The organism is Enterococcus sp. LJL51, assembly GCF_054871795.1.
The window spans coordinates 1-57,671 of sequence record NZ_JBTXLW010000021.1; the positions used below are offsets into that span (position 1 = coordinate 1).

58 protein-coding genes, 2 pseudogenes and 1 riboswitch (1 of these 61 running past the window's edge) are annotated in these 57,671 nt (G+C 39.7%); of the genes and pseudogenes, 12 read left to right on the plus strand and 48 right to left on the minus strand.

Going from position 1 to position 57,671, the window contains the following annotated elements; genetic code table 11:
- The first annotated feature begins 6 nt into the window (after positions 1–6).
- Positions 7–87 (plus strand): IS3 family transposase, encoded by an 81-nt coding sequence (locus tag ACYSNQ_RS15660; protein ID WP_426081163.1) that lies wholly within the window; start codon positions 7–9, stop codon positions 85–87.
- A gap of 610 nt (positions 88–697) precedes the next feature.
- On the opposite strand, the gene ACYSNQ_RS15665 is transcribed toward ACYSNQ_RS15660, so the two are convergent.
- The 12 genes and pseudogenes from ACYSNQ_RS15665 to ACYSNQ_RS15720 form a co-directional block, all read right to left on the minus strand.
- Positions 698–1,618 (minus strand): helix-turn-helix domain-containing protein, encoded by a 921-nt coding sequence (locus tag ACYSNQ_RS15665; RefSeq protein ID WP_426084525.1) that lies wholly within the window; start codon positions 1,616–1,618, stop codon positions 698–700.
- Between the two features lie 10 nt (positions 1,619–1,628).
- A pseudogene (locus tag ACYSNQ_RS15670) lies at positions 1,629–2,551 on the minus strand (helix-turn-helix domain-containing protein).
- A gap of 177 nt (positions 2,552–2,728) precedes the next feature.
- Positions 2,729–3,349 (minus strand): GyrI-like domain-containing protein, encoded by a 621-nt coding sequence (locus ACYSNQ_RS15675; RefSeq protein WP_426084526.1) that lies wholly within the window; start codon positions 3,347–3,349, stop codon positions 2,729–2,731.
- Between the two features lie 207 nt (positions 3,350–3,556).
- On the minus strand, positions 3,557–4,117 hold the full coding sequence (locus ACYSNQ_RS15680; protein WP_426084527.1) for a helix-turn-helix transcriptional regulator: 561 nt from the start codon (positions 4,115–4,117) through the stop codon (positions 3,557–3,559).
- Between the two features lie 252 nt (positions 4,118–4,369).
- The gene (locus ACYSNQ_RS15685; RefSeq protein WP_426084528.1) at positions 4,370–5,215 is read right to left on the minus strand and encodes a class I SAM-dependent methyltransferase; all 846 of its coding nucleotides are present in this window, start codon (positions 5,213–5,215) and stop codon (positions 4,370–4,372) included.
- Positions 5,216–5,499: 284 nt separating this feature from the next.
- Positions 5,500–6,063, minus strand: a complete 564-nt coding sequence (locus ACYSNQ_RS15690; protein ID WP_426084529.1) for a DNA-3-methyladenine glycosylase I — start codon at positions 6,061–6,063, stop codon at positions 5,500–5,502.
- A 179-nt stretch (positions 6,064–6,242) separates the two neighbouring features.
- Positions 6,243–6,383: a hypothetical protein gene (locus tag ACYSNQ_RS15695; RefSeq protein WP_426084530.1), complete on the minus strand. Its 141-nt coding sequence runs from the start codon at positions 6,381–6,383 to the stop codon at positions 6,243–6,245.
- Between the two features lie 511 nt (positions 6,384–6,894).
- A complete protein-coding gene (locus tag ACYSNQ_RS15700; RefSeq protein ID WP_426084531.1) occupies positions 6,895–7,173 on the minus strand; it encodes a hypothetical protein in 279 nt (92 codons plus the stop codon).
- The gene (locus ACYSNQ_RS15705; RefSeq protein ID WP_426084532.1) at positions 7,170–7,538 is read right to left on the minus strand and encodes a hypothetical protein; all 369 of its coding nucleotides are present in this window, start codon (positions 7,536–7,538) and stop codon (positions 7,170–7,172) included. Before ACYSNQ_RS15705 ends, ACYSNQ_RS15700 begins: the two co-directional genes overlap by 4 nt.
- The gene (locus ACYSNQ_RS15710; protein WP_426084533.1) at positions 7,535–8,794 is read right to left on the minus strand and encodes a hypothetical protein; all 1,260 of its coding nucleotides are present in this window, start codon (positions 8,792–8,794) and stop codon (positions 7,535–7,537) included. Before ACYSNQ_RS15710 ends, ACYSNQ_RS15705 begins: the two co-directional genes overlap by 4 nt.
- Positions 8,784–9,239 carry a DUF1310 family protein gene (locus ACYSNQ_RS15715; RefSeq protein WP_426084534.1) on the minus strand — a complete coding sequence of 152 codons (456 nt, stop codon included), beginning with the start codon at positions 9,237–9,239 and terminating at the stop codon, positions 8,784–8,786. Before ACYSNQ_RS15715 ends, ACYSNQ_RS15710 begins: the two co-directional genes overlap by 11 nt.
- A gap of 345 nt (positions 9,240–9,584) precedes the next feature.
- Complete coding sequence (locus tag ACYSNQ_RS15720; RefSeq protein WP_426084535.1) at positions 9,585–9,803, minus strand: hypothetical protein; 219 nt, start codon at positions 9,801–9,803, stop codon at positions 9,585–9,587.
- 93 nt (positions 9,804–9,896) lie between these two features.
- On the opposite strand from ACYSNQ_RS15720, the pseudogene ACYSNQ_RS15725 reads away from it, so the two are divergent.
- A pseudogene (locus ACYSNQ_RS15725) lies at positions 9,897–10,034 on the plus strand (transposase); the annotation flags it as partial.
- Positions 10,035–10,452: 418 nt separating this feature from the next.
- On the opposite strand, the gene ACYSNQ_RS15730 reads toward ACYSNQ_RS15725, so the two are convergent.
- Entirely contained in the window at positions 10,453–11,187 is a 735-nt protein-coding gene (locus tag ACYSNQ_RS15730; RefSeq protein ID WP_426084536.1) for a C39 family peptidase, read from the minus strand.
- Between the two features lie 187 nt (positions 11,188–11,374).
- On the opposite strand from ACYSNQ_RS15730, the gene ACYSNQ_RS15735 reads away from it, so the two are divergent.
- Complete coding sequence (locus ACYSNQ_RS15735; RefSeq protein WP_426084537.1) at positions 11,375–11,740, plus strand: hypothetical protein; 366 nt, start codon at positions 11,375–11,377, stop codon at positions 11,738–11,740.
- A 611-nt stretch (positions 11,741–12,351) separates the two neighbouring features.
- The gene (locus ACYSNQ_RS15740) at positions 12,352–13,113 is read left to right on the plus strand and encodes a CAMP factor family pore-forming toxin (protein ID WP_426084538.1); all 762 of its coding nucleotides are present in this window, start codon (positions 12,352–12,354) and stop codon (positions 13,111–13,113) included.
- 171 nt (positions 13,114–13,284) lie between these two features.
- On the opposite strand, the gene thiT is transcribed toward ACYSNQ_RS15740, so the two are convergent.
- The gene (gene thiT / locus ACYSNQ_RS15745; protein ID WP_426084539.1) at positions 13,285–13,893 is read right to left on the minus strand and encodes an energy-coupled thiamine transporter ThiT; all 609 of its coding nucleotides are present in this window, start codon (positions 13,891–13,893) and stop codon (positions 13,285–13,287) included.
- Between the two features lie 55 nt (positions 13,894–13,948).
- A riboswitch (TPP riboswitch) is annotated at positions 13,949–14,048 on the minus strand.
- A 143-nt stretch (positions 14,049–14,191) separates the two neighbouring features.
- Here thiT and ACYSNQ_RS15750 point away from each other — a divergent pair.
- Both ACYSNQ_RS15750 and ACYSNQ_RS15755 read left to right on the plus strand, forming a co-directional pair.
- A complete protein-coding gene (locus ACYSNQ_RS15750; RefSeq protein ID WP_426084540.1) occupies positions 14,192–14,575 on the plus strand; it encodes an ACT domain-containing protein in 384 nt (127 codons plus the stop codon).
- Positions 14,576–14,718: 143 nt separating this feature from the next.
- The gene (locus ACYSNQ_RS15755; protein ID WP_426084587.1) at positions 14,719–15,102 is read left to right on the plus strand and encodes a DUF1622 domain-containing protein; all 384 of its coding nucleotides are present in this window, start codon (positions 14,719–14,721) and stop codon (positions 15,100–15,102) included.
- Positions 15,103–15,168: 66 nt separating this feature from the next.
- On the opposite strand, the gene ACYSNQ_RS15760 is transcribed toward ACYSNQ_RS15755, so the two are convergent.
- On the minus strand, positions 15,169–15,951 hold the full coding sequence (locus tag ACYSNQ_RS15760; RefSeq protein ID WP_426084541.1) for a hypothetical protein: 783 nt from the start codon (positions 15,949–15,951) through the stop codon (positions 15,169–15,171).
- Positions 15,952–16,167: 216 nt separating this feature from the next.
- Here ACYSNQ_RS15760 and ACYSNQ_RS15765 point away from each other — a divergent pair, with 216 nt between their 5' ends.
- Complete coding sequence (locus ACYSNQ_RS15765; RefSeq protein ID WP_426084542.1) at positions 16,168–16,923, plus strand: class A sortase; 756 nt, start codon at positions 16,168–16,170, stop codon at positions 16,921–16,923.
- Between the two features lie 87 nt (positions 16,924–17,010).
- Here the strand turns inward: ACYSNQ_RS15765 and ACYSNQ_RS15770 are convergent, their stop codons facing one another.
- The 4 genes from ACYSNQ_RS15770 to ACYSNQ_RS15785 all read right to left on the minus strand — a co-directional run bounded on the left by ACYSNQ_RS15770 (position 17,011) and on the right by ACYSNQ_RS15785 (position 20,900).
- Positions 17,011–17,286 (minus strand): hypothetical protein, encoded by a 276-nt coding sequence (locus ACYSNQ_RS15770; protein ID WP_426084543.1) that lies wholly within the window; start codon positions 17,284–17,286, stop codon positions 17,011–17,013.
- 87 nt (positions 17,287–17,373) lie between these two features.
- Positions 17,374–17,844, minus strand: a complete 471-nt coding sequence (locus ACYSNQ_RS15775; RefSeq protein ID WP_426084544.1) for a low molecular weight protein-tyrosine-phosphatase — start codon at positions 17,842–17,844, stop codon at positions 17,374–17,376.
- Between the two features lie 273 nt (positions 17,845–18,117).
- Positions 18,118–19,458, minus strand: a complete 1,341-nt coding sequence (locus tag ACYSNQ_RS15780; RefSeq protein ID WP_426084545.1) for a 6-phospho-beta-glucosidase — start codon at positions 19,456–19,458, stop codon at positions 18,118–18,120.
- Positions 19,459–19,490: 32 nt separating this feature from the next.
- Positions 19,491–20,900 carry a PTS sugar transporter subunit IIC gene (locus ACYSNQ_RS15785; RefSeq protein WP_426084546.1) on the minus strand — a complete coding sequence of 470 codons (1,410 nt, stop codon included), beginning with the start codon at positions 20,898–20,900 and terminating at the stop codon, positions 19,491–19,493.
- 164 nt (positions 20,901–21,064) lie between these two features.
- On the opposite strand from ACYSNQ_RS15785, the gene chbG reads away from it, so the two are divergent.
- Complete coding sequence (gene chbG / locus ACYSNQ_RS15790; RefSeq protein WP_426084547.1) at positions 21,065–21,844, plus strand: chitin disaccharide deacetylase; 780 nt, start codon at positions 21,065–21,067, stop codon at positions 21,842–21,844.
- A 101-nt stretch (positions 21,845–21,945) separates the two neighbouring features.
- Here the strand turns inward: chbG and ACYSNQ_RS15795 are convergent, their stop codons facing one another.
- The 15 genes from ACYSNQ_RS15795 to chvE all read right to left on the minus strand — a co-directional run bounded on the left by ACYSNQ_RS15795 (position 21,946) and on the right by chvE (position 36,731).
- A complete protein-coding gene (locus tag ACYSNQ_RS15795; protein WP_426084548.1) occupies positions 21,946–22,722 on the minus strand; it encodes a MurR/RpiR family transcriptional regulator in 777 nt (258 codons plus the stop codon).
- 266 nt (positions 22,723–22,988) lie between these two features.
- Positions 22,989–23,567: a TetR/AcrR family transcriptional regulator gene (locus tag ACYSNQ_RS15800; protein ID WP_426084549.1), complete on the minus strand. Its 579-nt coding sequence runs from the start codon at positions 23,565–23,567 to the stop codon at positions 22,989–22,991.
- Between the two features lie 334 nt (positions 23,568–23,901).
- Positions 23,902–24,108: a hypothetical protein gene (locus ACYSNQ_RS15805; protein ID WP_426084550.1), complete on the minus strand. Its 207-nt coding sequence runs from the start codon at positions 24,106–24,108 to the stop codon at positions 23,902–23,904.
- A gap of 200 nt (positions 24,109–24,308) precedes the next feature.
- Positions 24,309–25,211 carry a helix-turn-helix domain-containing protein gene (locus tag ACYSNQ_RS15810; RefSeq protein ID WP_426084551.1) on the minus strand — a complete coding sequence of 301 codons (903 nt, stop codon included), beginning with the start codon at positions 25,209–25,211 and terminating at the stop codon, positions 24,309–24,311.
- A gap of 218 nt (positions 25,212–25,429) precedes the next feature.
- Complete coding sequence (gene ruvB / locus ACYSNQ_RS15815) at positions 25,430–26,440, minus strand: Holliday junction branch migration DNA helicase RuvB (protein WP_426084588.1); 1,011 nt, start codon at positions 26,438–26,440, stop codon at positions 25,430–25,432.
- 12 nt (positions 26,441–26,452) lie between these two features.
- On the minus strand, positions 26,453–27,055 hold the full coding sequence (ruvA, locus tag ACYSNQ_RS15820; protein ID WP_426084552.1) for a Holliday junction branch migration protein RuvA: 603 nt from the start codon (positions 27,053–27,055) through the stop codon (positions 26,453–26,455).
- Positions 27,056–27,277: 222 nt separating this feature from the next.
- The gene (locus ACYSNQ_RS15825; protein ID WP_426084553.1) at positions 27,278–28,963 is read right to left on the minus strand and encodes a peptide ABC transporter substrate-binding protein; all 1,686 of its coding nucleotides are present in this window, start codon (positions 28,961–28,963) and stop codon (positions 27,278–27,280) included.
- Positions 28,964–29,231: 268 nt separating this feature from the next.
- Positions 29,232–29,666, minus strand: coding sequence for a ribonuclease toxin immunity protein CdiI (gene cdiI, locus ACYSNQ_RS15830; RefSeq protein WP_426084554.1), 435 nt, complete (start codon positions 29,664–29,666; stop codon positions 29,232–29,234).
- Positions 29,667–29,695: 29 nt separating this feature from the next.
- A complete protein-coding gene (locus tag ACYSNQ_RS15835) occupies positions 29,696–31,351 on the minus strand; it encodes a CdiA family toxin C-terminal domain-containing protein (RefSeq protein WP_426084555.1) in 1,656 nt (551 codons plus the stop codon).
- Entirely contained in the window at positions 31,341–31,700 is a 360-nt protein-coding gene (locus ACYSNQ_RS15840; protein WP_426084556.1) for a DUF3958 family protein, read from the minus strand. Before ACYSNQ_RS15840 ends, ACYSNQ_RS15835 begins: the two co-directional genes overlap by 11 nt.
- Positions 31,697–31,996: a TIGR04197 family type VII secretion effector gene (locus tag ACYSNQ_RS15845; protein WP_426084557.1), complete on the minus strand. Its 300-nt coding sequence runs from the start codon at positions 31,994–31,996 to the stop codon at positions 31,697–31,699. Before ACYSNQ_RS15845 ends, ACYSNQ_RS15840 begins: the two co-directional genes overlap by 4 nt.
- 436 nt (positions 31,997–32,432) lie before the next feature.
- Positions 32,433–32,768, minus strand: a complete 336-nt coding sequence (locus ACYSNQ_RS15850; RefSeq protein WP_426084558.1) for a PTS sugar transporter subunit IIB — start codon at positions 32,766–32,768, stop codon at positions 32,433–32,435.
- Between the two features lie 15 nt (positions 32,769–32,783).
- On the minus strand, positions 32,784–33,986 hold the full coding sequence (mmsB, locus tag ACYSNQ_RS15855) for a multiple monosaccharide ABC transporter permease (RefSeq protein ID WP_426084559.1): 1,203 nt from the start codon (positions 33,984–33,986) through the stop codon (positions 32,784–32,786).
- A 1-nt stretch (position 33,987) separates the two neighbouring features.
- A complete protein-coding gene (gene mmsA / locus ACYSNQ_RS15860) occupies positions 33,988–35,520 on the minus strand; it encodes a multiple monosaccharide ABC transporter ATP-binding protein (RefSeq protein WP_426084560.1) in 1,533 nt (510 codons plus the stop codon).
- Positions 35,521–35,636: 116 nt separating this feature from the next.
- Positions 35,637–36,731 (minus strand): multiple monosaccharide ABC transporter substrate-binding protein, encoded by a 1,095-nt coding sequence (gene chvE, locus ACYSNQ_RS15865; protein WP_426084561.1) that lies wholly within the window; start codon positions 36,729–36,731, stop codon positions 35,637–35,639.
- 248 nt (positions 36,732–36,979) lie between these two features.
- On the opposite strand from chvE, the gene ACYSNQ_RS15870 reads away from it, so the two are divergent.
- The 3 genes from ACYSNQ_RS15870 to ACYSNQ_RS15880 are packed head-to-tail and all read left to right on the plus strand — an operon-like array spanning position 36,980 to position 40,945.
- Positions 36,980–37,942, plus strand: a complete 963-nt coding sequence (locus ACYSNQ_RS15870; RefSeq protein ID WP_426084562.1) for an ABC transporter substrate-binding protein — start codon at positions 36,980–36,982, stop codon at positions 37,940–37,942.
- A gap of 11 nt (positions 37,943–37,953) precedes the next feature.
- Entirely contained in the window at positions 37,954–39,396 is a 1,443-nt protein-coding gene (locus ACYSNQ_RS15875) for a sensor histidine kinase (protein ID WP_426084563.1), read from the plus strand.
- Entirely contained in the window at positions 39,389–40,945 is a 1,557-nt protein-coding gene (locus ACYSNQ_RS15880; RefSeq protein ID WP_426084564.1) for a response regulator transcription factor, read from the plus strand. Before ACYSNQ_RS15875 ends, ACYSNQ_RS15880 begins: the two co-directional genes overlap by 8 nt.
- A gap of 98 nt (positions 40,946–41,043) precedes the next feature.
- Here ACYSNQ_RS15880 and msrB read toward each other — a convergent pair whose 3' ends face one another.
- The 13 genes from msrB to ACYSNQ_RS15945 form a co-directional block, all read right to left on the minus strand.
- Positions 41,044–41,478, minus strand: coding sequence for a peptide-methionine (R)-S-oxide reductase MsrB (gene msrB, locus ACYSNQ_RS15885; RefSeq protein ID WP_426084565.1), 435 nt, complete (start codon positions 41,476–41,478; stop codon positions 41,044–41,046).
- A gap of 240 nt (positions 41,479–41,718) precedes the next feature.
- Entirely contained in the window at positions 41,719–42,210 is a 492-nt protein-coding gene (locus ACYSNQ_RS15890; protein ID WP_426084566.1) for an acyl-CoA thioesterase, read from the minus strand.
- Positions 42,211–42,222: 12 nt separating this feature from the next.
- Positions 42,223–42,786, minus strand: a complete 564-nt coding sequence (locus tag ACYSNQ_RS15895; RefSeq protein WP_426084567.1) for a Maf family protein — start codon at positions 42,784–42,786, stop codon at positions 42,223–42,225.
- A 22-nt stretch (positions 42,787–42,808) separates the two neighbouring features.
- Positions 42,809–44,899 carry a DNA mismatch repair endonuclease MutL gene (gene mutL / locus ACYSNQ_RS15900; RefSeq protein ID WP_426084568.1) on the minus strand — a complete coding sequence of 697 codons (2,091 nt, stop codon included), beginning with the start codon at positions 44,897–44,899 and terminating at the stop codon, positions 42,809–42,811.
- Positions 44,900–44,929: 30 nt separating this feature from the next.
- On the minus strand, positions 44,930–47,500 hold the full coding sequence (gene mutS, locus ACYSNQ_RS15905) for a DNA mismatch repair protein MutS (protein WP_426084569.1): 2,571 nt from the start codon (positions 47,498–47,500) through the stop codon (positions 44,930–44,932).
- A 1-nt stretch (position 47,501) separates the two neighbouring features.
- Positions 47,502–47,873 carry a YlbF family regulator gene (locus ACYSNQ_RS15910; protein ID WP_426084570.1) on the minus strand — a complete coding sequence of 124 codons (372 nt, stop codon included), beginning with the start codon at positions 47,871–47,873 and terminating at the stop codon, positions 47,502–47,504.
- Between the two features lie 143 nt (positions 47,874–48,016).
- Positions 48,017–48,169, minus strand: a complete 153-nt coding sequence (locus ACYSNQ_RS15915) for a hypothetical protein (protein ID WP_426084571.1) — start codon at positions 48,167–48,169, stop codon at positions 48,017–48,019.
- Positions 48,170–48,190: 21 nt separating this feature from the next.
- A complete protein-coding gene (locus tag ACYSNQ_RS15920) occupies positions 48,191–48,988 on the minus strand; it encodes a TIGR00282 family metallophosphoesterase (protein ID WP_426084572.1) in 798 nt (265 codons plus the stop codon).
- A gap of 179 nt (positions 48,989–49,167) precedes the next feature.
- Positions 49,168–50,841 (minus strand): peptide ABC transporter substrate-binding protein, encoded by a 1,674-nt coding sequence (locus ACYSNQ_RS15925; protein WP_426084573.1) that lies wholly within the window; start codon positions 50,839–50,841, stop codon positions 49,168–49,170.
- A gap of 574 nt (positions 50,842–51,415) precedes the next feature.
- A complete protein-coding gene (gene rny, locus ACYSNQ_RS15930; protein WP_426084574.1) occupies positions 51,416–52,972 on the minus strand; it encodes a ribonuclease Y in 1,557 nt (518 codons plus the stop codon).
- Between the two features lie 472 nt (positions 52,973–53,444).
- Positions 53,445–54,488 carry a recombinase RecA gene (gene recA, locus ACYSNQ_RS15935; RefSeq protein ID WP_426084575.1) on the minus strand — a complete coding sequence of 348 codons (1,044 nt, stop codon included), beginning with the start codon at positions 54,486–54,488 and terminating at the stop codon, positions 53,445–53,447.
- 103 nt (positions 54,489–54,591) lie between these two features.
- Positions 54,592–55,839, minus strand: coding sequence for a competence/damage-inducible protein A (locus tag ACYSNQ_RS15940; RefSeq protein ID WP_426084576.1), 1,248 nt, complete (start codon positions 55,837–55,839; stop codon positions 54,592–54,594).
- A 153-nt stretch (positions 55,840–55,992) separates the two neighbouring features.
- Positions 55,993–56,610, minus strand: a complete 618-nt coding sequence (locus tag ACYSNQ_RS15945; RefSeq protein WP_426084577.1) for an NAD(P)-dependent oxidoreductase — start codon at positions 56,608–56,610, stop codon at positions 55,993–55,995.
- Between the two features lie 240 nt (positions 56,611–56,850).
- On the opposite strand from ACYSNQ_RS15945, the gene ACYSNQ_RS15950 reads away from it, so the two are divergent.
- Positions 56,851–57,360, plus strand: a complete 510-nt coding sequence (locus tag ACYSNQ_RS15950) for a hypothetical protein (protein WP_426084578.1) — start codon at positions 56,851–56,853, stop codon at positions 57,358–57,360.
- A gap of 236 nt (positions 57,361–57,596) precedes the next feature.
- On the opposite strand, the gene ACYSNQ_RS15955 is transcribed toward ACYSNQ_RS15950, so the two are convergent.
- Positions 57,597–57,671, minus strand: partial view of a hydrolase gene (locus ACYSNQ_RS15955; RefSeq protein ID WP_426084579.1) — the 3' portion only. 624 nt of this gene lie beyond the right edge of the window; only the last 75 of its 699 coding nucleotides appear in the window; its start codon lies beyond the right edge, outside the window; the stop codon is at positions 57,597–57,599.

Below are 57,671 nucleotides of genomic sequence, written 5' to 3' on the forward strand. Positions count from 1 at the left end.
AATTACATTAAGAATTATAATACCCATAGAATTCAACGGAAGTTGGGTTATCTATCACCGATAGCCTATCGAAAACAGACCGTTTAATCGCCTCTCTTTTGCCCTCTCACTTTTGGGGGTCAGTGCCCTTTTCTCACAACCTCTTGATGCTATCGTAACGAAGTGTAGTAAGCTGCTTCTGTCCTCCGTTGATTCGGATGGTAGAGCAGACGTAGTTTGGATATTTAGTTATATTCCAAACTTATTTTGATTCTCCTCCTATGACATCGATGTCATTTACAATCCAGCAGCCCTTACATATAATTAAAAAAACGCCAAAAGTCGTTTACGCGTTATAAAAACCCTAATAAAATCAGCATTTCTCAGGACCTTTTTAGAAATGCTGATATATCTTCACAAAAAGGAGGCAGGTAAAAGAAAACAAATTGATTCAAGTAAATAGTTGGGGAAAGAGTAAAAAATAAAAAAGTTGTTTAGATCCGTTTTAAGAACAATACGCTTCACATATGATGATTGACAGCGGCTGCCTTTACTGTTATTTGTCTCACTTACTACAATCTATTTGTACTAATCATGACAAATCAGCACTAAACAGCTAAAAGTGATGTATATTCTAAATAGCCCGGAGCATAAGATTTTAGGAGGTCTTATGTTTCGGGCTTCTTGCTGATTCGATAGCTATTATTTTTCTATTTTACTAAAACTCTCCTTTGCGAAAGCGTTCCAAGTCATCCTGCCATTCCTTTAGCAGCTTATCGCTTAGAACCTTATCACCAAAAAGCTTTGCACACTGAATACTATCCCTATATTTATCTTCAGCCTTTTTCCAGTTTTTTTGAGAAAAAAGCCAGTATTTTCCTTCCAACATTTTTACTATAGGTTTTTTTTGAAAATCTTGACTGACCTGTATAATATTATTCAAAAAATCTATTGCATCAAGTAGTCTATCATGATAATTGAATTCCAAAAAGATACTACTTGCTGTCAATGCCACTCTGTTTAATACTATTAACTCAGCTTGATTGTAATCCTCTATATGATTTACCAAATTATCAAATAAATAGTTGAATGTCTTTTCATCATAATCTTTGTAATGGATATAATGAAAATATAAATTAATAATCAGCAAATCATTGATTGAATAGTTCTTTTTTAACAGTAACTGAGAAAAGTAATCTTCCAAGAGCTCCTCTCCAAAAGCTGCCTCCTTCGTTAAGTGGATTATCATCACCGCTTGTTGAACATCAATTATAACCTGCTCTTCTTCCGGAAGTTTATCGTAATAAGTATCATAAATTTCCAAAAAATAGTTTTCTTTTTTTCCTACCAATTTTTCCTCTTTATATGTATACATTTTATATAGCTTTTCCTTTAACTGCTCATACCTTCTAGGCAACTCCACATGCCTTTCGTCAACTAATTGACCTATAGGAACACACAGCTGTTTTGATATGAACCCCAGCTTAGGCAAGGTTGGTAAAGACTCGCCAGCCTCGATCCGTGCCAGCTGACGAACGGTCAGCTCAGCTTCCGTATCACAAAATTCTGCCCGGGATAAGCCTTTGGATTCCCGTAATCCCCTGATTTTCTTACCCAACTCTTCCTTAATATTTTCCATAGCGCCACCTTTACTTATCCTTCTTGGTTTGGAATATTTCGAGATCGCTCTCCCATTCCAGCATAATCTTTTCACTTAATACTTGGTCTCCATGTAATTGTGCTAATTGAGCTCCTTCTTGATATTTCTGTTTCGCTATCTTTATATTTCCTTGGGAATGAAGATAGTATTTTCCTTCAATCATATCCATTACAGGTTTCTTTTGAAAATCTTGATTTATCTCCATAATCCTTTCGGAAACTGAAACAATCTCAATCATTTTTTCATACCTATTATTAATTTCCATTACAGTAACTGCTGTCAATAATAATTTACTTAACAAAAACAATTCAGTTTCCATAAAAATTGCTAGTTGATCTACTACTTTACTAACAATTAATATAAATATTTTTTCGTCATAATTATTATAAAAGATACAATGAAAATACAGATTAATAATCAACAAATCGTTTGTTGTATATTTTTTTTCTGCATAATTTGATAAAAATAGTCATTAAGTAGCCCTTCACCAAAATCTGCATTTTCGGTTAAATGGACATCCATCGCAGCTTGTTGTACATCAATAGCCAACTGTTCTTCTTCAGGTAATCGACTATAATAATTTTCATATATTTCACTAAAATATTTTTCTTGTTTTAAAAGTCGTTCTTTTTCATTATAGGTAGAGAGTCTATATAATCTATGTTTTAGTTGTAAATATCTCTTTGGTAATTCAACATGTTCTTTATCAATCAACTGACTAACAGGAACTGATAACTGTTTGGCTATAAAATCTAACTTAGGCAGTGTTGGCAATGATTCTCCCGCCTCTATTCTAACCAGCTGGCGAACAGTCAGCTCAGCTTCCGTATCACAAAATTCTGCCCGGGATAAGCCTTTTTCCTCCCGCAGCTTCCTAATTTTCTTTCCTAATTGATCTTTAATGTCTTCCACATTTTCACCCCCTCTTCTCGACTATAAAACAATTGAAAACAAGAAGCAATAGCTTGCTGACCTATTGACCATTTTCTCTATGTATTTCAGTATTTTAGCCTTGATATAAAAGAGAAGCAGCAGCTGTTTGACGGCTACTGCTTTTGTCCTGCTAAATCAATCTAGGCATCCTATTACTTATTCAACATAGTATCGCAACACGGTATGCATCTTTTCGAGGGCAGTTTTTCTTGCGTCCTTTAAATAAATTTCTTTATGTGCTAGGGTTCTGCGAGTCAAACCGTTTTGCTCGCAATACACATCCATTTTAGCAAAGCTCTCCGGCTCATCATCATAGGGACCCACATGAAGAATCTGAACACAATGTCCCTCTTCCAACTCTTCAAATTTTACGCTGTTGTTACTGGAACTAGGTTTCTTTTTACTCACCTGCTCGATATTCATCAACGCTACTTCTTCAGTGACAAAATCCGGCTGGCGAATCATCAGCTTATAAATCAAATCTTCCTTATCAAATGTGCCATCCGGCCGAACATCTTCCTTGTTTAGCGTCCAGATACCTTCTAATGGATATACTACATACTCCTCATAGCCTTCTGGTATGAAGCCACTCTTCGGCATCATTTTCATTCCCCACGACATAGCAAATAATGCTCCAGTATCTATACCAAACTGCTCGTTATTTGGATTTCCCTTCCCAGTAATTGTGTAAAATTTTTGTTTAGGAATCGTTAGTTCCATCGGTTTTTTCTTGGGAAAATACAATTCTTTTTCTTCTTTGCGCCATTCATGCTTCATATGTTTGCCCTCCCTGATACTTTGTTTTTGTATAGTCCTATTATAAACTATGACCTTAAGGAACGAGTCAAGAGATTTTGTTTATTATAGAATTAACAAAGAGGAGATAAGACAATCCTATGCCCTATCTCCTAGAATCTGGCTAAAGAAGAAGCCTACGACTTCCCCTAATCCGAGAAGACCGCTCAGCGATACATGTTAGATACTTTAGAAAATTTTTAATACAATATAAAGAAGAATGATTGTTAGAATTCCTGACCCCAAAGCCAACAGCCATTTTTGCCGTTTCAGGTGGCGGCGTTCTTTTTCAACCTGCTCAGTCGTCATTTCTTTATTCTCCATAAAACTTAATATTTCAGAATAGGTTTGAACATCATGCTTCTTCTTCAGGCGTTCAATCGCAACTGCGGCTCCCAGCATGATACTCATGCCAATAGCGGGACCCACGGCTCCTAACCAGCCATAATATTTTACCAAGGGCATTAAGGCAATCATCAGGATAAAGCCTCCACACATCACCCACGCCAAATGGTTCATCTTTCTTACCTCTACTGTTTTTTTCATCATTGGAACATCTCCTCTCACTAATTCGTCAAGAGAGACTTCAAAATAATCACTAAGCAGAAGCAGACTCTGCAAATCAGGATAGCTTCGTCCTGTCTCCCAATTCGAAACGGTTTGTCTGGAAACATGAACGACCTCAGCTAACCCTTCTTGAGAGAGCTGTTTTATTTTTCGATGTTTTTTTAATTGCTCACTGATTTTCATAAAATCTCCTTTCGACACCTTAAAGATAGCCAATAATATATCTTCTTTCTACCAAATCTCTTTGACAAAGAAGAAAAAACAGTGATAAAAGTTTTTGACAAGCTTATTATATCAGTATTTCCTGTAAATTTGGGATTTTTTCTTGCTTTTTATTTCTAAACAAATGAACAAATATTTTTCTACATTTTATTAACGTCAACAAATAGCTTACTAATAAAATCACGTTATTTTATCTCTATTCTTTTCTATTATTTAATCCAGGCTTCCGGGCTTTTCTGCGATGACTGCTACTGTTTCACTATTCACATTAAAAGGAGCTCCTGCAACATTCTCATAGAACTCTCTAACTACAAAACCCGCTGCTTCTAACTCTCCGAGCAATGTTTCCCTAGTTGAAAAGTATTTCCAGATATTGTATATCTTTTGCTGTTCATTCGTATTAACAATCGCTTGATCTAAAACAAGATTTCCGCTATATTTCTTTGTTCGACTTAGAACAATATGCTCCCCATCTGACCAGAAGCTGCTTTCTCCCCAATAACTCCACTGTGATTTTTCTTGGACTTCTGCTAACTGATTGATTGTAAAGTTATCCATCAGTAACTGACCGCCTTCATTCAAAGAATCAAAGATTACAGCTAATGTTTTCCTACGTTCTTCTTCATTAAGTGCTCCATAATCGCAATAAATGAAGAGGGCTAAATCATACGCTGTAGACGGTTGCCACTCTAAATAGTTAGCTTGAATATACTTAATCCCCAACCGCTGTTCTTCAGCCCTACGCTGCCCTTTTGTAATCGACCGCCGAGAAAAATCAATGCCTGTTACTTGATACTCTCTCTTAGCTAAGCGTTCTGCATATAAGCCCGGACCACAACCAAAATCAATCACTTTTGAAAATTGTTTAACAGGAAACTCTTTTTCGATCCAATCTACAGAAGCATCAATAAATGCCGCTTTTCTACTAGCACCATCAAAATCGGGATCTAAATGTGCCGTTAACAGCTGTTGGGAAATATAGGAATCATTCCAGATATTTCCATTGCCTTTTTCATAGGCCTGCGGCAGCCTATAGTCCTTTACTTGTCTTTTTGTCATTTCCTTTCCCTCCTAAATAAAATAAAACACAAAAAAAGCTGTAGAGTCTATTTACTCTACAGCTTAGAAAAAGGCTCAGCTAGAGTAAATAAAACCATTGAAGCAAGCCTAAATAAGCATCCCCTTTGAGAATGTTTTTTGCTTGTTCAATTGATTTTATCTACTCGTTTCCAATAACTTTTATCCTGCCGATTATACAGAATCAAAAGAAATCGGATGCTTCACCAGCCTTATTTTTGTGTTTCAACTAGTTTAACAGAATTTTTCTAAAAATGAAACCCTGTTTATGTGGCAGCTCGTTTGAAGCAATAGGGTAAATGATCATCAACAAGACCTGCTGCCTGCATAAATGCATAAACTGTTGTGGTACCTAAAAATTTAAAGCCTCTTTTTTTCAAATCCTTGCTGATTCTATCTGATAGTCCTGTCGAAGCTGGCACTTCGTTTGCTTCTTGCCAGTGATTAACTAGCGGCTGGTAGTCAACAAATGACCAAATATATTGATCAAAGCTGCCAAACTCTTGCTGAACAGCTATAAATTTTTGAGCGTTGGTTATTGCTGCTGCAATCTTTAGTTTATGCCTGATAACACCTGGATTTTGAAGCAGCGCCGCTTCTTTCTGTTCCGTATAAGATGCAATCTTCTTATAATCAAATTGATCAAATGCCTCTGTCAACGTTGCTCTTTTTTTCAAAATTGTTGACCAGCTCAGACCAGCCTGCATGCTTTCTAATAATAAAAATTCAAAGAGCTTTTGATCATCATGAACAGGTACACCCCATTCTTCATCATGATATGTTTGGTCCAATTCACTAGTGTTTGCCCACTCACATCGTACAGTTTTCATAGATTACCTCCGTTATCCTTTTATTTAGGATACCACAAGAACGTACGTTTGCATACGCGAACTATACTTTTTTATGAAGAAAGCGATACAACGTCAAAAAAAAAACAGAATAAAGACACTGAGACTGCTGCAGCTTCTGAATGCCGGATTTTACTCAAACACTCAGAAGCAGTTTCTCTTTAGAAAATTCTTCTGGTTTTTTCAGTTATACAATAAAGAGCCAACTGTTCCATGTATTGGAATTCCAAAGTATGGTTCATTTGTGTTACTGTGCCCATATGTTCATCTTGAATTAAAAAACCAGTCATTTCTACAGTCAAAATACTCCCCTCCTTCCTAAAAATAGTCTATAAAAGTGTAGCATAAAATGTCTCGCGGATAATTGTTTAACTAGAATCAAGTTAAGGGGATCGGGTCGCTTCGCCTCTGTGCGCCAAAACGAACAAAAACCACTATCTCATGGCTTCTAGCCATTCGACCTACGACGGCAGCCCCAACAATGGGTTGGGGGATTCAAGAGCATGAGGTCTTTCTTTTAGCCGTCCATTCCTTAAAGCCTCTTAGAGTACTTAACAGGCTCTCTACGTTGATTTACCATGGACACAATACCTTGCTTATCATTCCGCTTTTCTACTAGCGACTATTGCCGATAACACACTCTGCTGAAAGTAATAAACTGCTTCACTTATACAACTTAATCCTCATGTTTTTGTCTCTGGCAAGCATAGCAAGTGCATATACACTTACAAAAAAATTGGAAATTTAGGGCACACCCCAACCCCAATTTTTCGCCATATGTTATCATGTTGCTCTGCTCGCAAAACGAAAAGATCAGGACAATGTTGTCATTTTTTCGCTATTTCTTGCTAAACTTTCTTTTGCTTTCGTTCCCCATGATCCTTTGAGCGAACTAGACAAATCACTTGTTATACCGTCCATGCTTCCTTTAGTAACGGCTAAAGTATCTGTCTTACTTTTCTTTAGCTTATCTTTTTTCGTTTTTACCTTTGCAAGAGCTGTACTTGCAATCGAGGTCTGAATAATCATCTTTTCCATCTGTTTAACCATTTGTTTTTTTAAATCTGCAATATCCAACATTTCTTGTGTCATTCTTCTTCTCGTCCTATCTCATACAACTGTTCTTCTAAATTATCTCTTTCTCGTTGATACCTCAATCTGTGGTTTTCTAATACATCATCTACTCGTTGCTGCTCTCTTTGGATCTCATGCATAAGTTCCTCTCGTCCATTTTCAATCAATCGCATAGAGGACAAGAGTTCACTTTCTTCTACACCAAACTTACGTAAATAATACGCTGTAGAATCTGAAAATTCATCCAATGAACGATTGACCTGATTTCGTTCATACATCAATTGTTCACCCTGATCTTCATAATATCGACGGTTAGCTAAATAATCTGTTTCAATGTCTTCTAGTGCAAGGGGTATCGATTGTTTTTCTTGTTCTTTCGTCATCCAATCCCCACCTGTCTAGCTAAGTCTTTATCAGTAGCCAACTGCTGAGCAACACTGGATTGAATTTGATTGGCTAATGAAATAAAATCTGCCCCAATTGCCTCTATCTCTCCAAAATCACTCTTTAAATCAGAAATAGGTTCTGTAACTAGCGTACTCTTCGTACAACCTCCGGCAGACAATGCAGAGAGTATTTCTCCTTCTTCCAAATGCGCCCCTACATTTCGGGCAGTTGTAAGAGTTTCTTCCCATAACGGTTCAATTGCGCTGATTTCTTGTTTATACTCTATTTCTAAGTTACTGATTGCCTGTTCCACCAACTGGTAAATACCGTCAACAATCGCTAACACTCGTTGACTATCTATAAAAATTTCTTCCGAAGAAGACAACCCACCACCGCTTGTTTTCAATTTTTGCTCAAGTAATGCTAACAGATTCATCTGTCCTTGAATAAATATTTTTGTCTGTGCCGTTCGCACCGCAATCATTTTTCCTTGAGGCACACGTAAATTTCCGTGCTGATCATAATCATAGCCACCCCACATGTGGCGGTCAATTAGCCCAACATCTTCTTTTGAATCGACAGGAATAATCATTCCTATTCCTTTCAAGCCGTAGCCAATTGGCACATAATCTTTCATATCCACATAATTAAATACACGATCTCGTAATTTATCGGCTTGCTTTTTTTGATCGTCTGTCAATAAACCATAAATATTCGGCCCTTGATACAAATAAGCACTACGAATACGATCTGAGTATTTACTTTCAGAGAGCGCATATTGACCGTTCATTGAACCTAATGAATGCCCATAAATATCAAAATAAGCATTCTCATATAATGCCATTTGTTCATTCAATGTTTTTGCAGAAGAAACCAATTGAGGAGTCGGTCCTGTAAACTCATTTGAAAGAATCTGTTTTGCAATAGCAGCATCATTCGTTACCCAGTCTTTCCAAACATCTCCAATATCACTGTTCATTGGATTCATTGTCTGCAACGACGGAGCAGTAGATCCTCGATACAACACAGTAACAGTTGTCACACTAGCTAATTCTTCTTGTGTGGGATTAGTAGGTAATTTCTTATCTGTCACAATATAAGTTTGTTCGCCAGTCTCTGTATTATTTACTACTTTTGATACATAGCCTATTGAACCTATATTTTCTACAGGAACTTTATCTCCAACTTCATAATCAGAGTATTGCTTCCATGCAATATTTTCTCTATCTTTATCGGTAAATTTATTCATCATAAACACCACTTTCGCCTAGATAATCATCTAAATCTGCTGATATTCTTACAGGAATAAGCTCAACATCGCTATATTCTTCTGTCTCAGCCTGTACATATTTTCTAAAACCAACAGAAAAAGCTAATTCCTCATCATTATTTACATACCCTTGAACCATTATTCCTCCCATAGGATTATGCTTTACAGTAGAATAATCAATTTCAACAGTCTTGATTTTACACAAGGAATCATTTTGCTTTAACCACTCATCTACTAAAAATTTATTCTCCTCAACCACCTTTGTCATCTCATCTTGAAATTGCTTTTCATCCATATACCATTTCACTCCTAGTCCTATAATAATTAACGAAACCAATCCAATAAGCTTGAAAAAAACACTTTTCCTAATTTTTCTTATTTCAGAAATATGCGGTTCTTCTTCCATACCTTTATTATGTTCAGTCATAAATACTTCTCCTATTTTGTATATAATAATTTAGTTTACCATACAAAAAGATACACTTAAATAAGCCTATGCCCTTTTCTGATTTTTTTACATAGTCACGTTCTAACTTTCTCAGATAGGCTCGCTTTTTCAGCTCATACAATGCCCCTCCTAAGCGTGAATAATACCAATCACTTTTTGAGATATGGGCTAACTCTTCTCGACATAGAGCTATTTTAGCTAATAAGCCGTCAGGACAGCACGCCTTTTTATTGTATTGCTCTTTCACCAATACAGAAGAATAATTGGCTTCCGTATCCTCATTTTTTACACTTTTCCGCAAAGTTAAATTCGTGTTTTTATCCCCTAAACCTCTTTAAATCGCTGATACGACATTTCTCGACGTGTTGGTTCAATACAATTTACACAGTTAAACAAACGAGTACCACTCGGATAAAAGCGCAAACGTCCGCCTTTAATTACCGCTTTGCTGGGGTTCGATTTTGTCGTGTGAAGCCCTCTTGTATTCGCCAACGATTCATCCAATAAATCAACAGTTTCATTGTCGAAATATTCCTCCTCCAAAATAGCCTGTTCATAGTTATCGACACGCTAAGGGATACCTAAATCTTCTAAAGGCAAATCAGCCATTTACTCTCTTTGTAAGAGAGTAAATGGCTGATTTATCCGTATTCAAATGGGAAGCTGGAAGCTATGAATACTCATATAAAGACATTGAAACGTGTCTCTTATGGTTTTAAATCCTTTCAAAATATGAAAACACGGATTTTTCTTATGAACGATTTGATGAAAATGAACGAACAAAGAAGCTGGTTATCGAAAGTCTTTCTCTTTCAACAACCAACCTCTTTTTTCTACTCATCAGCCCGATTTGACAATGAGCCCGGATAACATGCGTAATGTACCTAAATGCGCAGAAGCACGCTCAAAACAACGCAGAAAGTTAAAATACTGATTCGACGCTTCTTTCACATCAGATACACGCTCACGAAATGTCACCGTTAAAAACAGCTCATTTTTGCACCTGTGAAATTGGCATTAATCTGATAACCCAGATTTTTAAACGTCTGACGTAACGAATTTTCATTATCTGCTCGAGTTTCAGATTGCAATTGAAACTCTTTGATCTCCCCTGTCGCCAGTAATACATAGCGGTGTTTATCTAATTTTTTGATACGAGCTTGCCGGTTTGCATGCTCATATACATCAATAGCTATTTATAGATTGCCCAGTAATTCAACGCTTCATTTCCTAGCTCTTCAGCTGTGTACTGGGTTCTTGAATGCCCCTTCGTCTCGGAGTCATTGGGGTCATTCAACCAGAATTTTCCGTCACTAACCCCTGTTAGAACCATAATATGACCAGTTTCAGTGAATTTTCCCGGCTGCACGGAAATGAGTACTGGGTGTCCCTGACTCAAATGATTTTCCACCATACTCATATCACTCAATTCTTCATACATATAGCCTTTTGCTACAGCAAAATCATAAAATATGGTCCAATTTGTTCCCTGTCCTTCAATGAAATAGTTGCTTTGAGACCAATCCAAAATAGCCTGCGGCTGAACATCTCCCCCATCTAGGTAAGAAGAAATCATCGCCAGAGATACTATGGCACAACCATTTTTTTCTAACGTGTTATTTTCACCAGTGCCGTACGGAGTTGCTTTCCAACGTTCATCTGTCTGTAAAATCAGCGGCACTTTAATTCTTCCTGCAAATTTATCCTGTTGAATCTCTTGATTGATTTGTTCCACATAACTTAGCGGTTGTACTTCCTGTGTTTCCTGGGTACTTTCCTCGGTCTTTTTCTTTTCAACCGGCACTTCTTTTTTGAATAGACTTGAAAATCCCGCTTCCATTGGAGCTGCTTTCCCTAGCAAAGCACCTAGTAACGCTGCAGCTGCCAATAATCCTATTATCAGTTTCTTAGGTTCTATTTTCTGCATAAATACGCTCACTCTCTTCTATGTCTCCTCGTTTAAGAGGCTCTCTCTTAATCTTACAGAAATGAGAAAAAAAAGCAACAGAAAATCTAATGAGAAAAGGGAACATATTTTCTTGAAATTCAAGAGAAATTTGGTTAGAATAGATATAGTATTATGCAAGGTGTCTTTACATGAAGGAGGTAGAAGAATGGATAACAAACATAAATCAACAATGAAAAGTATTTCCAGACTCATTACCCAATCTTCTCAAAATTTCTTCTCAGCTCTTTTAGAGGATGGTAAAGATAAAAAAGAAAAATCAAAAGAGCTGGAAAAAATTCTGAAAGAATTACAGTTGGCGGCTGCACAAAAAAGTCTTGTTGTCCTTCAACTGAAAGAAAGTCCGGCTTCCCAAAAGTTTGAAACAGTTTCCGGGTGGATTGTTTCAAAAAATATTACGGATACAGTTATGCTGCGTTCTCAAGAAGATTCACAGCAAATTCGAATGATTGCTGTAGAGCATATCAAACGAATTAGTCGATTAACTACTTCTGATAAACGTCAGATTAAATAGCAAGTATATAAAGATATAAATGTAAAGCTGTTTTCTCATAGTTCCCCTATGAGAAAACAGCTTTTTTATTTCCAATTAAACAAAACCTTAAATTGGTATATATGAAAAAACACAATATTAATAAAGGTTTTTACTATTTTATAATTAAATGGTATACTTGTTATGTAATAAGAAAGGAGGAAAATAAATAACGAAGAACCTGATTCATTAACTAAACTGAGCTTGCTGAAAACTACTTCTTTTTATAACGCCAACGGTGGACCTAAAGTCCCTGTTATTTAGGAAGCCGTCACGGCAAACAAGTTAATGAGCACACTACAAAAGTTGCTTAATTTTACATCTATTAAGACATCACATGTTCCGGGTCTAGCTACACATGGATGGATTTGATTGGCACTAAGCGACGATGTTTTACCTACGAAAATGGTAGCGCTATCATTTATATTGAAGCTATTCAAAATAAAACCAACCCCCTTTAAGACGCTTTTATTTGTTATAATAAAAAATATTTTAATTTTAATGTAAGAAAAGATTGTAATTTTCAAAAAAATTAATTATAATTACGTTTAACCATGATTAAGTTCAATGGAAAAAATTTTGGAGGGATTTAAATGAAAAAAGTGAAATTAGTAAACACATTTGCATTGATTATGTTAGGAATGGGTATTGCGTGCTCAGCAGGTCAGCCTGCATTTGCAGAGAGTCAGACTGCTGCACAAACACAAGTGGAAACAGTCCAGCAAGAAAAATATGCACTAGAAGACTTAAAAGAGAAAGTTGCTGGAACCTCTTATGAAGATGAAGTTAATCAGTTACTTCCAGTAATAGAAAACATTGAGCATGATGTGAATCTACCAGCTAAAAGTGCGCGTTTCAACTCAGTAACCATCTATGATCTTGATAGTATCGGCGCTCGGTTAGAGCTAATTGTAGAAATCGGAAATGCTATCGCATTTTCTGTTGAAAAGTTAGAGAACAAGGTTGAACAGGCTCATCGGGAGATTGGTGTAGAAATTACACGGGCTATTATAAAAGTTGCTGACCCATTTGCCACTACAAGTGAAATTAAACAGCAAATCATTGCATTACAGCAGTTAATGGCTAAAATTGCCGCATATCCTGACTTGGATTTAGACTCAACAGCTACCGCACCTGTGAAGCAAAAATTAAGTGATGCCATTTGGCATACACGTTTTGAGCGTGATAAAAAAGTGCTTGGAAAGGTTCCTTTTGCTGTATACAACAATCTAAATAAAGTAATAACAAAAGCTGTTTTTGTTCAGCTTAACCCTAAATCAACAGTTAGAGACGTTTATGCTTCAATCCAGAGCTTGGAAGACGCTCTTGCTTTTGCAGTAAGCCAAGCAAAATAAATTCCCCTTATTTCCAGATAAAGATTGAAAATAGTTACAACTGAATTAAAAAAAGCTCCCGTAAAGACTCTTTCTAAAAGGGGCTTTACGGGAGCTTTTAGTTATTTAACTGAGATTTTTTTATAAATATCCTACAGAAAACTTCAAACAAGCATGTCCTCTTATCAATTCCTACTTGTTTTGGGACTGACTAGTTATATAATGTCCGTTTTTGGGCAGAAACAACCTAGGAGCGAGGTTTGCAACGAGAACTAAAACAACACTCACAAGAACAGTATTGGCAATGGCGCTGCCCCCATTAAATACCAAAGAATACCAGTACGGGCTCATGCCTGCCGGTGCATAGGCGCCCCACACCAAAACTCCTGCCCAATAATGCCAGAACCAGCGGGAAACTACTGCAGTTATACTCCCTAAAATAATAAAACGAATACTTTTAGCCTTCTCTCCTTTTGAAACAGCTGCTTGAATCTTGTCCGCAAATAAGCCGCCCATACCGCCAAATGCAAAGGCAAAGGGATACTCAAAGATGATTTGAGGCACAGAAATAAAATTTTTCATCGCTGAACCAAGTACGATACTTAAAAGCCCCCAGATAAACCCTGACGTAAGTCCTGGCAGAACCCCTCTCCGATAGGAATACAAGACTAACGGAATCATCCCCAATGATAAATCAAAGGCGGCATTTGCCGTTTCCAGCGGAATAAAGGAAAGTGCCATCGCCATTGCTGCAACTACTGTTCCCTCAATCCAAACCCGTAAATCCATTTTTTTCGACATAAAAAAATCCTCCCTTAAAATTAGAACGAACCATTCAACAAAGGAGGAGTATATCTATCTACTCCATCACAACTTCCTACGCACGCATTAACGCAACAGGTTCAAGGGTTTAGAGTGACCTCATTCTCAGCTGTAAAGCTCCCCTATGTGATGGTGTTCTATTCAATTGATTGTCTGTTTAAAGACAAACCCAGTCTAGCATAAAGAAAAACACTTGTAAATTACATTGCTTCTTGTCCCTGCTGTTTCATCTATGATAGACTAAAACAAAAACATCTCTATAAAAGGAGTTCTTTACATGGAATTAAAACTTCACGACACGCTGGACTACTCAGTTATAAAATTTCCAGCTACCTATGAAATCCCTGAAGCATTCAATTCTCTGACGGCTTTCAAAAGTATAACCTATACAAATGATGAATGCTCTTTTGTCGTACCGACCGATTCTTTAAATACTAATCAGGCTACTGCCGTTGATTCCGGTTGGTTCATCATTCAAATCGTCGGTGAACTGGATTTTTCTCTAGTAGGCATTTTAACCCAGCTGGCTAATCCTTTGGCGGAGCAGGGAATTTCTATTTTTGCCCTTTCAACGTATAATACAGATTATCTGTTAATAAAAAACACCGAAAAAGAAAGAGCTCTCCAAACACTGATTCAAGCTGGTCACACCTTTAACTAGCCATTTACTGCTATTGATAGGAATCGTCACTCAAAGGACAGCTGCCTGTGGGCTTCATCCTTTTTTTGTAAAAAAACAGACAACCAACACTATTTACGAAACGATAAGGAGGTCTTCCATTGTCTCATTTGGCTGAAACACTTATGAATCAACTAACACCCTTCTTTGATTTATTTATTCTTTGTCTGAACGTTCTCGCAATCATCGTTCTGATTTGGGGCGTAGTTATCGCTGCTGTCGATTTTTTCAAGAGCAGCCTGGATCGTAGTCAAAAGCTGCTGATTGCTAAAAACAATAACCTGATTAAAAACTTTCTCGGCAGTTATATCCTGTTGAGCTTGGAAATCCTGATTGCCGCGGATATCATTGAGTCTGTCATTAAACCAACCTTCCAAGATATTTCCAAGCTGGCTGCTCTGGTCGTCATTCGAACGGTCATCTCTTATTTTCTCCATAAAGAAATTGAAGATGCCGAAAAGAATGAAACGGAGACAGCCACTACACTTGAAAAAAAACAGCAAAACTAATTTTCTCAAAAAAAGAGACTGGCTACCAAGCACCAGTCTCTTTTGCATTTTTATATTCTACCTTTTCTAGGCATGCTTAGGCAGTTGAATATCTAAGGCTTCCCCATTATTTTCAAAATGCCATGTTCGTTTTCCTGTATTATAGACTAAAGAAGCGATTATCGGGTCTTCTTTATAGGCATAATTCTTCGTTTTCCACAAAGAGTCCTCAATCATATAAATCGGAATGCGGTATTCCTTCCCCTGTTGTTCAATATTCTGAAAACAGAATACTACGCCTTCCTGTAAAATTGGCTTCATTTCCTTTAGCAGATCACTGCTAAGCTTATCTACAGAAACACCTCTGCGGAAAAAGCTTTTTTTGTCATTAACCTTTTCTAAGATGACACTACTGATTTTATCCGCTAAAATCTGATAGAATTCATCAATATAGCGATAATAAACTCTAGTCATTTGATCAGCAAACTCAAAGAAGACAAAGTTATTCTGCAATTTATAAAAGAACGGTGAATGCAGACTGGTTTTGGTGTGCCCAAAATACAGCAGCTCTGAGATTTCAAGAGGCGTTAATTCCTTCAGCATCGCTATGTCAGAAAAATCCATCCACTTGATCTCTTCTCCTTTTCTTCTGCGGCCTGCATCAGAAAAATGCTGATTCACATTGTCCAATCCGCGAATAATTTTCAGACCGCTATGTCTTTCATACTCACCATCTTCTGCATAAGGGTTCAGCAAAAGAAGATTTTTCGGCTTATGTACGACAGATCTGACAAAATCATAATGCGTTATTCCTTTGGATAAAACTGCGTTGCTTGTTATATCCACATGTACATAAATTAAATCCAACAATTACCAATCACCCCTTCACGGATTTCTACTTATTCCATTTTACATTATTTATCATAAAAAAGCTTATTTCTTTTTGTTTAAAATTCAATTACAAAAGCAGATAATTCAGTCACATTTCATTTTATTTTAAAGTACCTTTTTTAGTTTAAATTTAATTAAATTTATGGGGTTTACATATAAAATATGATACACTATAAAAAAATAGGAGTGTGACGAATGAGTAAAAAGAAACGGGCGTCAGCTGCGCCAAAAAAACAAAAGAAGAAAAAGAAAAAAAGCAACTGGCTAATCAATATTTTATTGGTTTTACTTTTACTTGTCGGTTTAGCTTTGATTTTCAATACACAAATTAGAAACTTTCTTATCCAGCAAAACGGCAAATCTTATAACCTGGATGGAGTTACTCAGGAAGATGTTGCAAAGAACCTGAAGGCCGATACTACTTTTGATTTTGACTCTGTTGAGTCAATCAGCACAGAAGCTGTTATCAAAGCACAGTTTGAAAACAAAGATTTACCAGTGGTCGGCGGTATTGCTGTTCCAAGCGTGGAAATCAATCTGCCAATTTTCAAGGGGCTTTCCAATGTCGCTCTGCTCACAGGTGCCGGAACGATGAAGGAAGATCAGGAGATGGGCAAAAGAAACTACGCACTAGCCAGTCATAGAACACTGGACGGGGTTTCGCTATTTTCTCCTTTAGAATATGTAGAAATTGGCGCAACCATCTATCTAACTGATTTAACTAATGTGTTTACCTATAAGATTTTTTATAAAGAAAAGATTGATCCTTCCCGAGTTGAGCTAATCGACGATATTGAAGGGAAAAATATTTTAACACTGATTACCTGCGGCGACATTCAGGCAATCACACGGATTGCTGTTCAAGCGGAGTTGGAAGCTACTACACCAATAGCAGACGCTACGGATGATATGTTGACTGCTTTCCAAATGGAACAGCGCCTATACAAATAAACAAGAAGGGAGACAGACTGATTGACTAAACAAATCAGCTATCTCCCTTTTTTTATTTAAATGGACGATACTCTTCGTATCCAATAATCAATGGCTGTTTCTCTGATAGCCATGCTTAAGCCGCTGGTAGCTGTAGCGAAAGGCTGACAGCAAAAGAACAAGCGGGTAGACCGCTGCACAGGCAAATAACCATTCCAGCGAGAAAATACCCATCATGGGCAGATGATAAGTCACAGCATACACTAAAGGCAATCCAACTGCCAATAACAGATAAAAGAGCGACAGTTCAAAAACGATTGATTTAAATGACCGCATGTTTTCATCCTCCATTCGTAAATTCTCCAGCTCTGATAATGCATTCATAAGCTTACTCCTTTATTGTAAAAGGTTGCTCATAAAATTACATCCTCCTTAGGACTGAGATTATCACGTAAAAAAGTATGAGTTTTTTTATTTTCCCGCTTCTTTTTTCAAGTGTTCCAGCCAGGCTGTGGTTCCTTCATTCACCATTCGATATGTCGTCTCAAAATCTCCAGTATAGTAAGGATCAGGAACTTCTGTCTCTTCTTGGTGCTCAACGACAGACATAAATAGATGGATATTTTCTTCCCTGCCTGCTGGTGCTGTTCTCTTCAAATCAGTCAAGTTGCTATAATCCATCCCGATAATATAATCATAAACCACAAAGTCCTGTTGGTTAATCTGTGTCGACCGCAGCCCATCAACAGAGATGCCATGCGCCTCCAATATCTGCCGCGTTCCTCGATGCGGCGGATTTCCTGCTTCCCATCCACTGGTTGCGGCAGAGGACACTTGAATCTTTTCCTCCAAACCAGCTTTCTTAACTTTCTCCCTCATTACCGCTTCAGCCATTGGTGAACGGCAAATATTGCCTAAACAGACAAATAATACACGTATCATCTTCATTCCTCCCAAGCTCTCTTTCCTTCAGCATAACAAACTTCAAGTCCCTTTGTAAAATACTTCAAAAAGCCTTTCGACTACCTAAACTGTGGAAAAATTTTGGCCTCACTGTAACCCTTAGAGTTTCCTCTGAAAATAAAAGAGAATTCACAGAAATCTAAAGAACAATTTCTGTGAACTCACTCTTACTATTGGAACTTATCATTTTATCCCTACGGCTATTCAGCACTCGGAAAAGCTGTACAAAAAGTTTTTATAGTGTTTAGATACCTATTCCTTGTTTTCTGCAAACCATTGACTAAACTGTGGCAGATATTCCTGATTCGCCCACAGCATATCCTGCAGTACCGCACCAGCTTTATCACTATCATTGACTAACGGGTTAATGGTTAAAGCTTTGAGTGCCGCCAGATAATCGCCAGTAACTCCTGCTTCAATGACTAATTCTTCATAAGCTTTCATTAACGAAATTTGTCCTCTAACGCTAGTTTCCAGCTCTCCTACAGTCACCGGCAACGCCCCGCGATGTGTCACTACACAATTACATTCAATAGCAGCATTCTCAGGAAGGCTGGAGATTGTCCCATTATTACGAACATTGACATAATGAATTTTTCCGTCGCCATTGTAGATGGAATCAATTAAATTGACAGCTGCTTCACTATAATGTGCGCCGCCGCGTTCCTCCAGTTGTTTTGGTTTTACAGCTAGTTCCTGATCCTTATATAGCTCAAACAACTCTTTCTCTGTCTGAGTCACTACTTCCCCCCTAGTACCTTCTTCTTTCGCTGCACGCTTACAGTCCTCCAGCATTTTTTCCCGAGTATAATAATATTTCAGATAGCCAGCTGGAATCATGCCGATGGAGTCAAGAACGTCAGCCGGAAAAGAGAAATTCGGAATATTCTTCGCAGAAATTTCTGTTCCATCTTTGATTTTTTCAATAACATCCAATGTTACATCTTCGCCATTTACATAGATGTTTTTCCCAAACACGAAATGATTTAATCCAGAAAATTCTACAGAAACATTCTCCGGTGTCGTCTCATACAGCTTGGCTATCTTATTTACAATCCCAATTGGAATATTGCATAGGCCGACTACCTTAATAGAAGAATGTCTAAGTACCGTTTCAGTGATGATGCCTGAAGGATTAGTAAAATTAATCAGCCAAGCATTCGGACACAATTCTTCCATATCACGACAAATATCCAAAATTACCGGAATGGTGCGGAGTGCCTTCATCGCTCCGCCAGCACCGTTTGTTTCTTGCCCAATTAAATCATACTTCAAAGGAATTTTTTCATCTCGAATTCTTGCCGGCAACAGTCCTACACGAAACTGTGTGGTAACAAAATCAGCATCTTTTAATGCCTCTTTACGATCCAGCGTCAAGTGAATGGTGATATCTGCCTGTGCTTTCTCAACCATCCGTTTTGCTAATCCACCGACAATTTCTAATTTTTCTTTTCCTGCTTCAATATCAACTAAATAGATTTCTTTGATTGGTAGTAAACCATCCAGCTTCTTTTGAATAAAGCCTTCAATAATTTCCGGCGTGTAGCTGGAACCGCCGCCGATAGTAACGATTTTTAATGCATCTTTTGACATGTGCTGTCTCTCCTTTAGTTAAAGTTGTCTGTTTAGATTGTTTCAGTCTGTATTCCTTTAGCTTTCAGCATTTCCTGTTCATCTTCTTTTTCTACTTGAACAGCCTGTTTATCTAAAACCTTGAAAAATGGATAGTAAATCAGCAAATCAACAAGCAGGAGTCCGATAACAAACAGCCCCGCCCGAATATCCATCGTTCCTAACGCAGCCCCTATCGGCGCTGGTGTTGTCCATGGTGTCTCCACCACACCTTTACCAATCCAGCCGAAATACATGAAAGCATAGCCAAAGATAGCGTTAATTACTGGAACAAAAATGAATGGCAGCATCATAATTGGATTAAGAACGAGCGGCGTACCGAAAATCAGCGGCTCATTAATGTTAAACAGTGAGGGAATAATAGATATTTTCCCAAGCTGCCGCATTTGTCCTGAACGAGCTCGAAGCATCAGTATCGCCAATGCCAGTGTAGAGCCTCCACCGCCAATCGCGATGATATACGACCAGAAAGGCTGAGTAAAGAAGTGAGGAATAGCCTCTCCTTGAGAAAAAGCTGTCGCATTCGCTACAATATAAGCACTCATGAAGGGTAAGCGAACAAACTGGGTGATACTGGCTCCGTGTAAACCAAAGAACCAGAATAACTGCGCCAGGAAGGTAATCAGGCAGATGCCTACTAGCGAATCCAAACCGGTCATTGCCGGTGCTAAAAGCTTCATGATCATCGCAGGAATCAATTCTCCATTTGTAATATTTTGAATCAGCAAGCTAACACCGTAAAAAAGCCCCGTACATAAGAACAATGGCAGAATGGCATCAAAAGAAGCAGCAATAGCAGGTGGAACGCCGTCCGGCATTTTAAATCGAATATTTTTCTCCGCTAACAAACGCATAATTTCCACACAGCTGATACTTACAATAATTGCAGTGAATATTCCTTTTGCATCTAAATACTGCATTGGCAAACTAAGCAGCCCTAGCTGACTAAACTCTTCTACTGCCATATTCTCCGTCAGCTTGTCTAAAGGAACTCCGGAAAATGCCGGCGAGCTAACCAGTAAAAACGTAACTGTTGATACAATCGATGCATCTAGTGCAGGCATGCCATATTCCTCAGCCAGATTATGAGCAATTGAAAAAGCGATAAATAATCCCATCAGTCCCATACTCATCATAAAAGGCAGTTTTAGTGTATAAGCATTAGCCTGAGCCCAGTCATACCATACGGACAGAAAATTCGTCAGTACATTCCTCTGAGACATCTGTTCCGGGTTAAACGGAGGTGTAGCAATGATCAGGCTGACACCGCCTAAGATAGATAATGGGATGGAAGAAACCATTCCATTTCTAAGCGCTGACAAGTGGCGTTGTGCTGCCAGCTTGTTGGCAATCGGCAGTAAGCTTTTTTCAGCGACCTGGTTAAATTTGTCCATGATACTCATTTCATCATCTCCTTTTTTCTTGTTAGGCATAGTATAGCGGTTACATTCTAGCTATTACTTAAATTTCCATGATTTGGAAATGATTTCCAATTAATGGAAAAACAGAGGGCTGCGAGAAATTAACGAGTACATTAAAGATACTATTATTAGAAAGGAGCCGAAAAATGAAGCTACTAATAAATGCTGATGATTTTGGCCTAAGTAGAGGACAGAATTACGGAATCATCGACTGTTTTAAAAAAGGAGTTGTTGCTTCGACTACTCTTTTAAGTACCACACAGGCATTTGAACATGCCTGTCAGCTGGCAAAGCAGCATCGCACCCTAGACATCGGCGTGCACCTATCCTTGGATTTAGGACAGCCAGTTTTAGATTCTCATATGATTCCCAGTCTAGTCAGTCAACCACAAACATTCAAACGCTACAATTTGGAAGCAAATGAACTTGATGTGTCTGAGGAGGAGGTTTATAAAGAGTGGCGTGCCCAAATTGAAAAAGTGTATGCTCACGGCTTAACACCCAGTCACATCGACTCTCATCACCATATTCATATGATGACAAATATTTTTCCTGTTTATACTCAGTTAGCCAAGGAATTCCAGCTGGCTGTTCGTTTTCATCCAAGAAAATGGTCTGACGAGCAGATTCAAGCCTATCAGCCGTTGCTTGACGGGCTGCCCCATGCGGATTATTTTTTAAATTCTTTCTATTTAACTTCGATTACACCTGAGTTTTTTGCAAACTTACAGCTTGAAGAAAATCAAATCTATGAAATGATGTGTCACCCCGCATATGTCGATCAATGGATTTTTGAAAACAGCAGCTACAATATCCAGCGTTCTTTAGAAGCAGAGACGCTGCAGTCAGAGCGGACAAAAGCATACATTAAGGAGAAGCAAATTGAACTAATCAATTTTGAACAATTATGTAATTTAAAAGGATAAAATACACAATCCCAGAAAAAATTCACTTTACTGGTAGTTAAACAAGCAAAAAAGATAGAACACTATGTGCCTTACCGCGCATAATGTTCTATCCTTTTTATCTATTCATTTTTTCTGGCAAAAACCTCCAGCGCCAAAATTCCCGTTATCACTTCAAAGGCATAAGGATACGCTGTGAACCCTTCTTTTTCTTCATAATAAATAAACTGATCAATGTATTTATTGCTTCGAATATTTTCACTAGCTGTTATCATCACAAGCTTCGGTTTGCTATTTCGGCTCAGCTGCAGATCATGTACTAAAAAGCGTTTAAGATGGCTGCCGCCACGAGAAAACAAGAGAATTAACGTGTCTTCTCCAGCATTTTCAATATATTCCAGCTGTTCCTGAAAACGAGTTCGAGTATCCATAACAATACCGCTTGTTAATAAATCCGTCTGCAGATTTAATACCACACTTTGAGAATGAAGGGAGCCGAATGCCGCTACTTTAGGATAGGTTAGAATATCCTTTGCCAGCTGCTGCAGCTCTTCGTTTCTAACACTCTTCTTCAAAAGCAGGAGGTTCTCTATAATGCTGTCTATATAAGTATCCTTTAAGGCTGTCGTTAAGCGACCTTCATAAGCAAACTTTTTTTCTCCAATATCTGTCCATTGAAAAAACTGCTGCTTCAGTTCATTGAAATCTCGAAACCCTATTTTCCGGCAAAAACGGGAAATACTGGAATTTGATACAAAGCATGCCTGAGCCAGTTGAGAAATATTGTATGTTTGAATACTCCTTAAATTGCTCAAAATAAACCGGGAAATCCGATAATCATTTGTTCCAACTGGTTCACTGTTCAATGTTGCCAGCAATATAATAATCATATTAAACATCTGTCTGCACCTTCTTCAATATGTATTAACAGAAAGGTCGATGCTTTACTTCCAATAAAACCGTCAATCCTCACTATCCCCTTGTACTCTCTTGTCTTCACCTTACCGTGCTTCTATCGGCACTGTCAAGAGTTAATTCGCTTCAACTGTCCAATGGTTCTAATTACTAAATCCAAGCTAGATAAAAGCTGTAAAAAGTGGTATTGGATACTTTTTTAGATTTCGGAAGAGTATGCCTTATATCTATAGTAGTCTTTATAATTCGGCTACATAAAATCGTCAGAATCTTGCTGATACAACCGATAAGAGAAGAATTCAATATCCTTTGCTAAACGAAAGAGCTGAGTTGCAATTGTTAATGGTGTTTCCTGATAACCTTCCATAATCCAAGTAAATAGGACACCGCTGCAGCCATAGGATAGAAAACGGGCATAAAACCGCTTATCCTCATCCAGCAGTTCATGCTCAGCATCCATCTGTTCAAATAGATTAAGAAACAGCTTTTTTGTAACCTCCGCAAAATCAGTCCGAATAATATCCGGATAAGCGTTCGCTGTATTGTAGTAAAAATCTCTTTTTTCCTGAATAGCTTTCAGCATCTTTAACGCCTGTTCTTCCCAATTATCGATATTAACATCCCTTGTATCTAGATAGAGAAATGCATTCTCCTGATAAATCCAGCGTAGCAGAGCATATTTATCAGAAAAGTGGTAATAAAATGTCTGCCTATTCAACCCAGCTGCATGGGTAATATCTTGAACGCTTATTTTATTGAATGCCTCTGAGCCGCATAAGTCTATCAGCGCTTGAGCAATTACTTTTTTGGTTTTCTGCGATTCACTCATAGCTTTCCTCCCTACTTTCTCTCATTGTACTTTCGTCATTTGTGCATCTATTGTATCAAATATTTTTGAAATGACAAACTGCCTTTCAGCTAACCAGCAGTCCGCCGTTAAGCCTCTTTACTAAAAATGCACAGAAAAAAAGACACCTTAGCTGTCAGTGTCTTTCTTTCCCTATTATTTAACCAGACCCAATTAAGAACAATTTGCATATTGCCCTAACCCTTTTCTTATCGATAAATAACTAACCCAATTATTTATCGATAAGAAAAGGGGCATCCAACTACAGTGATACCATCCCTCTCCTATGTATAAAAGAAAGAAATACATTGGATACCTACTTGATTTCCGATATTTCTACCTTACCAATCATATGATTATTCAAAGCCAGGATTTTTTTCTCCCACTGCTTTAAAAGAATAATCTTAAATAATTCGTCATCTAACATAACTTTTAATAATTTCTCATGCTCTTCTTCATTAGAGATGACAAGATTTTGAACAGTTACTTGCTTGGTTTCTATAGAATAACCTACTTTGCTCAAACTTATCCCCCTTAATCTCCAAACCAATAAGCGCATAAAGCAAATCTTAAATAGTATAGCATTCCTTATTTCCCCCTGTTTTATCTTGATTTATATCAATCACAAGGTTAGTATAAGCAATTCAAAAAAAATCCAACAGGACATTAATGTCCTACTAAAAAAGATTAGGAAAAAATATCCTAATCTCGTATAAGAAGTATTTAATTCATTTTTAAATCGGTTTCCCATTCTTGGACAATTTTTTCGCTTAGTATTGTATCACCGAATAATCTGGCACATTGTGCCCCATCCATATATTTTTGGTATGCTTGCTCAGTATCTTTTTGAGAAAATAACCAGTATTTCCCTTCTATCATATCCATTATTGGTTTTTTCTGAAAATCTTGATTTGTCTGCATAATGACATTAGAAACTCTTACAATATCTATCAATTTATCATAATTTCCATATTTGATAAATACATTAACAGCTGTTAATAGTAATTTATTAAGTAGAAATAACTCAATATCAACAGAATAGTCTACTTGCTCAATAACTCTATCAACTAAATCTATAAAAATATCTTCTTTGTAATTTTTATAAAAGATACAATGAAAATATAAATCTATCGTTAGTAAGTCATTGATTGAATACTCTTTTTTATTCAAAATTTGTGAAAAATAATCATTCAATATTTCTTCACCAAAATCGGCATTTTCTGCTAAATGAACATCCATTGAAGCTTGTTGAACATCTATTGCTAATTGCTCTTCTTCTGGCAGATTATCATAATAATTTTCATAAATTTCATCAAAATATTTTTCTTTCTTGGCGATTCTTTCTTTTTCCTTATAAGTTGAAAGTTTATGTAAACTGTATTTTAACTGTAAATATCTCTTTGGGAGCTCAATATGTTTTTCATCTATCAAATGATGGATTGGGACAGCCAGGCGCTGAGAAATAAAGGTTAGCTTAGGTAATGTCGGTAATGACTGTCCGGCTTCGATTCTTGTCAGCTGCCGCACGGTCAATTCTACTTCATCATCGCAAAAAGCTTCCCTGGTCAAACCATTTTTTTCTCTGAGCAGTCGAATTTTCTTTCCTAACTCAATTTTTATATCCATGACTTTCTCCCCCCAGTCACTTATATTGTATAGTTAGTCACAAGCAACAAGCAACTGAATACCTGCATTTCGCTATATTTGTTAGCGTTTTCCTATGCAAAACTTACGGAATCATCATCGGATTATTCCTCTATACTTACAGCATTTTAAGAAATTCAAGCAACTTATTATATCATAAATATAATTACATTATATTGTTTGCTTTTTATATCATTTTTCTATTCTTGGGAAAAATATGGATAATCAAAATGTTCATATGCTAATGGCGTAGCGATTCTACCGCGCGGGGTACGCTTAATAAACCCTTTTTGGATTAGATAGGGTTCATACATATCTTCAACGGTTTCTGTCTCCTCCCCGATATTCACAGAAAGGGTGCTTAGCCCTACAGGACCGCCGCCGTACAGTTCAATTAATGTCCGCAGCAGCTTCTGATCTACATAGTCCAGCCCCTGATGGTCCACTTGAAGCAGAGTCAACGCCTGATCTGCAATATTTTTGTTAATCACACCATCTGATTGAACCTGAGCAAAGTCCCTGACTCTTTTAAGCAGACGGTTGGCAATCCGCGGTGTTCCCCGTGAACGCCGTGCAATTTCAAACGCGCCTTCTGTGACAATTTCAGTTTGAAAAATATCCGAAGAACGAAGAACAATTTCCTGTAAATCATCATCTGCATAATATTCCATATGCGAGACAATTCCAAATCGGTCTCTCAGCGGTGCAGAGAGCTGTCCAGCTCGAGTTGTTGCACCAATTAGCGTAAATGGCGGCAGCGGAAAATGAACTGGATGAGCCGTTGTTCCCTGACCAACCATGATATCTACAAAAAAATCTTCCATCGCTGAATACAGCATTTCCTCTACTACTCGCGGCAGACGATGAATTTCATCAATAAATAAAACATCGCCAGGCTCTAGTTCATTCAAAATAGCAACCAAATCACCGGGACGCTCAATGGCCGGACCACTAGTGGTTCGGATATTTACAGCCATCTCATTGGCAATAACCATCGCCATTGTCGTTTTCCCTAATCCTGGCGGACCATATAATAGTGTATGGTCCAAAGATTCCTGCCGTTTTCTGGCAGCTTCTATATAAATACTTAATTCCTGCTTTACTTTATGCTGCCCAATATACTGCTTTAAAAATTTAGGACGCAGAGAGATTTCCAACGATTCTTCTCCATCATTGCTTTCTCCTGAAAGAATCCGCTCTTCACTCACTATTCTGCTCCTCCTTTATCGTTTCATCATTAGTTTCAGTGCACTTCTTAGATAAACATCTGTTTGAGAAGCTTCAAGAGCTTCCAACTGAGGTGTGACCTTTTTGATTTCCTTTTCACTATAGCCAAGTGCACTAAGCGCCTCTAGAGCTTCTGTCAGCTCCTTGGTGCCGGTTTTCACTGTAGACTTAGCCATTGCTTCCGCAGCAGCTTCAGAGCGTTCCAACTCTCCCAGCTTGCCCTTCAAATCAAGAACCATCTGCTGCGCAGTTTTCTTGCCCACGCCGGGGAATTTCGTCAGATATGCCGCATCTTCTGCTTCAATAGCATGGATTAACCCGCCGTGATCTTCCGATGCCATGATAGCCAGCGCACTTTTAGGTCCAATTCCTGAAACACTAATCAGTTTTAAAAACAGCTGCTTTTCTTCTAAATCTGCAAAACCGTACAAGCTATGAGCATCTTCCCGAATAACCTGATGTAGATAAACCTTTGTCTCTGTTTTCCCTGAATACCTGTAGGGATTACCCACAGACACCTGATAACCGATTCCATTTGTCTCTAAAACGATGTAATACGGACTGATATATGTAATGTTGCCGATGATATATTCGTACATGTTTTCACCTTTTCTAAGTAGTTTGTGCCGTCTTTAGTTTATCACAAAGCAGCAAAAATCTATAGTCATCCTATTTAAAAAGGGGAAAATACGTTTGCTTTTCGAGCCGTTCCGAGCACTGCTTCCAGCTTTGCTGAACGGTTCTTCTACAACAATATAAACTCTAAAAAAAAACAGAGACCGGAATAACTACTCCCGGCCTCTGCTTCAGTCAGCTTTTATTTATTCTTCAATGTATGTCCACTTGAAGTCGTATTGTGCACCTGCCGCATGAGCAACAACGCCTTTTACTTTGGCCTTTCTCATATGCGCTTCTGATTTTTGATAGATTGGAATCACACCCATATCATCCATCAGTAGTTTTTCAGCTTTCAGCATATCTTCCCAACGTGCTTCAGGATCTGCTGCATGTGTAACATTCGAAGACTCAATCAGCTTGTCATACTCTTTATTTGAGTAACGACCTCTGTTGTAAGCATTGCCTGTAACAAACAAGTCTAGGAAGCTGCTTGGATCCGCATAGTCTGCGCCCCAGCCGCCCATGATTGCTTCGAAATTCCCGCTGTTCCCTCTATCCAAACGAACAGAGAAAGGTACAGGCGTTACGGTTACTTTTATACCGTCCAGCGTATCATTCAGCACACCTTGGATATATTCTGTCAGCTTTTTCGTTGAATCGGTATCGTCATGGACAATATCCATTTCAAAGGTTTCAATCCCTAATTCTTTTTTCGCTTTTTCCCAATATTCTTTTGCTTTTTCTTCATTATGGGTCAATACATTTTCGTTTTCTTCTGCAAAATCTTTATTATCAGTTGGTGAGAATGACAGCTCCCCTGGAACTAACCCTTGTGATACGACTGAACCATCGCCTAGAATCTGATTAACTAGCGCTTCACGGTCAATAGCATAAGAAATTGCTTTACGCAGGTTTTCATTGTGGTACGGAGAATCTGCTTCACGCTGATTTAATTCCATATAAACTGTACGTCCATCTTTTTGACTGATAAATTCTGGGTCACTTGCCATTTGCTGTGCAAGCTCGCCATTTAGGATTACATCGTCCGCTTGACCATCCTGGAACAAGTTCAATGAAGTCGGTGCTTCTTTTACCACATCCACGTTGATTTTTTCAAGCTTAACTGTATCTTTATCCCAGTATTCTTCATTTTTCGTATAAGACCATTTAGTGTCTGTTCCCGGACCGTCAAAGTCAGTTAATGTAAATGGACCATTATAAACCGACATGTCACTTGATGTAGCATAGTCTTTACCATTTTTTTCAACAACTTTTTGATTTTGCGGGAAGAAGGACGGAAACGCCAGCAGGTAATCAAAGTAAGGCGTTGGTTTTTCTAAAGTAATTTCCAGTTCATAATCACTAACTGCTTTAACACCCAGCTCTTCAACATCTTTCTCGCCGGCATTGACTGCCGCACCATTTTTAACTAATTCAAACAGATACGCATACTCTGCTGCTGTCTTAGGATCTACTGTTCTTTGCCAGCCATAAACATAGTCAGCAGCTACAACAGGGTCGCCATTTGACCACTTTGCATCCTCATTCAGTTTGATTGTATACGTCAAATTATCATCACTGATTTCAGCCATTTCAGCCGCACCGGCTGGCTGCGGTTTACTATTTTCATCTAAACGATACAAGCCTTCATAAACATTATTCAATGCTGAAAAGCTGATTGTATCTGTTGCCAGTGATAAGTCAGCACTAGGCATTTCTTGTTGAACAACCTGATTAAATACCTGTTCTCCAGAAGCTGATCCAGAGCTTGAGCTGCCTCCGCTTGTATCTGTAGAATCAGAACTCCCCCCAGTGGTTCCGCATGCAGCCAATGTTACTGCTGATAAAAGAATGATACTCGTAAATTTCTTCATATTATGCTTTTTCATCCAATTCTCTCCAATACATCATATTATTCTTTTCATTTTTTAATTTTTAGAATATTCATATAATACTAAAAATTCTGAACGAGCGCAATCCTTTTCTACCGATTCTATTAAAAATACGCAATATCGACGATTTATTTTAGTCTAATAGGTAGATTTTTATAAAAAAGAAGTGAGGATAGGCAATGAACTACTCCTACACTCACCCATTAATTAAATTATTAAACCTTCTACTCTTATTCGGGTTTTTAACTTTCAATCTGCTTTATCACTAATCATCAAATATCAACGTTTGAATCACATGATCCGGCTCATCCTCATGACCGACCGCATATTTTTCTCTGATTTCTTCCAATAATTCCAAGATTTCAGTTTTATGCCTGGGATACAACTCTACATATGCTTTTACACCACGGCTGAGATAACGGTAAAAGGTTGCGTCGCTGACTATGACACCTAATCCTCCCCATTGAAACATTACACCTTTTTCAAAGTAATCTTCATCCCATGGATCAAAGCTTCGTGGAAAAAAAAATCCAATATTACCTCCACTTAAGCCACAACCTGCTATTATATTTTTTAAATTTTCTACAAGTTCTGAATCTGTGTAGTAATTTAGACTCATAATCATTGGGTATAATGAATCCTCGTATGCTCCATAGGTAGCTTCAAAAGCTTCCTTATCATTTATATTTTCTATAGACATTTTATAAGCCCCTTTGTTTTACTAAACTTTTAGTCTTTCCATTTCGATACTGGGTATAAGCTATCGATATCCCCAGTATCAGGGTTTTTCCATCCCTCAAACTTCAGTCCATTTTTAGCAATCCCTTTAAAGTATAAGTTTTTATTATCTTTTCTAACTTCAAACACTCCATTATTTATTGCTTCATTAGCCCAGTTATTAACAGTACCTTTTGATATCTTTGCTTCATCAATTAGTGTTTTTTTATACTGAGAAATATTAAACTGTCCTTCAATAGGAATACCTCGATGATCTTTTTGTTGAATTTGATAACGCATATCTCTAATTCCATCTATTGTTGGATGTGGAGTGCTTCCCACCTCTTTATAGCTAAGACCTTGATCTTTAAAGTATTGATTAAATGCTGCTTCAGTATGAGCACCTTTCACACCACCTCTTTTGGCAAATCCTTCTGCAACAGATAGATGATTTAACCAGTTACCAGGAATAACTGGGGCTGGTTTGGTATACCCGTAATTCCCCAGACTATTCGCTCGATTCAACGAATAGGTTATTCCATGCTTCGTTCCTGTCACCGTGGTCGGCAGTGGGTTTTCTACTGTCTTTGTGCCGCTTGCTGTAAGCAGTTTATAGGAACCATAGGCAAAGCCCAATGTGGACAAGGCTGCGGCTAATTCGCTTTCATTCAGCCATTGATAAAAATCATAGGCCGCCATTGAGGTTTTACCAATTCCGGAGATAAATGTGTTGTAGTCTTTCCCTGTAGTATAATCATACCCGTTTCTCAGGCCTTCATCAATCTTGGCTGCCCAGAAATCAAAGCTGATAAATGTCACCTTGCCATCTTCCAAGTAGTTCCCTGCCCTTTTCAGATAATCTGTCAGACGTTTGTTCACCACACCTCGGCCATCTTGTTCCAGCTTCCAGAAAACCTTAGGATTGCCGTTACCGTCTAAACATACCATGGCATATACCGTGTAGTCCTCCAACTCATTCACAAGGGCATCATCAATTCCTCTAAGGCGCTTGTCTCGTGCCAGCCATTTGTCTTGAATAACAGCTGTCCAACTCAGCTGATTCATACTAGGTAAATCAAAGACGCCTGTAGCGGCATTCCATGAACCATTGGCTTGGTCTGCTCCTTGAATTACCAACTGCTCCAGCTGACTGATTTCTGAAAATATCTCAGGGGATTCTCGATGGAAGTCCATTAGCTTTTCCAGCTTTTCTTCCAAAAGACTCTTTGCCACGTGATAGCGTTCCATCATCAGAGCGTTCCTCATTAATTGACTGCTTTTCAGTGTATCTGGAATCTCTAACCGCTCAATTCCATAACGTAGCGCCTGCGCTTCCTGAATCTGCTGTGCCAGCTGGTCGATTTTTTCCTGTAGTGCGGCTGATTTCAAATCCCCGCTGTCTACTTTTACCTGATAATCCACTGGAAACTGCTGACAGGCTGTACCAACGGCTTCCGACAGAAGTACACCCGCCTGAACCAGCGGCACCAGCACTGCCCCATACAGCATCTTTGCTGAATCATACGCCTCAGATCTCAGCTCCTGATCCTTCACAAACTCCTGCAATGCCTGAATTACCTGTGCATAGCTCTGCTGTTCCCGCTTACTAGCAGAAAAGGCGCTACTACCTTGACTTTGGGAAGCTCCGACAAACATGTCAATACTCATCGGCTACCTCCTCGTTTACAAGAAGTCGCTTGCGTGCATAAAACAGTGTATCGCCTTCTTCCCTAAGCTGACTGTTCTTTCTATTTAGCTCCTCTCGCTCTTCCTCAAAACTATCTGTCAGCTGTCGCTGATCTTTTTGGATATCATAATGGACCTCGTCAATTGTATTAAAGAAATCATTCTCGACAGATTCATCCTTGATTTCTTCCAACAAGCGATTGGTAGTAGCGAAGTGCGCCTCATGAGCGTCACTCAGCTGCTCCAGCTTTTTTTGGTATAACGTCAACTCCTCCTGCACTGTTGTTAACACCTTTTCCTGTTCAACCAACGCTGCCAGTTCTTGATTCATGACTGTCCTCCATTTCCTTGAGGGATTTGAGCAAGCCCTTCCCTCAAAGCACGGTCTGCCGCTTCAAATTCTACAGCAACGGTTTGAAGTGCAACCGATGCCTGACCCACTGCTCCAATGATTAGATTTGTTGCATTTCTTGCAGAGTGTAGCGCTTCTTGGGCCTTCGTATTTCCAGCCACTGTTGTTTGGGTATCTGAAATGACCGCCTGTACGCTCTCCAAACCATCCAGTGAGCGGGCAATATTCGTTGCCAATTGATTGGCTAATCTAGGGTTATTATGAACCTGTGTCATTTGTATTTCCTCCTTGATATCCCCTCTTTTTGACTAAAAAATACAGCCTATAGTTTAAGTAAGCGAGCACAAAAGAAATCTGACAAATTATCATAAATTTAATTAAATAACGAAGTTTTTGATAATATAACTATTCATTAAGTTGTTTAAATCTAATAAATATATACATTTATATTCAATTCAAGTTATACATCCAGATAAACAATGCCTTTACTGCAAAAGCAAATAAGAGAAGCTCTTGTGAAAATCCAATCTATTAACAACACCCCATATAACAATTCAAAATATTTAACCTCAAAAAAAGAAGCCTATTTTCATTATCGAAAACAGACTTCTCTATTAAAACTGGCTATCCTGAACAAAGCATTGCTGCTCAGGTATCATTGGGGGGGATTTGCCAGAAATGCTCTTGCCAAACGTTACTAACAACGGAAAGTTAGATTTCTTCCTTTAGCAGCACCAAGCTTTCTTTTAAGACCGCTTCGCCATCTAAGGTTTCATAGTCTTCCTTTGAAATCAGCTTGTAAGGTACTGCTTTATAGTTTAGAAAATCCTTCAGACGATTCACTTCATACTTTGATTGGGGACCAATCAACAAAGCATCAACTGACTGCGTTTGGATAATCTGTTCAGCAATAATCGCTGGAGCCGAATAGACATGGACATTAATATTTTTCTCATCTGCTGCCTGCTGAACATTTCTAACTAGAAGCCCAGTAGTAATTCCAGCCGTACAGATCAACAAAAGTGTTTTTTGCTCGTCGTTGCTCATTACTTCCAGCTCCTTTTAAGATATTTTTTTCTTTTTATTGTAGATATCCAGAACAACCGCCAGTAGCAAAATCAAGCCTTTAATCGCCTGCTGCCAGTCAACACCAATACCAAGGATAGACATCCCGTTGTTCAGCACTCCCATAACTAAACCACCGACGATGGCACCCATAATGGTTCCAATCCCTCCAGAGGTTGAAGCTCCGCCAAAGTATACTGCAGCCATCGCGTCCAGCTCCATTGATGTACCAGCCTGCGGCGTTGCTGCATTCAGACGAGCAGCCAATACCAAACCGGCTAAGGCAGCCATTGCACTCATATTGACGAAAACCCAGAAAGTAATTTTCTTTGTTTTAATTCCGGATAATTCGGCAGCTTTTTTATTACCGCCAGTAGCATAAATTTGCCGGCCGGCTACTGTTTTATTCGTTAAGAAGCCATAAACTGCAACGATGATTCCTAAAATAATCAAGATAATTGGATAGCCTTGATAAGCTGCAAAGATAAAGGTTACACCGACTACGAGAATACCTGTAAATAACGCCTTGATAATAAATGCATTCATTGATTCTACTTCAAAAAGATTTTTTTTGCGTCGTTCACGTGTCCGCCACTGGCCGATAATCAGTGCTGCAGCAATAATCAGACCAATAATCATGGAAAGGATATGCAGATGATCTCCTCCTGCTACATCCGGCAGGTATCCAGTGGAAATTTTTTGAAAGGCTGACGGAAACGGAGCTAGAGACTGTCCGCCTAAAACAACCTGTGTCAATCCTCGGAACATCAGCAAACCAGCCAGAGTTACAATGAAAGCAGGAATACCAACATATGCGACCCAAAAGCCCTGCCAAGCACCAATCAGCGCTCCAATGCCAATACAAAGCGGAACTGCCAGCCAGGGGCTCATGCCATTATTAACCATTAGCATTCCGGCAATTGCTCCCACGAAGGCCATCACTGAGCCTACCGATAAATCAACATGTCCTAACAGTACAACTAGCAGCATTCCGGCAGAAAGAATTAAAATATGACTATTCTGCAATACCAGATTGGTAATATTCAGCGGCCGCCAGAAGATACCGCCGGTCATGATTTGAAAGGCAATCAGCAGCGCTACTAAAATGATTACCATACTGTAGCGGCTGAAAATATCCATTGCTTTATCTTTTAAATTGAGCTGCTTTTTTTCTTTTTCTAATTTATCTGTGTTTTCCATGTTAACTCACACCCTCTTCTTCCATGGTCATTAAGTTCATCAACACTTCCTGATTGGCTTCTTCTCTCATTACCTCACCGGTAATCCGACCTTCATTCATGGTATAGATACGGTCACACATTCCTAAAATTTCAGGAAGCTCTGAAGAGATAATGCAGATACTTTTACCAGAAGCTGCCATCTCTTCAATAATTGTATAAATCTCGTATTTAGCACCCACGTCGATTCCTCTGGTCGGCTCGTCTAAAAAGAGAATATCCGGCTCAGTCATCAGCCATTTTGCCAGTACAACCTTTTGCTGGTTCCCACCGCTTAAGCTGCCGACATTTTGAAATACCGAGCTGGTTTTAGTCCGCATTTTTTTACGATACTCCTCCGCAGCCAATACTTCTTTTTCTTTATCAATGACGCCGCTGCGGCTGATTTTCCCAAGACTAGCAATGGTTGTATTTTCGCAGATATCCATCAACAGATTCAGTCCCAATGCCTTACGGTCTTCTGATACATAAGCCAGTCCATTCTGAATGGCAGCTGGAACATCCTTCACAGATATCTCCTTGCCATCCTTATATGCTGTTCCACTAATATTGCTGCCGTAGGAATGACCAAAAACACTCATGGCAAACTCGGTCCGACCTGCTCCCATCAAGCCGGCAATACCAACAATTTCTCCCCGACGGATAGAAACATTGATGTTATTATTCATAATTCGGCTGCCGTCAATAGGATGATGAACCATCCAGTTTTTCACCTCAAAGTACACGTCGCCAATATTCGGATGACGATCTGGGTAGCGGTTCGTTAAATCACGTCCAACCATCCCTCGAATAATCCGTTCTTCAGTGATCGCTTCATTTTCCAGTGTTTCAATCGTCTGACCATCACGCAGAATCGTAATTCGATCGGCGACATTTACGATTTCATTCAGCTTGTGGGAAATGATGATAGAGGTAATTCCCTGACCCTTAAATTCTTTGATAAGTTCTAACAAATTAGCACTCTCTTCTTCATTTAGGGCTGCAGTCGGCTCATCAAGAATCAACAGCCGAACAGATTTTGAAAATGCTTTAGCGATTTCCACCAGCTGCTGATGTCCTACGCCAATCTGGGAAACCAATATATTAGGATTAATTTTCAATCCTACTGTTTTCAATAAATTATCTGTTTTTTTCTCTGTTATATCCCAATCAATAATGCCGTGCTTTGCTTGTTCATTGCCTAAAAATATATTCTCCTTAATAGATAAATAGGGACTTAGAGCTAATTCCTGATGAATAATAACAATTCCTTTATTTTCACTATCCCGCAAATCTTTAAATTTGCACGTTTCTCCATCATAGATAATCTCGCCGTCATAACTGCCATAAGGATATAATCCGCTTAAAACATTCATTAGCGTCGATTTACCCGCTCCGTTTTCACCGCATAATGCATGGATTTCACCCCGCTCGATTTTCAGGTTTACATTATCTAAGGCTCTTACCCCGGAAAATTCTTTAACAATATTCTTCATTTCCAGAATATAATCTGACATACCGTCCATCCTCTCTTTCAGTTTTTTGATTTTTACCGGTCTGCCGGCTGTCTTCTACAGCACAGCTTTTGAAAAGACAAGCAGGAATCGAAGCTGATTCGATTCCTGCCTCCTGTCTATTCTTTCAGATCTGCCTCTGTATAGTAATCTGTATCAATCAGCTCAACTTTATAATTGTCTTTATCAACAGATACCGGATTTGCCAGATAGGTAGGAACGACCTTCACACCATTGTCATAAGTTTCTGTATCGTTTACAGGCACTTCTTTGTCGTTATTGATTGCTTCAATCATTTCAATCGTATTTTTAGCTAAAATACGTGTGTCTTTAAAGATTGTTTGTGTTTGTTCGCCGGTAATAATCGATTTTACCCCGGCAATTGTTGCATCTTGCCCAGTGATTGTTGGCAGTGGTTTATCAGAAGATCCGTAACCGACCCCTTTCAGAGAAGAAATAATCCCTAAACTGATTGGATCATATGGAGAAAGCACCGCGTCTAATGTTTTATCTGTATAGTTTGCACTCAGTAGATTATCCATCCGGGCTTGTGCAGTAGAACCATCCCAACGCAGTGTTGCAATTTGATTAAAGCTCGTTTGACCAGAAGGTACCTTTAGCTGACCGCTGTCTAGATAAGGCTGAAAAACTGACATTACCCCATTAAAATTAATTAAGGCATTGTTGTCATCTGGAGAACCGCCGAACAGCTCAATATTGTAAGGACCTTCACCATCCTTCAGACCTAGCTTATCTTCAATATAAGAAGCCTGCAGTACCCCAACACCAAAGTTATCAAAGGTTGCATAATAATCAACGTGCTCTGAATTCATCAACAGTCGGTCATAGGCAATTACCTTGATGCCTTCTTTACTTGCTTTTTCTAGTACATCCGTCAATGCTGAGCCATCAATTGAGGCAATCACCAGAGTATCAATTCCTTTGGTAATCATATTTTCAATTTGAGCGACCTGGTTTTCTACCTTGTCTTCCCCATACTGTAAATCTGTTTTATATCCTAGCTTTTCTAATTCCTTCACCATGTTGTTGCCGTCCGCAATCCAGCGCTCTGCTGATTTTGTCGGCATGGCAATCCCCACGTACCCCTTATCTCCACTGCCTCCGGAAGCCGAACCGCTGCAGGCGGTAAGCACGAAGCTTCCTGCCAATAATAATGCAGCAAATGCCATTGCTTTCTTAAAAGCTGATTTCATCTTGATCCCTCCAAATTTTATAATTGCTTTACACTCCGAAGTATAGCTGTTTTAGATACCGCTTACATTAAATGTTTTTCATGTTTTCTAGAAATTCTTTTTGTTCTTTTTTGCACAAATGTCTTTTTCTGGGAATTTTTTTGATTCTCTTGATTTTTTTTCGTTTACTGTTCTGCAACCCCTGTTAGTCATCATATTTTGGTAGAATAGAGATAACAAAGAATGTCTTGATAGAAAGAGTGAAAACGATGAAGAAAATAGTATTATTTATTTTTCCGTTACTGTTTCTTTTAACTTCCTGCACAGCAGCTGCTGATATAGAGGAAGAAAAAAATCTGGTAATCGGCTTTTCTCAATCAGGAACGGAAAGCAAATGGCGCAAAAAACATACTGATTCCATCAAAACCGAACTTGAAAAAAACAATCAGGTTTTATACCGCAACGGCTACATGAGTCAAGAGCGGCAGATTCAGGATATTCGAACTTTTATTGCCTACAAAGTAGATTTAATTGTATTTACCCCATTACAGGAAGATGGCTGGGAGCTTATATTAACGGAAGCTAAACAGGCGGACATCCCTGTAATTGTCGTTGACCGTCACATTAGCGTTTCTGACCAAAGCCTATATATCACGCATATCGGTCCAAGCTTTAAAGCTGAGGGAAATCGGGGTGGCTTATATGTCACCAATCATTTTGCGGACAGTCAGAAAGAAGAGATTAACATCCTTGAGCTATCCGGATTACCGGAAACTTCTCCGACAACTTTACGAACAGAAGGTTTTCAAGAAACCATTTCCCGTGATTCACGGATGAAGATTGTGGATACTTTATCTGGAGACTACATTCGAATGAAGGGAAAGGAACAGATGGAGCAGTATATTGAAGAACATGATATTTCTTCAATTGATGTCCTTTATAGCCACAACGATGAAATGACCCATGGTGCGTTGGAGGCTTTGGCAAAAACAGATGTTGTTCCAGGTAAAGATATCATTATTGTAACGATTGACGCGCAGGAGGATATGATTCGCAAGCTGCGGGCCGGCGATGTCAACTGTGTCGTTGAATGCAACCCGAATGCCGGCTGGTTTGTGGCTAACGCCATTGAACGTTACTTTTCTGGTCATGAACTAGCTCATGAAATTTATATGCCGGAAACCGTTTTTTCTGAATCCAATCTGGATACGATTCCCACTAGAAATTATTGAAGGAGCAGCTTATGAAGAAGAAGGTTCTCAGCATCCAGCAAATATTTTCCCAGGCGAATAAGCTAATGTTTGCACTAGCAGTCATTCCGCTACTCGTTAGTGTAATCCTTTATTCCAGACAGATTTTCATTTATCAGAACACGGTCACTAACATTCAGGAGGCGAATGAAATTGCCGCCAAGGTCGACGACACTGTCTTAGAGGAGATGTGGGATGTGGTGACAGGTCAAATTCAGCTAAATGATTATAAGAAAAACAGCATCGTTGACGAGCTCCGCAAAGATATCTACCACATTCAGGAGAATACCAGCACCAAAGGCGAACGCAGTATTCTCGAGGTTAGTTTAAGAATAATTGATACACTGGAGAACTATCAGGAAGACATCCTTAATAACCTGACCAAGGAAAACTCCTATGAAAAAAACAAAGAGGTTATGGTTCAGGTGGAATCTATCACGCAGCTGCTTTCAGATATTCTACAGGAATTTGTCCGCATTGAGATTAATCTGGCGAGTCAGAAAAACACCGAGCTAATCCAATCATTGGTTTTTCTCAGTCTAATCGAGCTGCTCATTCTTGTCGGAATCATTTATTTTGTCAGCAAAAACCGCCGCTTTCTAAATGAACGAGTCCAAGAGCCTTTAAACAACCTCATCACTATGTCTAACGAGCTGGCCAAAGGACATCTGGGCTACCGGTTGGCACTTCCTGAAACACCAGAATTCTCTACCTTAACAGAGAGCTTAAATAAGATGGCGGATGACTTAACACAACTACTCGAGGAAAATGCTCTTAAGCAATATCATCTTGCCCAAAGTGAAGTTCGAGTACTACAGGCTCAAATCACCCCTCATTTTGTTTATAACAGCTTGGATGCAATCGTCTCACTGATTGAACAGGAACGCTATGAAGAAGCCAAGGAAATGACCTTTGCTTTATCTGATTTTTTCCGGATATCCCTAAGTAAAGGCAAGGACTGGATTAGTGTGGCAACAGAAATCAGGCATATCAAGGATTATCTAGTAATTTTAAAAATCCGCTACGGTGAGATGCTTAACTTTGAAATCGATGTACCCGATCAGCTGCAGGAATACAAGATTTTAAAAATGATTTTGCAGCCTTTGATTGAAAATGCTGTTTATCATGGTATTAAGTTCATCCGTAGAGCGGGATTAATTCAGGTCGCCGCACAGGAAACAGAAGACAGCCTGATTTTTACTGTAACCGACAATGGTCTGGGTATCACATCAGAACGGCTGCTTGAAATTCAAGAGGAGCTGGCAAAGGGCATTGATTCTGATTTTAGTACGGGTTACGGATTGTATAATGTGAATAAGCGGCTGCTGCTTTATTATGGCAGACAAGCCGGCATTACCGTTGAGAGTCGCTACCGACAAGGAACAATCGTGACTGTGACTGTTCCTAAACAGCAGGAGGGGCAGGAAAATGTATAAGGTGTTTATTGTAGAAGACGAGCATTTAATTCGGGATAGCTTGCGAAAGCAGGTGTTGAGTTTTAGCGAGCATTATCCAATTACCTTTATTGGTGAAGCAGGAGATGGGGAAATGGCACTGGCTTCCATTTTGGATTTACAGCCGGATATCATTTTGACAGATATCAAAATGCCATTCATGGACGGACTAACCTTTGCCAAGGAAGCCCGCAAGCTGCTCCCTTGGACAAGAATTATCTTTATTAGCGGCTTTGATGATTTTGAATATGCCAAAGGCGCCATTCAGGTGCAAGCAGATGAGTATTTGCTGAAGCCAATAAAAAATAAAGAGTTAGAACACACGATTGCCAAAGTCGTTCGCCTTCTGGAACAGCAAAAGCAGGTACCGACAACAGCATCTGACTCAGATGTCCTGATTACGGAAATCAAAAAAAACCATTTTCTCAACGGCTTATTCAAAGGAGAGCTGGCAATTTCTACTGCCATTAAAGAGGCCGAGAGCTTTCAGCGATCGATTATTGGTAAAAAGTTCACGGTGCTTCTTGCAACAAATCAGTTTAACAGTGCTTTTGAAGACTATACTCATTTCAGTGAATATTTGAAATTTCTATTTAAAGAAGACGAAAACCTTTTGTTTTCCAGTGTTTCTTCACGCTTTATCAAATTTCTGGTATTTGACTCCCAAAAAGAGGATGTACTGGAGAAAAGCTATCAGGTAGCTCATACCCTTATTCACGAGCTGGAACAGAATTCTCAGGATGACATTGCAGTAGCTATTGGTCCGGTTGTGGAACGACTAAGTGAAATTCCTACAGCCTTTGAAAAAGCTCGGGAAATGCTGGGAACCTATGGTTATTTTCGAACAGAAAAAATCATTAGCTATGAAGACGATATGAAGGAAGGCGAATTATCTCCTACCCATCCGTTTAAAATGGATCTGGCCAAGGAAATTTTCCTGTTGACAGAAACAAATGTGGAAAGCTTGGTTCAAAAGCTCGCACAAGAACAAGGAAATTACGAACGAACACGAATGATTCGATTCTTTATCCTGACTGAGCTGAATGGTTTGGTGAAAAAGAAGCAGAAGTCAGCTGCGGAAGATTTTCCCTTTCAAGAGTCTCTGACCAATTTGATTGATGTTTCCTCCAACAGTGCGCAATATGAAGACTTGCTTAGAAAAATGATTACTTACTTAATTGAAGTTAAAATTCATCCGTCCATGTCAAAATACCACAGCGTGATTACACATGCGATAAACTTTATCAATGAGAATTATACCGACCCTGATATTTCTTTGAACATGGTTGCTGACGAGTTGTCGTTGAGCCCCGCTCATTTTAGTACCATCTTCTCGCAATCTTTAGGGAAAACCTTTATTGAGTATTTAACCGATAAACGAATTAGTCTTGCTAAGAACTTATTAAAAGAAACGAACCAGAAACTATCTGAAATTGCCTTCGAAATTGGCTATAATGACCCTAATTACTTTAGTTTTCTGTTTAAGAAAAAGAAAGGTATTTCGCCAAAGGAGTACCGCCAAAACCATTAGGCTACAATAAAAAACCATTGGAAAGCAACAGTGCTTTTCAATGGTTTTTTGTCAAGTTATGGTTCACTTTTGAGTAAGCTGTCATTGTTTCCTCAGTCTTATTCGAACAGCTTTCGATAGTCTCCATATCCTGTTTTTTCCAGTTCAGCTACCGGAATAAATTTCAATGCTGCAGAATTGATACAGTATCTCAACCCGCCTTGATCCGCCGGACCATCTGTAAAGACATGTCCCAGATGGGAGTCAGCCTCTTTGCTTCGAACCTCAACTCGATGCATGCCGTGAGAAAAATCGGCTTTTTCCTGTACGTCCTGCTTTTGGATAGGCTGAGTAAATGCCGGCCAGCCGCAGCCAGCATCATATTTATCCTTTGAACTGAACAATGGCTCGCCGCTCACCACATCAACATAGATGCCGTCCTGATAAAAATCATCATACTCTCCTGTGAACGGACGTTCCGTTGCATTCTCCTGAGTGACAGCAAACTGCATATCCGTTAATTTTTCTTTCAGTTCTTTTTCTGACGGTTTCATAACGAATCACTCCTTCTTTATTTCTTTTATAGTATCATTCCTTTAAAAAAACCAGAAGTAAGACGTCTTATACCTTATTTAACTGCTGATATTCCTATCGCAGCTGTTTTTTCATTTTAAAAAGGAGTAGGATAATAATCACTTCCCACTCCCCCTTATATTTGAATATTTGAATCTTTGTTTTTACTCTGTAGTTCTCTTACCTTTTTTTACTGCCACGGCTGCTTCAAAAACGTCAAACTATTTCCAAGGCATGTCCAGATCAACATGTGCAGCAAGTGAAAGACTTTCTGAACGTTTTTCCTGCCGATTCTCTTTACGACCTTCATAGCCGCTGCAAATAAACTGCTCCTCTTTTGTTACCGGTTCAATCTTCGGCAGCTCGTTGCCCTTTGGTACTACAAAAGTCATAAAGCTCGTTCCAGCTAAATACCGCTCTCCCGTACCTAAATCTTCACCGATTACTTTCGCAAAGACCTCCATCGAACGCTTACCGGTTCCTGAAACAAAAGCTTCGATACAAGCGGAATGACCAGCCTTCAAGGGCGCCAAAAAATCTAAATGATCTACTGAAGCTGTGACAATAGGTTCTCTGGACAAACGCATTGCAGAGATACCGGCTGTTTCATCCAGCCATGCCATCAGCTGTCCGCCGAATAATGTTTTATGATAATTCAAGTATGGAAAGGTAATAATATGAGTCTGTACAGACCTTGTTTCAGAGCACTTCATTTTCTTTCACCTCTATAATTGTTCATAATCGCCAGCCAACAGCCGGGATAAGCTGGCAATCGGTAAGCCCATAATGGTATAGTAATCGCCTTTTATTTCCTTCACAAAAAGAGCACCCTGCTCCTGTATGCCATAGGCTCCGGCTTTATCCATGTATTCTCCGCTGTCCAGATACTGATTAATCTCTTCATCTGTTAACTGATAAAAGGTTACATCTGCTGGAACAAGCATTGAAACGGTTTTGCCCTCTTCCATCACAACAACTGCTGTGTATACCTGATGGGTTTGACCACTCAACTTTTTTAAGATTTCGAAAGCGTGCTCACGTGACGTTGGTTTACCAATAATTTCATTCTCTACTGCCACAATCGTATCACAGCCAATCACTTTAGCTTCTGGATGCTTTTTAAAAATACACTGAGCTTTATCCATCGCCATCTTTTGAACATAGTTCTCCGGCAGCATATTTGGCGGCACTGCTTCATTGATGGCAGCCGCTTCGACTTCAAAGTTTGGAAGCAGACGCTTTAGCAGCTGCTGTCTTCGTGGCGATTGTGAAGCTAAAATAACTTTCATTTTCCTGCCTCTTTCATTTTCTTTAGTGGGGATCTTGAATACGTTTAAACATTTTTTCCATATCAGAATTTGTAAAGTGAATCAGCACCGGACGTCCATGAGGACAATTAAACGGATTCGCGCAAGTAGCTAAATCAGCCAATAATATCCGAGCCTGCTGCTCATTCAGGTAATGATTTGCTTTAATCGAACGTTTACAGCTCATCATAATCGCTGTCGCTTCTCTAAATTTCTTCACACTGACCTGACCGGTGATTAAAAGCATGTCAATCATTTCCCGAATAATCGCTTCTTCTTCCCCAGATGGATACCAGGTTGGATGTGCTCTAATAATAAAGCTGTTTTGACCGAAGCCTTCCAGATAGATGCCCACACTTTCCAGCTTTTCTTTCTGTTCATTGATCTTTATTGCATCGCTGTTCGGATAGTCCAGAACAATCGGTACCAGCAGTTCCTGCAAATCACTGCTTACTTCACCAATCTTTTCACGGAAATATTCATACTTAATCCGCTCCTGCGCTGCATGCTGATCAACGATATACAAGCCATTCTTGCTTTGCGCAAAAAGATACGTACCGTGCATTTGTCCAAAATATTCCAATTCCGGAAAGCGCTCGGTCTTTCGTTCCTGCTCCAGCCGATCAACCGTTCGGTTTAATTCTTTTATTTGGTCTTTGTTCGAAACATCAAAATCCGGGTGTTCCCGTTGAAGCTCTTCCTCGACAACAGTCTCGACCGACTGCTCTACTTCTTCAGGAGTATCCTGCTGCACCTGATACTCAGCCATGCTTTCGACAGAGCCTTTTACGAATGTCGGTTTGGTCTTATAATTATTTGAAAGGTCTTCATTAATAGTACCCGTCATTACCGGCTCCGCTGTATTACTCAGCTGTTGCGCTGGTTCTTCAGCTTCCTGTTCACGTTCATTCTGCTGTTTTTTGTCCTCTACAAAGAAACGGCCGCTTGTCGAATCAAAGCTGAGGCTGCCTGGTTTACGCACTTCCTCCGTCTGCCTCATTTCACCTGACTGGTCTTCAGTCAAAGGAATTTCCAGCTGTTCAACCTTTTTTTGATTCTCGACTTTTGTCTTGAATTTAAGATTTGCAGCGGCATTTGGAATCAGCTGTTCCTGGCTTAACGCTTCTTCAATCGCCTGACTAATAAGCGTCATCAGCTCTTTTTCTTTACTCAAACGTACTTCCTGTTTTGTCGGATGAACATTCACATCCACTAATAGCGGATCCATAGTGATTTCCAAAACGGCAATTGGAAAACGGCCTACCATCAGCTTAGAGCCATAGCCATTAATAACTGCTTTATTTAACATAAAATTTTTGATATATCGGCCGTTGATAATCGTCGAAAGATAATTTCTACTGGCTCTAGTTACTTCCGGCAGTGAAACAAAACCGTAAAGCTCGAAATCTAAATCCTGTCCACGAATTTCCAGCATCTTTTTCGCTGTACTTATCCCGTAAATTCCGGCAATCGTCTGTTTTAAATCTCCAGTGCCGGCGGTGCTCATCATCTTATTGCCATCGTGTACCAGCCGAAAAGCTATAGCCGGATGACTCAAGGCCAGCCGATTGACAATATCGCCAATGGTTGCCAACTCAGTCTGAATGGTTTTTACATACTTCAAACGGGCCGGTGTATTGAAAAAGAGATTTTCTACGGTAATTTTTGTTCCTTTACGTAGAGCTCCTGGTTTATTTTCCGCTACTTTACCACCAGTTAATCGGGCAAAACTGCCTTCAGACTGGTCAGCTACGGCTGTTTCAATCGTCATTTCAGATACTGAAGCGATACTGGGCAGAGCCTCGCCGCGGAAGCCAAGACTTCTTATCCGGAATAAATCATCACGCGTATGAATCTTACTTGTCGCATGCCGTTTGAAGGCATTCAAAACATCATCCTGAGCGATGCCGTCGCCATTATCAATCACTTGAATTTTTTTCAACCCGGCTTCTTCAATAAAGATATCAATCTGTGTACTTCCCGCATCTATTGCATTTTCAATAAGTTCCTTCACAACTGAAGCCGGGCGCTCAACTACTTCCCCGGCAGCAATCTGGTTGGCAAGCTGCTCTGATAATTCTTTAATCTTTCCCATGGCTTGGACTCCTCTCTTTTATGGAGTGAATCAAATTCTTTTTTGCAATTCGTACAGTGTATTCAACGCATCCATCGGCGTCATCTCCAACAGGTTCAGCTTCTTCAATCGATCGATTACACTGAGTTCGTCTGTTGACACTTCCTTGAACAAGGAAAGCTGTTCGCTCTCTTCCTCAATTACAGCTGGACTTTCTGCTAGTGGAATGGCCGCAGTTTCCTGTGATTCTAAGGAGGAAAGAATAGCTGCTGCCCGTTCCAGTAAATCAAGAGGCATGCCGGCTATTTTTGCAACATGAATACCATAGCTTTTATCTGCTGGTCCTTCCATCATCTTATGGAGAAAGACTACGTCGCCATCTTTTTCAACCGCACCAACGTGAATGTTTTTTAAGCTGCTTAGTGATTCATCCAGCACAGTCAACTCATGGTAATGGGTTGAAAATAAGGTTTTTGCTTTAACTTTTTTATGAATATACTCAATAATCGCCTGTGCCAATGCCATACCATCATATGTGGCAGTTCCCCGTCCAAGCTCATCAAATAGAATCAAGCTGTTGGGCGTTGCATGTCTCAATGCCTGATTAGCTTCCATCATTTCTACCATAAAGGTACTCTGACCAGCAATCAAATCATCTGAGGCACCAATTCGAGTGAATATTTGATCAAAAATCGGCAGTTCAGCCGACTCGGCTGGAATAAAACAGCCGATTTGAGCCATAACTACGGTTAACGCCAACTGACGCATATAGGTACTTTTACCAGACATGTTGGGTCCGGTAATCAGCAGCAGCAAGTCATCCTGAGCAAAGCTGATGCTATTGGGGATATACTCCTGATGTCCCAGCACTTTTTCTACAACGGGGTGGCGGCCATCCTTAATATATAAGCTGCCGTTTCCAGACCGCAGTACTGGCCGAACGTATTGATAGCGTTCGCTGACTACCGCAAATGCCTGTAAAACATCCACTGTACTCAGTGATTTCGCCAATCGCTGCAGACGGTCGATGCTCTTCTTCACTTCTTCCCGAACTTCTAAAAACAGCTGATACTCCAAATCAACAGATTTTTCTTCTGCTTCTAAAATCAGCTTCTCCATCTCCTTCAATTCAGGCGTGATGAAGCGTTCCGCATTTGCCAATGTCTGTTTACGTTCGTATTTGCCTTCTTCCAGATTAACCAGATTGGCCTTTGTTACTTCGATATAGTAGCCGAATACCCGATTAAAGCCTACCTTCAATGTTTTGATACCCGTTTCTTGACGTTCTTTAGCCTCAAGCTCTGCCAGCCACTGCTTGCCATGACGCATGGCATCCCGGTATTCATCCAGCTTTTCATGGTAGCCATCTCGAATGACATTTCCTTCTGTAATCTGTAGAGGGGCGTCCTCTCTAATCGCCTGACCGATTAAATCAACAAGATCCTCTATCGGATTCAGTTCAACTAAAAGCTCATTCCATTCGCCCTGATTAATTCCGACAATCAGCTCCCGAATCATTGGTACTTGCTCAAGAGAGGTTTTCAGCTGAATCAAGTCCCGTCCATTGATGCTTCCAAAAGCCACCCGGCCGGCAAGACGTTCCAGGTCATAAACCTTCGTCAGCGCTGCTTGCAAATCAACACGCTCAAAATAAGCATTGAGTAAGGATTGAACCATCTCCTGCCGACGAAAAATTTGTTTTTCTTGTATTAGCGGACGATCCAGCCACTGCTTCAGAAGACGGCCGCCCATCGCCGTTTTAGTTTCATCCAGCAGCCACAGCAGTGTTCCCTGCTTCTTACCAGAACGAATAGAGCGGGTAAGCTCCAAGTTAAATTTTGAATAATAATCCATTTTTAAAAAATGATTTGGCTGGTATTCCACTGCTTGTTGAATATGATCTAGACTGCGTTTTTGCGTTACCGCAAGATAGGTCAGCAGCTTTTGCGTCACTTCGATTTCCAGCGGTTGAGATAATGTGCTGGTTAAAAAACTAAACTCTGCATTTTCCTGCGTTTCCAATTGTTCTGAAAAAACAATCGTCAGCCTTTCCTGCAGCACATGAGACAAGCTTTCTGGTATCTCGCTGCCTAAAACTACTTCTTTTGTTTGTAGAGCCGCAGCTTCATTAACAACATTTTCTTCTCCAGTCAACAGGGTGCTTTTCAGCTCTCCGGTTGTTAAGTCCACATAAGCCAGACCATATGCTCCGTCAGCTGCTACCAGGGCTGTCAGGTAGTTATTGTCTTTAGCCTCCAAGCCTTTACTGTCCATTACAGTTCCAGGAGTAACGAGCTGAACTACTTCCCGTTTAACCATGCCCTGTGTTGTTTTAGGGTCTTCCACTTGCTCACAGATAGCAACTTTGTAGCCCATTTCAACCAGTGTGTCAATATAACCTTGTGCTGCATGGTGCGGAACACCGCACATTGGTATTGGATCATCAGCATTTCTATTTCTACTTGTCAGCGTCAGCTCTAAAAGCTGTGCTGCTTTTTCTGCATCTTCATAAAACATCTCATAAAAATCGCCTAGACGGTAAAAAAGAAAGGCATCAGGATACTGCCCTTTTATTGTCAAATATTGCTCCATCATAGGGGTGTGTCTGGTTTTTTGCGGCAATTTATAGCCCTTCCTTCTCTAATTGATCATTGACGCCTCGCTGAATCATTGCCGTAATATGCTGCAAAAGGTCATTTGCTTCCTTTAACTGTTCTCTATAGGCAACAACCAGAGGATGATTATCAAATTCAGCTGTCAATTCATCCGCCCGCTTCAATGCTTCCTGCTCAGCAGCCGGTTTGCCGTAATGAGCAAACTGAACAGCATCTTTCTGGGCAGCTTTTATATTCTCTACAAGCTCTGTCAGCTTTTCGTTGTCCTTTACTCTCTGTTCAATCCGCTTATATGCTTGAATTGTCTCATTTTCCTCCAGCAGCTCCAATAGCTTCGTCAGCTCTGCATCTATGTTTTTGTCTCCAATAGGCTGCTCCATTTTTCACACCTTCACTCATTTAATTTTGTAAAAATATGTATGTTTATTTTAACACATTCTGAAATTTTGCCAAACGTCAATTCCGACAGCTAAAAACTACTTTTGGTTATTTTTCCCACCATAGACAGTTTGCAGCGCTCACATCATTCTGTTCTATCCAAGCTTTTTGAACCGGCACTCAAAAAGCGGAGTAGCTTGACTAAGCAAGCAGTCTTCAGCCCTGCAGCTTTTTCACCGGAAACAGGAATGAGCGAGGCATCATCTCTATCCCCGCTCTTTCCAGCTTTTGCTCTCATATCTTTAACCACCAGCCGCTGTTATTCATGAAATGGACGGTCTTCACTAATCTGAATCAGCTGGATATCCTTAGCCTGACCCGTTTGATCATCAAATTCAATATAGCAAGCGGATAAAATAGTTCGTCCGCTTTCGACCACTTCAAAGCGCTTAGGCAATGCTGTCCAAAACTTCTCAATGATTGGCTCCCGCTTCATCCCTAATATACCATCATAAGGACCAGTCATCCCAACATCTGTCAGGTACGCCGTTCCCTTTGGTAAAATACGGGCATCATTCGTCTGTACATGAGTATGTGTACCAACAACTGCGCTGACCTTCCCATCTAAGAACCAACCCATTGCCTGCTTTTCACTTGTTGTTTCTCCATGAAAATCAACAAAAATTAAGGGTGTTCGTTTTCTGGCCTCTTCAATCAATTCCTCCGCTTTGCGAAAGGGGTCATCCAAATCAGCCATAAAGGCACGAGCCTGTAGATTAATAACTGCCAGTTCAAGCTGGTTCACTTTCACATAGACAATCCCTTTTCCAGGCGTTCCTTCCGGAAAATTCGCCGGCCGAATCATCTTCTTAGCTTCGCCGATAAAGTCAAAGATATCCCGGTTATCCCATGTATGATTTCCCAGTGTTACTACATCTACACCGTCCTGCAAAAATTTTTTATATATTTTCCCGGTGATTCCCCGCCCAGCAGCAGCGTTCTCCCCATTTGCGATTGTCACCTGCGGCTGATACTTCTTTTTCAGCTTAGGTAAATAATCTGTTATGGTCTCTCTTCCAAGTGAACCTACAACATCTCCAATAAATAGTATACGCAAATATTCTTCCTCTTCTCTTTTATTCTTACTGATTCATTATAGTAGTTTTCCCAGTGAATGAAAAGCTCTGCCAACTGAAAAAAGAGAGGAGAACAACGAGTGTTGTTCTCCTCTCTTATTAATAGTGTCCTTAAAAGTCTATACAGGCTCCTCCATTAGATAGTATTGGATGAGGCTGATTAGTCTTCCATATATGCCCATTTGAAGTCATATTTTGCACCAGTAGAGTGATAGAAGATATCCTTCGCTTTTGGCGTACGTAAGTGCGCTTCTGCTTTTTGATAGATTGGTACAATACCCATGTCGTCCATGATTAATTTTTCTGCATCCAATAAATCTTTCCAGCGTGCAGCAGGATTATTAGCATTTGTTGTTGAAGCACTCTTAATTAGTTCATCGTATTTAGTGTTTGAATAACGTCCGCGGTTGTAAGAGTTTCCTGTTACAAATAAATCAAGGAAGCTGCTTGGGTCCGCATAATCCGCTCCCCATGCACCAAGTGCCACTTCAAAATCACCTTTTTCAGTACGGTCCAGACGTACAGAGAACGGTACTGGACTAACTGTTACCTTCAAGCCTTCCAGGGTTTCGCCAAGAGAGCCCTGCAGATATTCACCTAGCTTCTTACCGCCATCTGAATCATCAACTAGAAAGTCCATATCCAATGAATCAATTCCCAATTCTTTCTTCGCTTTTTCCCAGTATTCTTTTGCTTTATCTACATCGTAAACAATTGGATTTCCTGCTTCTTCAGCAAAATCTTCGTTTGTATCTGGATTATTCGTCAAACCTTTTGGAACTAGACCTTCAGCAGAAGTAGAACCATTTGCTAAAATTTGAGTTACCAGAGATTCACGATCGATTGCATAAGCAAAAGCTTTACGTAAATTGACATTGTTGTACACAGAATCTTTATCACGCTGATTCATTTCTAAATAGAAGGTAGAAGCCGCTTCAAGAATCATGTAGTCCGGATCATCCTTCATCTGCATAGCCAGCTCACCAGACAATGGCACATCGTCTGCTTGACCATCTTGATACAGGTTCAATGATGTTGGTGCTTCTTTTACAACATCGATAACTACTTTATCCAATTTCACTGTATCTTTATCCCAGTATGTGTCATTTTTTGTAAATGACCAGTTTGTATCTGTACCAGGACCGTCAAAATCAGTTAAAGTGAATGGACCATTGTAGACAGACTTATCACTTGCTGTTGTATAATCTTTGCCGTATTTCTCTACGATATCCTGACGTTGCGGCAGGAATGAAGGAAATGCCAGCAGATAATCAAAGTAAGGCGTTGCTTTTTCTAATGTGATCTCCAACTCGTAGTCACTTACAGCTTTAATTCCCAGCTCTTCTTTATCCATTTCTCCAGCTGTAATTTTTTCTGCATTTTTTACAGGTCCAAACATATATGCATATTCTGAAGCTGTTTCAGGTTCTACAGTTCTCTGCCATGCATAGACATAATCTTTCGCTGTAACTGGTTCGCCGTCGCTCCACACTGCATCTTCTCTAAGTTTGATTTTGTACGTCAAACCATCTTCGCTTAATTCTGCCATTTCTGCAGCACCAGCTGGCTGTGGATGATTATCTTTATCTAGTCGATAAATCCCTTCATACACGTTATTCAAGGCAATGAAACTCACCTCATCAGTTGCCAAAGACGGATCTGCACTTGGAATTTCCTGTCTTTCAACATATCTAAATACCTGTTCACCACTAGCTGTTCCACCTGAACCGCTATCGCTGTCAGATGTTCCTCCGCCAGTAGTTCCGCAAGCAGCTAGTGTTAATGCACATGTCGCTGCAACAAACCCTAAAGTTGTTTTTCTTTTGATCCCCATTAGAAAACCTCCTACATAAAATTAAATCTAGTATGAATATATCAAAAATACTTTCCTCCCGCAATGATATACCCTTATGAAAAATTAAGCAACCAGTAAAATTTAGATGAGCTTACGATGAAAAAAACTATATACAGTGCAAAACAGCTTAGGATGGAACAGAAGTGTTTAGTCTCGAGAACCAAATAGGTACTGCTTAACATCAGCTCGTTCCTCACTGTGTTTCTCAGTAATAAGAAGAAATTCACGGAAATACCAAGAAACACAAATGTGAGCCAATCGATGTTGACTGATTCCTACCTGATGTTTCTCAAATTTTTGTGAATTTTGGTTTATTTCTGAAGGTTTTGCTCCTGCGGTTACTCGTCGCAGTTCAATACTTGGAGAGTGCTCCTGCGGTTACTCGTCGCAGTTCAATACTTGGAGAGTGCTCCTGCGGTTACTCGTCGCAGTTCAATGCTGGTATGTGCTACTGCTCCCACCGTTTATTCGGATTCCACGTGAGTAGGACATGACTCACTTTAACAAAGCGTTCAAAAAAAGCTGAGACAGTCACTATCTCAGCTTTACTTAACTATTTTGCGTAGTCAACTGCACGGGTTTCCCGAACGACAGTGACTTTGATATGTCCTGGATAATCCAGTTCATCTTCGATTTTCTTACGAATATCTCGAACCAGACGAACAGCTTCTAAATCGGAAATTTCTTCCGGCTTAACCATAACGCGAACTTCACGTCCGGCCTGCACGGCAAAACTAGATTCAACACCAGTGAAGCTATTAGAAATATTTTCCAGATTTTCCAATCTGCGAATATAGTTTTCCAATGACTCGCTGCGTGCCCCAGGTCTTGCTGCTGATAGAGCATCCGCTGCTGCAACTAATACAGAAATAACTGAAGTTGCTTCGATATCGCCGTGGTGAGATGCAATCGCATTTATTACGACTGAATTCTCTTTATATTTAGCAGCCAGTTCAGCGCCAATTTCCACGTGAGAACCTTCAATTTCATGGTCTAATGCTTTTCCGATGTCATGCATCAGTCCGGCACGTTTCGCTAATTGTACATCCTCACCTAGCTCTGCTGCCAGAACACCAGTCAGCTTCGCAACTTCAATTGAGTGGTTCAATACATTTTGACCATAGCTGGTACGGAAACGTAAACGTCCCAAAATCTTAATTAAATCAGGATGAAGTGTATGTGCGCCAACTTCAAAAGCAGCCTGCTCGCCATACTCGCGAATCCGTTCATCCATTTCTTTCCGGGATTTTTCAACAGTCTCTTCAATTCTGGCTGGATGAATCCGGCCATCCTGAATTAAGCGTTCAAGTGTCATCCGGGCGATTTCTCTTCTGATAGGATCAAACCCTGAAAGTACAACTGCTTCCGGCGTATCATCGATAATTAAATCAATACCAGTCAGTGTTTCCAGCGTTCGAATATTCCGACCCTCACGACCGATAATCCGACCCTTCATTTCATCGTTCGGCAGGCTCACAACAGAAACAGTTGTTTCTGAGATTGAATCGGCTGCACAACGCTGAATGGCTAATGACAGTAGATTTTTAGCTTTACGATCTGCTTCTTCTTTTGCACGCTGTTCTGATTCTTTAACCAGCACAGCCAGCTCATGACTTAACTCTTGTTCTGTTGACTCCATGATGATATTTTTTGCTTCGTCTTTAGACAAAGAAGCAATACGTTCAATTTCCTGATGTTGTTTTTCCACCAGTTGTTCTACTTCTTTTTCCCGCTCATCAATTAATTGCTGTCTAGCACCTAGCTTCATTTCTTTTTCTTCCAGTGAGTTTTCACGTTTTTCAAGAGTATCATCTTTACGATCCAATGTCTGTTCTCTTTGAAGCAGACGATTTTCCTGTGTCTTTAACTCTAACTTGCTTTCCTTCAACTCACCTTCAATTTCTGACCGATACTTCTGATTTTCTTCTTTTGCTTCAAGCAAAGCCTCTTTTTTCAAAGTCTCTGCTTCTTTACGGCCATCTTCAATAATGCCAGCGACAGTGTTTTTAGCACCATCTACTGCTTTTTCGTGACGAGATTTTGCAATAAAAAACCCAACTCCAAGACCGACAATTAATGCGACGATAGCGAGTGGAATGACTAAACCCATTGTTTCCACCTCCATACTATCTTATTATTCATTTCAACTATTCATGTAGTTTATTGACAAACTAATGTCATTATCAATATTTCTACTGTGTGCATACAAATACACACAACTTTATTCTAATGTTTGTCCCTCAGTGTGTCAACTTAAAATAACCATTATCACACCGCTCTGCCAGACAGTCTGAAAGCTGTGAACAAAAGACTGGACATTCATTTTCAATCGTCTGACTTCTATTTTTTAAAATTTCACTTACAGTTATTTTATGATTGTTCATTTCGGCTCGCTCTCGGAAGGAAGGCTTCATAAAGAGATGCACAAAATGATTGTTATCTGAAAGCCATGCCTTCAGATAAATAATTCTCAAAAGCAAATGTGTTGCTGTAGGCTGCACCAATTCTATAGCTATCTTAAAAAGCAAAAAACAGGTAAGTGCTCTAAAAAAGCAAACTTACCTGTTAATTTATGATTTATATTATTCTTCATCCAAAGGCAGTTCTTCCTGGCCTTCTTCAACAACGATAGAACCATCACCGATTCCATATGCTGCCCGAACTTTAGTAGAAAGCTCCTCAATCATTTCAGGATGTTCCGTCATGTAGACCTTCACATTTTCCCGTCCCTGACCAATTCTTTCGCCATTGTAGCTGTACCAGGCACCGCTTTTTTCTACCAAATCCTTCTCAACAGCCATATCCAGAAGCTCACCTTCCTGAGAAATACCTAGACCGTACATTACGTCCACCTCTGCTACTTTAAAAGGCGGTGCAACTTTATTCTTAACAACTTTGATTTTCGTACGGTTACCGATGATATCTGTTCCCTGCTTCAACTGCTCTGCACGGCGCACTTCTAATCTGACAGTGGCATAAAATTTCAGGGCACGTCCGCCAGGTGTTGTTTCGGGATTACCAAACATTACACCCACTTTTTCACGAATCTGATTGATGAAAATAGCGATTGTTTTTGTCTTGTTGATTGAACCAGACAATTTACGTAGTGCTTGAGACATCAGACGAGCCTGTAGCCCGACGTGACTCGCACCCATCTCTCCATCGATTTCCGCACGAGGTACTAATGCTGCTACAGAGTCAATAACCACAATATCAATCGCTCCACTGGATACCAGTGCATCTGCAATTTCCAATCCCTGTTCACCTGTATCCGGCTGAGACAGCAGCAATTCGTCAATATTTACACCCAGCTTCTGAGCATATTGAGGATCAAGTGCGTGCTCGGCATCAATAAAAGCTGCTGTTCCACCTTGTTTCTGTACTTCAGCGATAGCATGCAGCGCTACTGTTGTTTTACCAGAACTTTCAGGACCATAGACTTCGATAATTCTTCCGCGAGGATAACCGCCGACTCCTAAAGCAACATCCAGCGCCAAAGATCCGCTCGGAATTGTTGATACCTGCTGATCAATCTTTTCCCCCAGTTTCATGATGGAGCCTTTACCAAAGTTCTTTTCTATTTTTTTCAATGCAGCATCTAGTGCTACTTTACGATCATCAGCCAATTGATAATCCTCCTTATATGTTAAACATAGTTTATTTCCGATAATTCTATATTAACTTTTTTGTTCGTAAAAATCAAGAAGAAAGCGAACAAACATTCGCATTTTATTTTTTCTTTAGAATTGCTCGGCGAATTAGGTCCAGCCCTTTCATCGCCGAGCTATATCGAATGTATTGACGGTCTCTAGTGAAATGGAATTTTTCTGCTGTAGTCTTTCCTCCCCGCTCAGCAATCCCTATCCAGACAGTGCCTGGAGGATGTCCTTCCAGCGAATCAGGACCAGCAACGCCAGTAAAAGCAACTGCATAATCGGTATCTGTCAGCTTTCTCGCTTGCTCAGCCATTGCAGCTGCACAGGCTTCGCTAACCACACCATGCTCTTTTATAAGTACTTCTGGAATACCCAGTAAAGTTTCTTTCATTTCTTCCGAGTATGTTACAAAGCCGCCTTTTAAAACCTTCGAGGCCCCTTGTACACTACCAATCATACTTTGAAAAAGCCCAGCCGTCAGGCTTTCTGCGGCAGTGATAGTCTTGCCACGCTCAGTCAACAGCTTCACCGTAGTCGCTTCTAAAGAGTTATCATCTCCATAACCATAGAAATACTCTCCTACAACTGCCATAATCCGCTGTTCCATCTCAAACAGCAGCTTTTCTCCCTGTTCTTCAGAAGCCACTTTAGCAGTTAGACGCAGTGTCACCTCATTAGGCTTCGCATAAGGAGCCACGGTGGGGTTCGTCTGACTATCAATCAAATCCTTTAAATCAGTCACTAGCTGAGATTCACCAATTCCATAGAAACGAAGAACTTTAGACACCAGCTGCTCGGCTGCTGGAAACAGCTCTTTGATTAACGGGCGGACATGCTGAAAAAACATCGGCTTCAGCTCACTCGGAGGTCCCGGCAGCAGCAGATAACTAGTATCAGCCTTTGTTATTAGTGTACCGATAGCCAACCCGGTGGGGTTTGGGATACTTATTCCTCCCTCAATAGTCAGCGCCTGCTGCATATTGTTTTCGGTCATCGGTCGTTTAGAAAACGTGAAAAATTCCTGAACCCTTTCAGCACCCGCTTCATCTATAATAAGATCCCGATGAAGATGCTCTGCGACTGCTTGTTTCGTCAAATCATCTTCGGTTGGTCCCAGACCGCCGCATAAAACAATCAAATCACTTCTCTTTTCTGCTTCCTGCAGCAAATCAGTCAGCCGCTGGAAGTTGTCTCCAACAACAGTATGGTAGTATACCTCAACGCCGAGACTGGCGAATTCTTCGGAAAGAAAGGTTGCATTTGTATTCACTACTTGACCGAGCAGCAGCTCTGTTCCTACGGCAATAATTTCTGATTTCATACTTTTCCTCTTCTCAATTAATCTACGTAAAATTTCTTTCATTCATTTTACCACAGACCATTTTTTTCAGGAAAGCTCTGAGATTTTTATTAATTTAAGGAATGTCCAATTTGAAAATGGTTATAACTTATATCAATTTTCTGTATTGACCAGTTAAGAATAAACACTCATTTGCTGGTTTGGATAATTCTTATTTTCAATTTCGTCTACCATCGCTAATGCATAGTCGGCATAGCTGATATAGCTTTTTCCTTCTGCATTTTTTGTCAAAGTATCACCTGCGGCAAAATACTTACCTGTCCGATCTCCTTTTGCATCAAAGTTTTGAGCAGGGCTAATATAGGTCCAATTTACTCCCTTAGATTCTTTTAGTAGCTGCAGACTTTCACCCATGGCTATCGGAACCGTCTTATATTCATCAGGCAGGGTATCTTTGAGCTGCTGACTTCTATCTGCATTTAAATAGAGACTACCCGCACCCCCAACAACTAGCAGACGAGTTGGAAGACCTGCTAAGAGACCAATCAAATGTTTCATTGATATAGAAAATTCTTCAACATTTCCCCAAAATCCTAGCGCACAGACTAATACATCAAAGTCCTTAACATCTTCTCTCGTCAATGAATACACGTCTTTTTCAATCACCTGTTGATTCGGTCCGACTTTATTTTTGTCTCTGACAATTGCTGTTGTCTGAAATCCTCTTTTTTCTGCTTCCTGAATAATCAGTGAACCTGCTTTTCCATTTCCGCCAAGTACAGCTATTTTCATAACAATCCAACATCCTTTCTTTTCTGTATTAACTCTATGTAGTTTCCTCATAAAAAAACATAGTTTATAGTTAAATTTTAGTCGTCAGACTCAATTAAATCAAATCAGAAGAACTTTTTCAGGTTCTAAAAAAATTACATGCATATTTTAATAATCTTATAGATTTACACTTTGAAAAAATGGTAGAATGAAAACAGAATAGACGTTAAAATGTATTTCGTACATAAGGGAGAGAACTATATGAAAAAAGGAGTCACTTTGAGTTTATTGGGTATCTGTTGCTTCCTGCTGATGTCCTGCAGCACTCCGGACAAAAAAACGACGGCAACAAGTAGTTCGGAAACAACCAGCAGCACTACTATTGCTTCCAATGAAGCACCAGCCCAAGCCAGCATCACTGCACAAGAGGTTGTTCAAAAATTTAAAGACGCCGGACTGGCTGTGTATGAAGAACGGGATATGACACAGGAGGATTATGGTCTGGCTCCAATGAAAGCGGCTACGGGCGTTATATTTGGTGTCTACTATTCAGAATATACCGCTTCCTATTTAAATGGCCGTGTAACTGTTTACACAAACCTAGCTGATTTGCAGGAGGTCAAAAAATTCTATGATGACTTATCTGCCGAAGATCCTAAATTCAAATCCTGGACAGCTGTAAACGAAGAAAAGCTCGTGCTGTTCCAAATGAACGGCGGTATCGACGAAGCTGCCTTCAACGAATTCCAATATGTTCTGGGCACGCTGTAAATCAAATCATTGTATTTTTTAAGCTTGCCTGTACTAAGAACATTGACTGACTATAAAAACAGAGATGAGGCTTAAAGCTTTGGACATCAAAGCTCCAGCAGCTGCTAAATCAATGTTAACTGCTCCCAACTAGTGCTTTACAAAGTAAAATAACACTCAGCTTCTAATAAAAACAGAGAGCGGGATTTATCTACATCCCGCCCTCTGTTATTTTATTTCCTTCAATTCGATACACTTTAAGCTTCCATCGTATCATCAACCGATTGTTCCCGATACTGCTCCATTTTTTCCTGGAAGTAGGTCTCTGTCTT

Bases quoted from the DNA above. Each gene is read 5' to 3' on its own strand.
- ACYSNQ_RS15665 (WP_426084525.1), bottom strand. From the start codon at position 1,618: ATGGAAAATATTAAGGAAGAGTTGGGTAAGAAAATCAGGGGATTACGG.
- ACYSNQ_RS15675 (WP_426084526.1), bottom strand. From the start codon at position 3,349: ATGAAGCATGAATGGCGCAAAGAAGAAAAAGAATTGTATTTTCCCAAG.
- ACYSNQ_RS15680 (WP_426084527.1), bottom strand. From the start codon at position 4,117: ATGAAAATCAGTGAGCAATTAAAAAAACATCGAAAAATAAAACAGCTC.
- ACYSNQ_RS15685 (WP_426084528.1), bottom strand. From the start codon at position 5,215: ATGACAAAAAGACAAGTAAAGGACTATAGGCTGCCGCAGGCCTATGAA.
- ACYSNQ_RS15690 (WP_426084529.1), bottom strand. From the start codon at position 6,063: ATGAAAACTGTACGATGTGAGTGGGCAAACACTAGTGAATTGGACCAA.
- ACYSNQ_RS15700 (WP_426084531.1), bottom strand. From the start codon at position 7,173: ATGACACAAGAAATGTTGGATATTGCAGATTTAAAAAAACAAATGGTT.
- ACYSNQ_RS15705 (WP_426084532.1), bottom strand. From the start codon at position 7,538: ATGACGAAAGAACAAGAAAAACAATCGATACCCCTTGCACTAGAAGAC.
- ACYSNQ_RS15710 (WP_426084533.1), bottom strand. From the start codon at position 8,794: ATGATGAATAAATTTACCGATAAAGATAGAGAAAATATTGCATGGAAG.
- ACYSNQ_RS15715 (WP_426084534.1), bottom strand. From the start codon at position 9,239: ATGACTGAACATAATAAAGGTATGGAAGAAGAACCGCATATTTCTGAA.
- ACYSNQ_RS15730 (WP_426084536.1), bottom strand. From the start codon at position 11,187: ATGCAGAAAATAGAACCTAAGAAACTGATAATAGGATTATTGGCAGCT.
- ACYSNQ_RS15735 (WP_426084537.1), top strand. From the start codon at position 11,375: ATGGATAACAAACATAAATCAACAATGAAAAGTATTTCCAGACTCATT.
- ACYSNQ_RS15740 (WP_426084538.1), top strand. From the start codon at position 12,352: ATGAAAAAAGTGAAATTAGTAAACACATTTGCATTGATTATGTTAGGA.
- thiT (WP_426084539.1), bottom strand. From the start codon at position 13,893: ATGTCGAAAAAAATGGATTTACGGGTTTGGATTGAGGGAACAGTAGTT.
- ACYSNQ_RS15750 (WP_426084540.1), top strand. From the start codon at position 14,192: ATGGAATTAAAACTTCACGACACGCTGGACTACTCAGTTATAAAATTT.
- ACYSNQ_RS15755 (WP_426084587.1), top strand. From the start codon at position 14,719: ATGAATCAACTAACACCCTTCTTTGATTTATTTATTCTTTGTCTGAAC.
- ACYSNQ_RS15765 (WP_426084542.1), top strand. From the start codon at position 16,168: ATGAGTAAAAAGAAACGGGCGTCAGCTGCGCCAAAAAAACAAAAGAAG.
- ACYSNQ_RS15770 (WP_426084543.1), bottom strand. From the start codon at position 17,286: ATGAATGCATTATCAGAGCTGGAGAATTTACGAATGGAGGATGAAAAC.
- ACYSNQ_RS15775 (WP_426084544.1), bottom strand. From the start codon at position 17,844: ATGATACGTGTATTATTTGTCTGTTTAGGCAATATTTGCCGTTCACCA.
- ACYSNQ_RS15780 (WP_426084545.1), bottom strand. From the start codon at position 19,458: ATGTCAAAAGATGCATTAAAAATCGTTACTATCGGCGGCGGTTCCAGC.
- ACYSNQ_RS15785 (WP_426084546.1), bottom strand. From the start codon at position 20,900: ATGAGTATCATGGACAAATTTAACCAGGTCGCTGAAAAAAGCTTACTG.
- chbG (WP_426084547.1), top strand. From the start codon at position 21,065: ATGAAGCTACTAATAAATGCTGATGATTTTGGCCTAAGTAGAGGACAG.
- ACYSNQ_RS15795 (WP_426084548.1), bottom strand. From the start codon at position 22,722: ATGTTTAATATGATTATTATATTGCTGGCAACATTGAACAGTGAACCA.
- ACYSNQ_RS15800 (WP_426084549.1), bottom strand. From the start codon at position 23,567: ATGAGTGAATCGCAGAAAACCAAAAAAGTAATTGCTCAAGCGCTGATA.
- ACYSNQ_RS15810 (WP_426084551.1), bottom strand. From the start codon at position 25,211: ATGGATATAAAAATTGAGTTAGGAAAGAAAATTCGACTGCTCAGAGAA.
- ruvA (WP_426084552.1), bottom strand. From the start codon at position 27,055: ATGTACGAATATATCATCGGCAACATTACATATATCAGTCCGTATTAC.
- ACYSNQ_RS15825 (WP_426084553.1), bottom strand. From the start codon at position 28,963: ATGAAAAAGCATAATATGAAGAAATTTACGAGTATCATTCTTTTATCA.
- cdiI (WP_426084554.1), bottom strand. From the start codon at position 29,666: ATGTCTATAGAAAATATAAATGATAAGGAAGCTTTTGAAGCTACCTAT.
- ACYSNQ_RS15835 (WP_426084555.1), bottom strand. From the start codon at position 31,351: ATGAGTATTGACATGTTTGTCGGAGCTTCCCAAAGTCAAGGTAGTAGC.
- ACYSNQ_RS15840 (WP_426084556.1), bottom strand. From the start codon at position 31,700: ATGAATCAAGAACTGGCAGCGTTGGTTGAACAGGAAAAGGTGTTAACA.
- ACYSNQ_RS15845 (WP_426084557.1), bottom strand. From the start codon at position 31,996: ATGACACAGGTTCATAATAACCCTAGATTAGCCAATCAATTGGCAACG.
- ACYSNQ_RS15850 (WP_426084558.1), bottom strand. From the start codon at position 32,768: ATGAGCAACGACGAGCAAAAAACACTTTTGTTGATCTGTACGGCTGGA.
- mmsB (WP_426084559.1), bottom strand. From the start codon at position 33,986: ATGGAAAACACAGATAAATTAGAAAAAGAAAAAAAGCAGCTCAATTTA.
- mmsA (WP_426084560.1), bottom strand. From the start codon at position 35,520: ATGTCAGATTATATTCTGGAAATGAAGAATATTGTTAAAGAATTTTCC.
- chvE (WP_426084561.1), bottom strand. From the start codon at position 36,731: ATGAAATCAGCTTTTAAGAAAGCAATGGCATTTGCTGCATTATTATTG.
- ACYSNQ_RS15870 (WP_426084562.1), top strand. From the start codon at position 36,980: ATGAAGAAAATAGTATTATTTATTTTTCCGTTACTGTTTCTTTTAACT.
- ACYSNQ_RS15875 (WP_426084563.1), top strand. From the start codon at position 37,954: ATGAAGAAGAAGGTTCTCAGCATCCAGCAAATATTTTCCCAGGCGAAT.
- ACYSNQ_RS15880 (WP_426084564.1), top strand. From the start codon at position 39,389: ATGTATAAGGTGTTTATTGTAGAAGACGAGCATTTAATTCGGGATAGC.
- msrB (WP_426084565.1), bottom strand. From the start codon at position 41,478: ATGAAACCGTCAGAAAAAGAACTGAAAGAAAAATTAACGGATATGCAG.
- ACYSNQ_RS15890 (WP_426084566.1), bottom strand. From the start codon at position 42,210: ATGAAGTGCTCTGAAACAAGGTCTGTACAGACTCATATTATTACCTTT.
- ACYSNQ_RS15895 (WP_426084567.1), bottom strand. From the start codon at position 42,786: ATGAAAGTTATTTTAGCTTCACAATCGCCACGAAGACAGCAGCTGCTA.
- mutL (WP_426084568.1), bottom strand. From the start codon at position 44,899: ATGGGAAAGATTAAAGAATTATCAGAGCAGCTTGCCAACCAGATTGCT.
- ACYSNQ_RS15910 (WP_426084570.1), bottom strand. From the start codon at position 47,873: ATGGAGCAGCCTATTGGAGACAAAAACATAGATGCAGAGCTGACGAAG.
- ACYSNQ_RS15915 (WP_426084571.1), bottom strand. From the start codon at position 48,169: ATGAGAGCAAAAGCTGGAAAGAGCGGGGATAGAGATGATGCCTCGCTC.
- ACYSNQ_RS15925 (WP_426084573.1), bottom strand. From the start codon at position 50,841: ATGGGGATCAAAAGAAAAACAACTTTAGGGTTTGTTGCAGCGACATGT.
- rny (WP_426084574.1), bottom strand. From the start codon at position 52,972: ATGGGTTTAGTCATTCCACTCGCTATCGTCGCATTAATTGTCGGTCTT.
- ACYSNQ_RS15940 (WP_426084576.1), bottom strand. From the start codon at position 55,839: ATGAAATCAGAAATTATTGCCGTAGGAACAGAGCTGCTGCTCGGTCAA.
- ACYSNQ_RS15945 (WP_426084577.1), bottom strand. From the start codon at position 56,610: ATGAAAATAGCTGTACTTGGCGGAAATGGAAAAGCAGGTTCACTGATT.
- ACYSNQ_RS15950 (WP_426084578.1), top strand. From the start codon at position 56,851: ATGAAAAAAGGAGTCACTTTGAGTTTATTGGGTATCTGTTGCTTCCTG.